Origin of the sequence: Mycobacterium sp. E2699, assembly GCF_001666745.1 — a bacterium.
GTDB lineage: Bacteria > Actinomycetota > Actinomycetes > Mycobacteriales > Mycobacteriaceae > Mycobacterium.
In genome coordinates this window covers 57,164-114,834 of record NZ_LZJH01000077.1, presented here as the reverse complement: position 1 = coordinate 114,834, position 57,671 = coordinate 57,164, and the positions used below count along the sequence as shown (strand labels likewise).

Here is a 57,671-nt window from a genome sequence, read left to right as displayed (position 1 = left end):
ATCTGCGGACCGGTGAACACGTCGAACAACTGCAGGTCCTCGAGCAGTTCGCCGGCCCCCTCGCGGACGGCGTCCGCGACCGTCTGAGCGGGGACGTGCGCGGCCACCACCAGGCTGACGTCCTGGAAGACGGCCGGAAACGGCGACACCCTGGGCGCCGGCAGCGCGTCGACGATCGGGATCGCATCGAGATTGAGCTCCATCGCGCACGTGCCCTTGGGTAGGCCCGACCGCTCGATCACGGCCGGATGCAGCTGCCCGGCGTGACCGACGCAGGTCTGTCCCACCAGCACCTCGGCGCACCGGCCCGGATGCCAGGGCAGCCGTTGGGCCGCACGGAGACGAACGTCAATCCCGCTGGCGCGCGCCACGATTCGCACCGCCTCGAAAGCGTCGGCGGCTTCGGCCCGGCGGCCGGGGCCCCAGGGCCCGCGTGGTTCGCGCAGGCCGGTCAGCACCGCGGCCACGTGCTGCGGTTGCCGCGGCAGGGACGCGTCCAACATCGCGATCTCGGTGTCGGTCGGCCGGCGGTGGACCGGGATGAGCTCGACGGCGCGGGTCTCCTCAGTGGGCTGAACCACCTGCGCCAGCGCGAACAGTGCCGCGTCGACAAGCCCTCGGGACACATTGCGGCCCAAGGCTTCCAGCAACGCGGGCAGCAAGGTTGTGGCCAGCGCCGGGCGGTCGGCTTCCAGCGGGTTGAGCACGTGCGTGGCCGCGCGCCGCGGGTCGTCGGCGGGCAGGCCCCAGAGGTCGAAGACGCCGGCGGGCAGGAAGGGCGTCGGCAGGATCTCGACATAACCCGACTGCGCCAGCGACTTGCCGATGGCGCGCCGCCGCTTCTGCGCCGCCGTGAGTCCGCGGCCGGCGGGCGCCGCCGGCAGGACCGACGGGATGGCCTCCAGCCCTTCGAGCCGCATCACCTCCTCGACCAGGTCCGCGGGCTGCAGCAGATCGGGCCGCCAGCTCGGCGGTATCACGGTCAACGCGTCGCCGTCGTCCACCACGGCGGCGCCGATCTGCGCCAGCCGCCGCGCGGTCGTGCCCGGGGGGTAGGACACCCCGGCGAACCGGTCGGGCAGGTCGGCTGCGATGCGGATCGGCGGTAGCGACCAGTCGTCGCGCGGCGGATCGCCGCGCCAGTCGGTCAGCGTCGGCGACACCGCTCCCCCGGCGATCTCGGCGAGCAACGCGGCGCAGCGGTCCAGCGCGGCCACCGAAATGGCCGGGTCCACCGCACGCTCGTAGCGGCGGGCGGCCTCGCTGGGCAGGTGCAACCTGCGCTGGGTGCGCGACACCCCGGCCGGATCCCACACCGCGGCCTCCAACAGGACGTCGGTGGAATCGGCGCGCACCTCGGTGCTGGCCGCGCCCATCACGCCGCCGATCGCCGCGGTGGCCATGTCGTCGACGATGAGCACGTCGGCCGGATCCAGCCGGCGCTCGACGTCGTCCAGCGTCACGACGGTTTCGCCGGGCCGGGCGAACCGCACCCGCAAACCCCCGGTGATGCGGTTGCGGTCGTGGGCGTGCATCGGGTGGCCGAGCTCGAGCATCACGTAGTTGGTGACGTCCACCGCCGGCGACGTCGCGCGGATGCCGGCCAGCAGCAGCCGGCGCTGCAGCCACCACGGTGACACGGCGGCGGGGTCGATTCCGGTGACCGGGCGCAGCGCGAACCGGCGCACGCCCGTCTCGGCGTCCACGGTCAGCGGCCAGGCCTCGCCCTCGACGGGCAGCGGCTTGACGTCCGCGGGATCGACGAAGTTCAAGTCATAGGCGCACGCGATCTCGCGAGCCAGCCCCCGCACCGACATGCAGTAGCCGCGGTCCGGGGTGATGGCCAGATGGAACACCACGTCGTCGAGGCCCAGGACGCCGGCGGCCTCGGTGCCCGGCGCTGCGGTCGCAGGCGGCAGCACCAGGATCCCGGAATGCTCTGCGCCCAAACCGAGTTCGGCCGCCGAGCAGATCATCCCATCGGAGGTGCGGCCGTAGGTCTTGCGGGCGGTGATGGCGAATCCGCCGGGCAGCGTGGTGCCCGGCAGCGCAACCACGACCAGCTCGCCGACGACGAAGTTGGTTGCCCCGCAGACGATTTCGCGGGGCTTATCCTCGCCGACGTCGACCAGGCAGGCCCGGATCGGCTTCTTGAATTCGGTGAGTTCCTCGATCGCGGTGACGCGCCCGACGGTCAGCGGCCCGTCGACCGGGCCCAGGGTGACCACTTCTTCGACCTCATGGCCGATGCGCACCAGCGTCTGCTCGACATCGGCGGGACCGGCGTCCCAGCCCGGGGCGCCGGCCGTGACGACCTCGCGGAGCCAACTGTAGGGAAGGCGCATCAGGCACTCACCCCGAACGGCAACGAGAACCGGACGTCGCCCTCGACCATGTCGCGCATGTCCGGGATCCCGTTGCGGAACTGCAGCGTGCGCTCCAGGCCCATGCCGAACGCGAAGCCCGAGTACACCTCGGGGTCGATTCCCGCGGCCCGCAACACGTTGGGGTGCACCATGCCGCAGCCGCCCCACTCCACCCAGTCGGCGCCGCCCTTCTTGTTGGCAAACCACACGTCGACCTCGGCGGAGGGTTCGGTGAACGGGAAGAAGTGGGGCCGGATCCGGGTGCGAGCGGTGGGCCCGAACTCGGCGCGCGCGAACGCGTCGAGGGTTCCCCGCAGGTGCGCCATCGACAGGCCCCGGTCTACGGCCAGGCCCTCGACCTGGTGGAAGACGGGGGTGTGGGTGGCATCGAGTTCGTCGGTGCGGAACGTGCGGCCGATCGAGATGATGTAGACCGGCAGCTCCCGCTCCAGCAGGGTGCGCACCTGCACCGGCGATGTGTGGGTGCGCAGCAGCTGGCGGGAATCCTCCGGTGCGATGTAGAAGGTGTCCTGCTCGCTACGGGCGGGGTGGTCGGCGGGGAAGTTGAGGGCATCGAAGTTGAACTGCTCGGTTTCGACCTCGGGGCCGTCCGCCAGCTCCCATCCCATCGCGACGAAGGTGTCGGCGATGTGCTCGGCCAAGATCGTGATCGGGTGTCGGGCACCGGGCGGCTGCCGGGTCGACGGCAACGTGACGTCGATGCCCTCGGCGACCAGGACGGCGGCGTCGCGCTCGGCGCGCAGCACCGCCAGCCGTCCGTCGTAGGCGCGCTGGGCCTCGGCGCGTGCGGTGTTGACGCGCTTGCCGGCATCGGCGCGCTCGTCCTTGGGGACGCCGCCCAGCGCCTGCCGCGCCAACGCCAGCGGCGAACGGTCACCGAGGTGCTCGGTCTTGACCCGCGCCAGCGCGTCCAGATCGCCGGCGTCGTCGATGGCCCGCCGGGCGGCGGCGACCGCCTTGGCCAACGCTTCCGGCGACAGGTCGACGGGTTGATCGCCCACGCGGCGGCACTCTCCTTGCTGACGAGGCTGTTCCGAACGGCTGGATTCGCCCAGCGCAAGTGCCGATCATAAGCGATTCGACGCACGACGCTCGGGGCGTGCTTCGGGAGTTGAGCGACGAGTCGCTAGCCGGCGACGACCGGTTGCGGACCGGTCAGCCCGTCGTCCATCACCGGCACGACGGGCAGCGCGGCGCGTCCGGTGACGAACTGGAAGATCTTGTGGGCCGCCAGCGCGCCGAACACACCGAACACCGGCGCGGCGGCCATGGTGCCCCAGTGGTGCGCCAGCATCAGAAATCCGAACCCGGACGACGCCGCCAGCATCAGGCACCGCACCGGCGTCCACCGGATGGGCTGCCGGAACCGCGCGGACACCAGCACACCCAGCACAACGGCCACGGTGTGACCCGCATCGGTGAAATCGCCGCCGATGATCGCGGAGGACAGGCCCGCCGCCACCCACCAGCCGACCCACGCGGCGCGCCAGCGTTGCGGGATCACCGCCGTCATCGCGCCGAGCACCGCGAGCGCGCCATAGCTCATCCCGACATCGCTGGCCCGGGTGATCGACGCCGGCATCCAGCCGAACTCCACCGCCGCGGCCAGCGCGGCGGCGACCACCAGCGTCGCGCCGATGTGACCGACGAGGAACGCCACCACCAGCCGGATGGTGCGCAGATGCAGCTCCGCCAACGCGAGCAGGCAGGTCAGAAACGGCAGCCAGAAATACAGCGGTCCGGCGTCGACGACCAGCGCGCTGCCCAGCAAGGTGCCGATGTGACCGTGGGCCAGGTTGTGCAGGTTGGTGCTGGCGCGCTGAACAAGCACGTCATGCGCGTGCGGGCCGAGCGCCAGGATGGCGCAGCTGATGGCGAACAGCAGCGCCACATACCCCACCGTGAACTGGACCCGGGCGAGCCGGGAAAGGATGCCCCCAATCATTGGGATCCATTATGCGGGCTAATTTGTTTCGGCAGTGTGATCAAAGGCTGTTAACTCCTTAAGAGTCTTCAGGCGGTATATCCCCAGGTCGGCGGGGACGCCAGCGGTCTTGCCCGCGAACACGGGCCTGCGCGCACGCTTGGCGACGATGCCCAACGCGTCCAGCTCGGTCTGCGGTATCAGGTCCAACGTCGAGCTCGACACCATGATTCCACCCTTGGTGGCGCGTTCCATGACCCGCGCGGCGATGTTGACGTCGACGCCGAGCCAGTCCGCGGCCATCCGCTGGGGACGGCCGGTGTGGATCCCGACCCGCATCCGCGGGGTGTAGCCGGCGACCTCGACCGATTTCAGCGCCTCCTTGGCGGTCAGCACCGCCCGCAGCGCCACGGTCGGATCCCGGAACACGGCCATCAGCCCGTCGCCCATGCGTTTCACGATGTGGCCACCGGCGTCCAGGAGCGGCGGCTCGACGGCCCGCGCCACCTGCCTCAGCAGCACCAGGGCCGCGTCGTCGCCCGCGTGCAACGACCACGTCGAGAAGCCCACCAGGTCGGTGAACACCAGCGTCACCTCGGGGTTTGCCGGCCGCCGGGAAACCGCCTCGGTCAGCGCCTGCCACACCTGCAGCACGCCGAGGCTGACTTCGCGCGAAACCGCGTCCCGGTCCCCCAGCAGCCGGTCGGCGGCTCGCGCCGCGGCGCGCGGACCGCCCTCGCCCGCGGTCGACAGCGGGTCACCGAACTCCGGATCGCCGGGCAACAGCCGTCGCGCGCGCCGCACGAACGAGACCACCCCGGGGCTTTGGTTGGTGCTGCGGAGCCACCGCGCGGGTGACCGCCTGCCCTCGTCGGGCGACGCCACCGCAGTGAGTGCCTGTTCGGACTCGCCGGACTCCGTGTCCCGATGCCCAACGTCCACGTGGCCAGGGTATGCGGTACACGCGGGCCGGGCAGCCCCGGTGACGGCGGATGCCGCAGGTTACGGGTTGGGGTTCCAGGTCACGTTGGGGAAGACCGGGCCCAAAAAGCCGGTCCCCGGCAACGATATTTCCAAACCGTTGAAGTTGTACGCCAGGCTGGTGAATCCGAAGGGGAAGAAGCTTCCGGTCGCATCGACGGTGGTCCAACCGAACGGCCAGGACTCAAAGATGTGCCCGAAGTAGGTGCCGTCGCCGGCAATGCCCGAGATCGCGTTGCCCGACGCGAGCACTGGCGAACCAAACGGCGTGTTGAGGTTTACGCCGACAGTTCCGGTTACGGCAAACCCACCGTCGGCAAAGGCGACCTGGCCGAAACCCCCCGTCACGTCAAAGGGGCCGACCGGAAAGTTGAAATTGGACCCCTGGAAACTGGGCGTGATCGTGTCGGCGGCATTGGCGGCGGCCCCCTGGCCGGTGCCCAACACGGGGTGGCCGAGCAGTGCCTGCGCCGGCGTATTCACCGCGTTGATCAGTGTTTGCCGTGCATTCGCCAACTCGGTGTTGACGTACTGCGCGGCCCCGCCATTCAACAAATTCACGAACTCATCGTGAAACGTCGCCGCCTTGGCGCTGAGTGCTTGAAATTGCTGGCCGTGCGAACCCAGCAGCGCCGAAATCGCCGACGAGACCTCGTCAGCGGCCGGCGCCGCGATCGCGGTGGTCTGGCTGGCCGCGGCCGCATTCGCGTCGCGCAGCGCCGTCCCCAAGTTCTGCAAATTGCCACTCGCCGCGGACACGATTTCAGGCATTACGGTCACTGACGACATTGGCGTGCCTCCCTGGTCGAATTTCCACAAAACCGACTGCCGAATGAGCGGCGAGAAGCAAAGCCTAACAGTCGCCCAGCGGTCTGAAAATGCGCAATCTCACTGCGCCCGCGCGGCTTGTCGAAACGGCGTCGGGTGTGCCCGCGGCGAGCGCGGTCACGCAAAAGTTGCGACTCGACAACGTCCCCCGGCGCGCCCGCCGAAATTCTAGACAACGCGCGTTGTCAGAGCTTATCGTGAGCGCAGTGACGCGCAGTGAGGCGCAGGAGGCCGAGATGACTGCGATAGCAACGACATCCGCCGATCCGCTGGGACCGGACTCGCTCACATGGAAGTACTTCGGCGACCTCCGCACCGGAATGATGGGCGTCTGGATCGGCGCGATCCAGAACATGTATCCCGAACTGGGCGCCGGCGTGGAGGAGCATTCGATCCTGCTGCGCGAGCCCCTGCAGCGCGTGGCCCGGTCGGTGTACCCGATCATGGGCGTGGTCTACGACGGCGACCGCGCGGCCCAGACCGGCCAGCAGATCAAGGGCTACCACCGCACCATCAAGGGCGTCGACGCCGCGGGCCGCCGCTATCACGCCCTGAACCCGGAGACCTTCTACTGGGCGCACGCCACGTTCTTCATGCTCATCATCAAGGTGGCCGATTACTTCTGCGGGGGCCTCACCGAGGCCGAGAAGCGGCAGCTCTTCGACGAGCACGTCCAGTGGTACCGGATGTACGGCATGAGCATGCGGCCGGTCCCCCGGTCGTGGGAGGAATTCCAGGAGTACTGGGATCGGGTCTGCCGCGACGAGCTGGAGATCAACCAGGCGACGCTGGACATCTTCAGGATCCGGATTCCCAAACCCAGGTTCGTGCTGATGCCGACGCCGGTCTGGGACCAGTTGTTCAGGCCGCTGGTGGCGGGCCAGCGCTGGATCGCGGCGGGGTTGTTCGAGCCCGCGGTGCGGGAGAAGGCGGGACTGCACTGGACGGCGGGCGACGAGGTGTTGCTGCGCCTGTTCGGCAAGGCCGTCGAGCTGGCCTTCCTGGCGGTTCCCGACGAGATCCGGCTGCACCCGCGGGCGCTGGCCGCCTATCGTCGCGCCGAGGGCCGGCTGCCCAGCGACGCCCCGCTGGTGGAGGCGCCGGCGTTCACGGGACCGCCGCGCGACCGCCGCGGGCTGCCGATGCACTACTTCCCCCCGCGCTCCCACCCGATCAGCCGCTCCGCGCTCCGATCCCCGCTCGACCCGGCGAAAGCGCTCATGGAGCGCGCCGGCTCGCTGGTGCACGGCACGCTCTCGCTGGCGGGTCTGCGCCCGGCCCGGGGCCGCGTCAGGGCCGCCTGAGCAGACCCAGAGCCTGCGCGCTCTGATACAGGCAGATCGCCGCGGCGGCGGCCACGTTCAGGCTCTCGGCGCCCCCGGACATCGGGATGCACACGCGCTCATCCGCTGTCGCCGCGATGTCCGCCGCCAACCCGTGCGCCTCGGCGCCGAACAACCAGGCCGTCGGCGCGGTCAGGCAAACCTCGTCGAGGCGGGTCGCCCCGTCGATCGTGCCGGCCAGCACCCGCAGCCCGGCGGCGCGCAAGGCGGCGACGGCGGCGGGGACGTCGGGCGCGGCCGCGACCGGAACGGAGAAGATGCTGCCCGCCGACGCGCGCAGGCACTTGCCGTTGAACGGGTCGACGCTGTGCCCACCGAGGATCACCGCGCCCGCGCCCATGGCGTCCGCGATCCGGATCAGCGTGCCCGCGTTGCCCGGCTCACCGATCTCGACGGGCACCACGACCAACCGCGGCGGGCCCGCGAGCACGTCCTCGAGCCGGGTCACCGGCATGTCGCACACCGCGACCAACCCGGACGGGGTCACGGTGTCCGACAACGCCTTCGCGGCCCGCTCGGTGACCAGATGGACCGGGCACTCCTGGGCGGCCAGCAGGGCGGCGTGCCGCTGCGCCGCGGCTTCGGTGACGAACACATCGCGCACCAACCCGCGCGCCGCCGCCGCCCCGACCAGGTTGGGACCCTCGGCGAGGAATCGTCCCGCCCGCCGGCGGCCGACGTGCCGATGCAGTTTGACCGCCGCGGCCACCCGGGCCGAGCGTTCGGTGAGCGCCGACGGCATCGCCGTGCGTTAAGCGGCTTCTCCCGAATCCGACGGGGCGTTGACGTCGTCGGGCAGGGCCGCCCGGGCGACCTCGACCAGCGCGGTGAACGCCGCCGGATCGGTGATCGCGATGTCGGCGAGGTTCTTGCGGTCCACCTCGACGCCGGCGGCCTTGAGGCCCTGGATCAGCCGGTTATAGGTGATGTCGTTGGCGCGGGCGGCCGCGTTGATGCGCGAGATCCACAACTTGCGGAACTCGCCCTTGCGCGCACGGCGGTCGCGGTAGGCGTAGTTCAGCGAATGCAGCTGCTGCTCTTTGGCTTTGCGGTAGAGCCGGGATCGCTGGCCGCGATAGCCTTTCGAGGCCTTCAGGACGCTGCGCCTCTTCTTGTGGGCGTTGACCGCCCGCTTCACGCGTGCCATTGGATGTTCCTACTCTCGTTCAGGCAGTGAATGTTTCAGGGTCTGGAGCGGCCACTCAGCCGTTGAGCAGCTTGTTGACGCGCTTGGTGTCGTTGGCTGCCACCACGGTGCGGCCGTCGAGCCGCCGGGTGCGCTTGGTGGGCTTGTGCTCGAGCAGGTGGCGCCGATTCGCCTTCTGGCGCACGATCTTTCCGCTTCCGGTGCGCCTGAACCGCTTGGAGGCCCCGCTGTGTGTCTTGGCCTTGGGCATGTTTCCTCTACTACTTTCTCGGACGGGTCTCTCGTCCTGGCTCGTACTGCTTGTCCTGCTCGTGCTGTCAGGTCAGTTGGGCGACGGATTCGTCTCCGCCGCTGCGTCGGAGTCCGCCGCCGCACTGCCCGCCGGTCCCTCGGGATGCCGCGCCCTGGCGCGCGTCTTCGCGCCGCGGTGCGGTGCCAGCACCATCGTCATGTTGCGGCCGTCCTGCTTGGCGGACGTCTCGACGAATCCGTAATCGGCGACGTCGGCGCCCAGCCGCTGCAGCAATCGGTAGCCCAGCTCGGGCCGCGACTGCTCACGTCCACGGAACATGATGGTGACCTTGACCTTCGATCCCGCCTCCAGAAAGCGGATCACGTGGCCCTTCTTGGTCTCGTAATCGTGATCGTCGATTTTGGGTCGCAGCTTTTGTTCTTTGACGACGGTCTGCTGCTGGTTCCGGCGGGATTCGCGCGCCTTTTGCGCCGCCTCGTACTTGAACTTGCCGTAATCCATGATTTTGCAGACCGGCGGCCTGGCGTTCGGGGCAACTTCGACGAGATCGAGATCGGCGTCCGCGGCGACGCGCAGTGCGTCTTCGATGCGCACTATGCCTACCTGCTCCCCTCCCGGGCCGATCAATCGGACTTCAGGTACGCGGATGCGCTCGTTGACGCGGGTCTCAGTGCTGATGGGGCCTCCCTTGTTGGGCTTCTGGTTCTCCGGTGGCGGCCACCGCCCACGCCCGTCGGAGATTCAGCGGTGGAAACACCACACCACCAGCAAAAAAGCCCCGCACACGCAGGGCCCAATGCCGACCGATCACGGCTTGAACGCATCAAGCCGACCGCGCTATCCGCGGAACGGGCATCGACGATGCCCGTGACCGGACCGTGTCGCCGGGGACGGGCGCAAGACCTGTCTCGTGGCTAGCGGTGGGAGTGGGACTCCACTTACTGTTCCCCGGCGTTCACCGGGATGGTCGCAGCCCATAGTTTAGCAGCCATCTGGCGTCTTCCAGCACGTCCGCGGACGGCGCGCACGCGCGCGGGGTGCGAAGCTCCGGCAAACCGGGTAACTCCCCCCGGTGGCTCTTGGCGCTTCGTCAGGATTTTCATGGTTTGAAGGCATATCCTCGCGGTCTGTGACTGTAGCTACGTCCCGCTTCGGCCCGCGTTCGGGCAGCCAGCCGAACTCCCGGTATCGGTGGGTACCGGCGGCCGCGGGCTGGACGGTCGGCATCATCGCCACCCTGTCGCTGGTCGCGAGCGTGTCGCCGCTGGTCCGGTGGTTGATCAAGGTCCCGCGCGAATTCATCAACGACTATCTGTTCAACTTCCCCGACACCAGCATCGCGTGGTCGTTCGTGCTGGCGTTGCTGGCCGCGGCCCTGACCGCGCGCAAACGCATCGCCTGGGTGCTGCTGCTCGGCAACATGATCCTCGCCGCCGCGCTGAACGCCGCCGACATCGCCGCCGGGGACAACACCCCGGCCGAGTCCTTCGGCGAGAACCTCGGTTTCGCCGTGCACATCGTGGCGATCGTGCTGCTGCTCCTGTCCTATCGCCAGTTCTGGGCCAAGGTCCGCAGGGCCGCACTGTTCAAGGCGGCCGCGGTCCTGGTCACCGGGTGGGTGATCGGCATCCTGGTCTCCTGGGGTCTGGTCGAGATGTTCCCGGGCACCCTGGCGCCGGACTCCCGCTTCTGGTACGTGGTCAACCGGGTCGTCGGGTTCTCCATCGTCGACCCCGACGCCTTCACCGGACGCCCGCACGTCCTGCTCAACGCCGTCTTCGGGCTGTTGGGCGCGCTCGCACTGATCGCGGCGACGATCGTGCTGTTCCAGTCGCAGCGCGCCGACAACGCGCTCACCGGCGAGGACGAATCGGCGATCCGCGGGCTGCTCGAGCTGTACGGCAAGAACGACTCCCTGGGCTACTTCGCCACCCGCCGCGACAAGTCGGTGGTGTTCGCGCACAGCGGCCGGGCCGCCGTCACCTACCGCGTCGAGGTCGGCGTCTGCCTGGCCAGCGGCGACCCGGTGGGCGATCCGAGGGCGTGGCCGCAGGCCATCGACGCGTGGCTGGGGCTGTGCCAAACCTACGGCTGGGCGCCCGGGGTGATGGGCGCGAGTTCCCAGGGCGCCCAGGCCTATCGCGAGGCCGGCCTCAACGCCCTGGAGTTGGGCGACGAGGCCATCCTTCGGGCGGCCGACTTCAAGCTGTCCGGCCCCGACATGCGCGGGGTGCGCCAGGCGGTGACGCGGGCCCGCAGGGCCGGGCTGACGGTGCGCATCCGTCGGCACCGCGACATCTCCGCCGACGAGATGGCCGACACCATTGCGCGCGCCGACGCCTGGCGCGACACCCAGACCGAACGCGGCTTTTCGATGGCGCTCGGCCGGCTCGGCGATCCCGCCGACGGCGACTGCCTGCTGGTCGAGGCGCTGGACCGCGACGGCCAGGTGGTCGCGATGCTGTCGCTGGTTCCCTGGGGAAGCACCGGCGTCTCGCTCGACCTGATGCGCCGTTCCCCGCAATCTCCCAACGGCACGATCGAGCTGATGGTCAGCGAGCTCGCCCTGAACGCGGAAACCCTTGGCATCATCAGGATTTCGCTGAACTTCGCCATGTTCCGGTCCGCGTTCGAACAGGGCGCCCAACTCGGTGCCGGACCGGTCGCCCGGTTGTGGCGCGGATTCCTGCTGTTCTTCTCGCGGTGGTGGCAGCTGGAGACGCTGTACCGCTCCAACATGAAGTACCAACCCGATTGGGTTCCGCGCTACGCCTGCTACGAGGACGCCCGGCTGATCCCGCGGGTCGGCGTCGCCTCGGCCCTCGCCGAGGGATTCCTCGTGTTCCCATTCAGCCGGCGCAGGACGCACACCGGGCATCACCCCGCCGTGCCGGCCAGGCTGGCCGAGTCCGGGCTGTTGCATCACGACGGGTCGGCGCCCGACGTCAGCGGGCTGCAGCGCGGGGCCACCGCCGCGGAGGAAGAGGAGTCGAGGTCCCGCCTTCCCGAGCAGGTGCGGGTGCGTCTGGCCAAGCTGAAAATCTTGCAGCGCAACGGCGTTGACGCCTACCCGGTGGGATCCCCGCCCAGCCACACGATCGCCGGCGCGCTGGATGCCGACGACCAGGAGACCGTGTCGGTGGCCGGGCGCATCTTGCGGATACGCGACTACGGCGGCGTGCTGTTCGCCCAGGTGCGGGACTGGTCGGGCGAAATGCAGGTGTTGCTGGACAATTCGCACCTGGAGCACGGCCGCACCGCCGACTTCACCGCAGCGATCGATCTCGGTGACCTGGTCGAGATGACGGGGCACATGGGCTACAGCAAGAACGGCACCCGCTCGCTGATCGTGCGTGACTGGCGGATGATCGGTAAGTGCTTGCGGCCGTTGCCCAATAAGTGGAAGGGGCTGACCGACCCCGAGGCACGGGTACGCACGCGATATGTCGACCTGGCCGTCAACCCGGAGTCGCGCGACCTGATCACGGCCCGCAGCAGCGTGTTGCGCTCGATCCGGGAAACGTTGTTCGCCAAGGGATTCATCGAGGTCGAGACGCCGATCCTGCAGCAGATCCACGGTGGGGCCACGGCGCGGCCGTTCGTCACCCACATCAACACCTATGACATGGACCTGTTCCTGCGCATCGCGCCGGAGCTGTACCTGAAGCGGCTGTGCGTCGGCGGCGTGGAGCGCGTGTTCGAGTTGGGCCGCGCGTTCCGCAACGAGGGCGTCGACTTCAGCCATAATCCCGAGTTCACCCTGCTGGAGGCCTACCAGGCACACGCCGACTACAAGACGTGGATCGACGGAGCGCGCGAGCTCATCCAGAACGCGGCGCAGGCCGCCAACGGCGAGCAGACCGTGCTGCGGCCCGGCGCCGACGGGCGCCTCGAGCATGTCGACATCTCCGGCGTCTGGCCGGTGAAGACGGTGTACGACGCGGTATCGGAAGCGCTCGGCGAGCATGTTCATCCCGAAACCTCGCTGGCCGCCCTGCGAAAACTCTCCGACGCCGTGCACATTCCCTATCGGGCTCATTGGGATGCCGGCGCCGTCGTGTTGGAGCTCTACGAACACCTGGTGGAGGACAAGACCGAGCAACCGACCTTCTACATCGACTTCCCCACCTCGGTATCGCCGTTGACCCGGCCGCACCGCAGCCAGCCCGGCGTCGCCGAGCGGTGGGATCTCGTCGCGTGGGGCGTCGAACTCGGGACGGCCTACAGCGAGCTGACCGATCCGGTGGAGCAGCGGCGCCGCCTGCAGGAGCAGTCGCTGTTGGCCGCCGGCGGCGACCCCGAGGCGATGGAACTCGACGAAGACTTCCTGCAGGCCATGGAATACGCCATGCCGCCCACCGGCGGGATGGGCATGGGCGTCGATCGGCTCGTCATGCTCATAACCGGCCGCAGCATCCGCGAGACGCTGCCGTTCCCGCTGGCCAAGCCGCACTGAACGATCCCCGAACCCCGGTCGGCCGCGTCGCGGACATCGACCGATAATGTTCCGGGGACGTTAACAATCCATCACAATGAGTCACGTGACCGCCACCGCGCCCTCAGCGCCCCTCGGGACGGCACAGATGCTGGCGAGTGGTCACACCTCCCTGATGCACGGCTGGCTGCCCACGACGATCCAGGTTGGTGCCGCGGTGGTGCTGGCGCTGGCCGTCGGCTGGCGGTCACGGCGCTGGCGGACCGTCTGGCTGCCGCTGGCCGGCGCGGTCGGCGGTGCCGCCGCCTATGTGACGCACTGGTACATCGTCGACCGCGGCCTGGCGGACGAACCGGCGCCGCCGGCGCTGTGGTTGTGGATCGCGCTGGCCGGGCTGGCCTCGGCCGTGCTGATTCTGGGCTGGCGCGGGGCCGGGCCGTGGCGGCGCGGCGCGACCCTGCTCGCGGTGCCGCTGTGTCTGCTCTGCGCGGCGCTGACGCTCAACCTGTGGGTCGGCTACTTCCCGACCGTGCAGGCGGCGTGGAACCAACTCACTTCCGGCCCCTTGCCCGACCAGGCCGACCGGGCCACCATCACCGCGATGGCCGCCAAGCGGGCCCGCCCACCGCACGGCAGCCTGGTCCCCGTGGTGATCCCTTCGGCCGCATCGCATTTCAAGCACCGCGGCGAATTGGTGTACCTACCGCCCGAATGGTTCACCAGGGGGTACCACCCGCTTGCGGGGGACAGCCCGCCGCCTGCGTTGCCGACCGTGATGATGATCGGCGGGCAGTTCAACACGCCCGCGGACTGGACGCGGGCGGGCAACGCCGTCAAGACCATCGACGACTTCGCGGCCACACACGCCGGCAAGGCGCCGGTGCTGGTGTTCGTCGACTCCGGAGGGGCCTTCAACAACGACACCGAATGCGTCAACGGCGTTCGCGGCAACGCGGCCGACCATCTCACCAAGGACGTTGTCCCGTATATGGTCTCGACTTTCGGTGTCAGCCCCGACCGGTCCAACTGGGGAGTCGCGGGCTGGTCGATGGGCGGGACGTGCGCTGTGGACCTGACCGTCATGCATCCCGACATGTTCAGCGCGTTCGTCGACATCGCCGGTGACTTCTACCCCAACGCGGGGACCAAGGCGCAGACCGTCGCCCGGCTGTTCGGCGGAAACGCCGAGGCGTGGGCGGCGTTCGACCCGACCACGGTGATCAACCGGCACGGCCGGTACCGCGACGTGGCCGGCTGGTTCGCGATCTCGTCGGACGGGCCGCCGGCAGCGCGCCGCGACGTGTCGGTAACCGACGCGGGCGCAATGCGTCTCGTCAGCCGTGACGCCGCGGCCAACCCGGGCAACCAGACGGCGGCCGCCTACTCGCTGTGCGCGCTCGGCCACGCCAACGGCATCGACTGCGCCGTGCTCCCCCAGCCGGGCAAGCACGACTGGCCGTTCGCGGACCGGGCTTTCGCGGCCGCGCTGCCGTGGCTGGCCGGCCGGCTCGGCACCCCCGGGGTGAAGCGGATCCCGTTGCCGGCCGTTTCCGCCCCGCCCGCGGTGCCCGGCCAGGCGGTGGTCCCGGCCGAGCGTTCCAACACCGCAAGCAGGTAGCGGGCCGTCGCTACGCGTCGCCCGCTCCCCCGCCCCACACCGAAAAACGCTGGGCAATACCGGCTTCTGGTAAGTCGATATGCCGGTATCGCACCACGATGTGGGTATATTGTCGGGCCGTGGAACTCGGCCGGCTGTTTCCGTTCGATCCGCCTCCTCCGATCGAGCCGACGTCCAAGGAACGGATCCGCGACGCCGCGCTGAGCTGCTTTGCCGATCGCGGCATCGCCGCCACGTCGCTACGCAGGATCGCCGAGACCGCGGAGGTGTCGATCGGGCTGGTCCAGCACCACTTTCGCACCAAGGCCACGCTGACCGCGGCCGTCGATCAGTACGTGCTGCAGGTGGTCGGTGAGGCCCTCGCCCCCACGGCGCTGCCCGACCCGCCGTCCGACGGGCTCAGCGAGGCCGGGCGCCGGCTGACCGCCCTGATGGTCGAACGCCCGGACGTGATGACCTATCTCGGGCGCGCGCTCGCGGAGGGCGGCGCGTTCGGGTCGATCATCTTCAGCGGTCTGGTGGGCATCAGCGCGGCCCAGCGCGAACATTTCGTCGCGCAGGGCAATACGCAACCAGACCTCGACCCGGATTGGGCGGCGATCAACGTTGTCATCCTGCGCGTCGGCGCCGTCATTCTGCATCCCTACATCGAGCTCTACTTGGGCAAATCGTTCTTCAGCGAGGCGCAGCTGCGACGCTGGGACGCCTCGGTCACCGGCCTTCTCCGGCACGGCCTGTTCCTCGACGAAGAGCAGCCCCCGAACGGCGACACCACCGGATGACGCCGCGCTCGGCGACCGCGTTATCGCCAACGTCACATTTTCCGTCCGGGCGCAACATCTGAGCAGCCGGACCACCGATCAGGTGCTATACACGAAACACCATGGACGAGCACGAGAAAACCGCGTACACCGCGCAGATTCTCGACCCCGATGAGCCCGACGACAGTTCGTTGTTGCAACGGCTCCGAGCCGACCCCACGGTGGAATTCCTCGACCACCGGGACACCCAGCTGGCCAACCTGCGCAGCCTACGGCCGGCCCCGGATGCCGCGCTCCTCGCGGAAGGCGGCCGCTGGGCGTACTACCCGTGGCGGCGCGCGGCGGTGGCGATGCTCGGCCCGCGCGGATACCGCGCCGTTCGCCTGGACCGCAACCGCAACAACATCACGCCGCCCGAACAGGACCGGCTCGGCCGGCTGCGCATCGGCGTCGCCGGGCTCAGCGTCGGCCATGTCATCGCGCACACGCTGGCCGCCCAGGGATTGTGTGGCGGCCTTCGCCTGGCCGACTTCGACCACCTCGAACTGTCGAACCTGAATCGGGTGCCCGCCAGCGTGTTCGACATCGGCGTCAACAAGGCCTGTGTGGCCGCGCGCAGGATCGCCGAACTCGACCCGTACCTGCCGGTCGAGGTCGTCGACGCGGGACTGACTTTCGAGACCGTCGACGCGTTCCTGGACGGCCTCGACATCGTGATCGAGGAATGCGATGCGCTCGACATGAAGGCCGTGCTGCGGGTCGGCGCCCGCGCCCGCCGCATCCCCGTGCTGATGGCCACCAGTGATCGCGGGCTCGTCGATGTGGAACGTTTCGACCACGAGCCGCAGCGACCGATTCTGCACGGCCTGCTCGGCGACCTCGACATCGCCTTGCTTCCCGGCATGAGCAGCCGCGAAAAGGTGCCGCACGTCCTGCGTCACCTTGAGGCCGAACGGCTTTCGCCGCGGACGGCCGCGTCGCTGATCGAGATCGACCGCACGGTGTCGACCTGGCCCCAACTGGCCTCCGACGTCGTGCTGGGCGCGTCGGCGTTGGCGGAGGGCGTGCGCAGGATCGGGCTCGGCGAGGAGCTGCGCTCGGGCCGCACGCGCATCGACATCGCGGCGGCGCTCGACCAACTCGACGAACCCGACATGGCCCGCGGCCGTCCCGCACCGGCGGATCAGCCGGAGACGGCACAGCTGCCCGGGATACCCGGGCTCGTCGCCGCCGCCGCGATCCGCGCCCCCTCCGGGGGAAACGTGCAGCCCTGGACCGTTCGAGCCGGACCGGCCGAGGTCACCATCGACATTGCCGCGCAACACACTTCGACCATGGACGTCGCATTTCGTGCCAGCGCCGTCGCGGTCGGCGCCGCGCTCCTCAACGCCAGGATCGCCGCGGCGGCGCAGCACACCCTGGGACCGGCCACGCTCACCGAGCACGTCGATGGATCGCCATTGCGCGCCACCCTGAAACTGACCGACGGCACCGACCCCACCCTTGCCGACCTCTATCAGCCGATGCTCGAGCGCTGCACCAACCGCCGCCACGGCAGCCCCGAGCCGATCGACACCACGACCATCGAGGCGCTCACCGCCGCGGCCCAACGCGAAGGAGCCCGGCTGCGCCTGATCACCGAGCGGGGCGACATGGGCCATGCGGCAACGATTCTCGCCGCATCCGACCGGATCCGTTACCTGACTCCGCACCTGCACCAAGAGATGGTCTCTGAACTGCGCTGGCCGGGCGACGCCGACCCCGACACCGGTATCGAGGTGCGCGGCCTCGAACTCGATCCCGGGGATCTGGCACTCCTCGAGATCCTGCGCCGCACGGACGTCATGGCGCACCTCGCCCGATGGGACGCGGGCAGTGCGCTGGGTGAGGACGCACGCGACCGGGTACTGGCCAGTTCGGCGCTGGCCGTCGTCAGTGTGCCCGGACAGGAGCTGCGCGACTACGCCGCGGGAGGCGCGGCAGTCGAGCTGGTCTGGATCATCGCCCAGCAACGCGGGCTATCCATCCAGCCGGTCTCGCCGGTGTTCCTCTACGCGCGCAACCGGGCAGACTTCGACGAGCTGTCCCCCCGGTTCGCCGATCAGCTAACACAGTTGCAGCACGACTTCCGCGACCTGGCCGACATACCGCCCGACGAATCGATCGTGCTGGTATTACGGTTAACGGTCGCGCCACCAGCGTCGGTGCCGAGCCGCCGCAGCTTTGATCGGGTTCGGATGCTGAGTTGAGCGAATCATTGCTAGACGCGCTATGCAATGCGGACACCACGCACCAGTTACCGCTACGGTAAGGGGCAATGTCGGGCACTCTGGACCACCTGGTCACCGCCGCGGCCGCCGAATTGATGGCGGCCTCCGCGGCTGATTCCGCCACGATCAGCCAGCGGGTGCTCGGCTACCTGGTGAGCGAGTTGGGCGTGGACTTCAGCTTCCTGCGTCACAACGATCACACGATCCACGCCACGGTGCTGGTGGCCGAGTGGCCGCCGCGCAACGCCGACCCCGACCCGATCGGTGTGGTGTATTTCGCCGACGCCGACTCCGTCTTCGCACAAGCCGAAAATCTCAAAGTGCCCGAAGTCGTGCGTCCCGAGCCGGCCACCGCCGACTACCAACGCAACATCGACGAGGGCACCGGGTGGGGCGCTGTCTCCCTTGCCGCCGTGCCGCTGCTGTCCGGTGACGTGACGACCGGCACCCTGGCCTTCGGCAAGGTCGGCGACCGCGAATGGCTGCCGGAGGAGCTCAACGCGCTGCAGGCGATCGCCGCGCTCTTCGCTCAACTGCAGGCCCGCATCGTCGCCGAGGAGCAACTGCACTACCTCGCCGAGCACGACGACCTCACCGGGCTGCTGAACCGCCGGGCCCTCATCGCCTACCTCGACAAGCGGCTGGCCGAGGGCCAGCCGGGCGCCGTGTCGGTGGTGTTCCTCGCTCTGGACCGGTTCAAGGTGATCAACGAACGCCTCGGTCAGGATGCGGGCGACCGATTCATCGTGGCCTTCGCCGCGCTGCTGCGCGAAGCGGTCGACGTTCCCTCCGTGATCGCCCGCTTCGGCGGTGACGAGTTCGTCGTCGTCCCGGCCGCCTCGATGGACGTCGAAGCCGCCGAGGCGTTCGCTCAATCGATACACGCGCGGGTGCACCGTCAGGTCGTGATCGACGGCGAGATGCTGAGCCGCACCGTCAGCATCGGCGTCGCATCCGGTCTGCCCGGATCGGAAAGCACGTCGGATCTGCTGCGCCGGGTCGATCAGGCCACCCGCTCGGCGAAAAGCTCGGGCGGCAACAGGGTTTCGATCTTCAGTCCCGAGATGTCGCGAACGGACATGATCCGCAACGACATCGAGCTGTACCTGGAAGGGATAATCGACAGCGACAGCGACGCCTTGGTGCTGCATTACCTCCCGGAGTTCGACATGCGCACCGGCGAGATTCTCGGCGCCGAGGCGCTGATTCGTTGGCAACACCCGACACTTGGGCTGTTGATGCCGGACTCGTTCATCCAGGTGGTGGAATCGATCAACCTGGGTGCGAAGCTCGGCCGCCTGGTAATCCATTCGGCGTGCGCCCAATTCGGGCTCTGGCAATCACGCGGCGTCGGGCGCGGCGCCGTGCTGCGCATCAATGTCTCGCCCGTGCAGCTCGTGACGGAGGGCATCGTCGATACGGTCGCGACAACCCTGGAAGAGTTCGATCTCGATCCCAGCACCATATGCCTCGAGATCACCGAAAGCGTGGTGGTCCAGGACATCGACGCCACCCGGAAGACGCTGTTCGGGCTGAAGGACATCGGGGTACAGATCGCCATCGACGACTTCGGCACCGGCTACAGTGTGCTGACGTATCTGAAGTCTCTCCCCGTCGACGCACTCAAGATCGACAAGGGGTTTGTCCGCAATCTCGACACCAACGCCGGGGACCTGGCAATCGTGCGGTCGACGCTTGCGCTCGCCGACGCCTTCGGGCTCGAAGTCGTCGCCGAAGGCGTCGAAACCGTAGCCGCGGCCAAGACGTTGCTCGACCTGGGTTGCTATCGGGCGCAAGGGTTTCTGCTGTCCCGCCCGCTGGACAGCGCGGCGATGGAGTCGCTGCTCGGCAAGGGCGTCATACCGATGGACTTCTCCAACGCGACCGTTGCGCCGCAGACCGAACAGCCGGGGAGAAAGGGCGTTGGCTAGACCCGCAGCCGGTCGACGTCTAAGAGCGGCGTTGAAACAGGTAGTAGTACGTCGGGGTCTTCTCGTCGAGCTCCCGCTCGTCCCCGGTGGACAACAGCGTCCAGCCGGCAGCGAAGCGCCGCTCCATCTCGGGGCGGTCGATGCCCGGCACGCCGAACCTTCCGCCGGGAGGGAACGCGACGATGTACAGCCGCGCGTCGGGTGCCGCCACGGCGCTGACCTCGCGGACGTACGCCTCGCGGTCGGCGCCGCTCATGTTGTGGATGCAGCCGTTGTCGACGATCAGCTGGAAACCGCTACCGATCCCCTCGTGACTCAACCGCGTGACGTCGGCACGGGCGAAGTTGACCGATGCCCCGGCCGCGCGGGCCTTGGCGCGCGCCTTATCGAGCGGCTTCGCGACATAGTCCACCCCGGTGACCTTCCACCCGTGCTGGGCGAGGTAGACGGCGCAGTCGCCGGTACCGCACCCGACGTCGAGGGCCGAGCCGGTGGGCAGCGCCGGTGTGTTCGGGGTTCCCTCGACCAGATCCCGCAGGCCCTGCCCGATCGCATGGCCCTCCCAGGGTGTGAAGCCGATCCGGTAGAAGAGGCGAAATCGCGTGTGTCGAGAGGCCATAGCCGCAATCATGGCATTCCCGGCGACGCGCCACTCCCCGGCCCCGAAGTCCGAGACCGCATGCGCGAACGGGCTCGTCGAGAAGGGGTCGCCGGCCGATGTCACGCCTGAAGGCGTGGTGGAACGAGCCCGACCAGTACGACTGGACCACGACGTTCCTGCGCCGGCGCGGGATGCTGGGCCGGGCCCGAATGACCATGGCTCTCATCGCCGGATCGTCGGCCTTGGCGCCGCTGACCGTGTTGCCGAGCCAACACCACCCCAGCACGGCCGAGGTGGTCACCGGCGGACTGGCCGCCGCGTTCACCGTCGGCGTGACCTTGTTGTGGTTGACGCGCTGGCCGACGCGCCGGCAGTCGCAGGCCGGTGTCGCGATCGGCGCGCTGTGCGTCGCCGGGTGGAGCCTCGCGCAGCCCATGGCGGCACTTGCCGCGCTGGCTTGCACCGCCATGGCCATCACCGGGGGCTACATCGCGCTGTTCCACGGTCCCAGGCTGCTGGTCTACAACGGCGCCGTCGCGGTCGCGGTGACCACCGTGGCGGTGCTGAGGCTTGCCCGAGAGGCCAACCTGGCCAGCGCGGCCTCCGCGTTCTGGCTCAACACTTTCCTCAATTTGTGGCTGCCCCTTGGCGTTTGGGGCATCTCACGCGCGATGGGAACGTACGCTCAGCGCTCCCAACAGGATGCCCTCACCGGCCTGCTCAACCGGCGGGCGTTCACCGAGGCGGTCGGTCACCGGGTGACGGATCCGCCACCCGGGCATGACCACCTCGCGGTGGTCATGGTGGACCTCGACAACTTCAAACGCATCAACGACACCCACGGTCATTCGGCCGGCGACCGCGCCCTGCTCGCGGTCGCCGACCTGCTGCGGGAGCGCACCCCCGCCGATGCGATCCTCTGCCGCGCCGGCGGCGAAGAGTTCCTGGTCGCGCTGACCTCGGAGACCCCGGACGTGGGCCCCCTGGCCACAGGGTTCTGCACCGCTTTGGCCGAGCTTTCGCCCGGGATCACGGCCAGCATCGGCACCGCCAGCGCCGAACTGCACCTGCTCACCGGGCGCGACGTCGCCTGGTTCGTCGACGAGCTGATCGCCATTGCCGACACAGCGATGTACGCGGCCAAACGGCGCGGCGGAAACCAGGCCCAGCACGGCGTGCGGGCCTAGCGCCGGGCACCGACGCACGGCGTCAGTGACGCAGCCGGATCTTGGCCGGGATCGGGGCCGCCGCCACCATGGTGAACGGCACGGCCAGCGGGAAATCGTCTTCCAGAGAATCGATTTCGACTCGGCGGATGATGGTCGCCAACGCAAGCGTGGCTTCCAGCATCGCGAAGTGATCGCCGATGCACGAGCGCGGCCCCCCGCCGAACGGAACGTATTGCCAACGGTCCCGGCCTTGATCGCGCCCCGGCGCGAACCGGTCCGGGTCGAACCGGAGCGGATCGTCCCACAGGCTCGGGTCGGTCTGCACGGCCATTCGTCCGAACGCCAGCATCGTGCCCGCCTTCACCCGGTAGCCCGCGACCTCGACATCGCGGGTCGCCATCCGGGTTCCGGTCGGCCCGGGCGGGCACAACCGCAGCGCCTCCTGCAGAACCTGGACGGTGAAACCCAAGCGCGAAACGTCGTCAGGTGTGAGCTGGCGGCCGCCGAGCTCGGCGACCTCGGTGGCGACGCGCTCCTGCAGGTCGGGATGGCGCCCCAGCGCCCACAGCGCGTAGGTCAGAGTCGTCGCCGTCGTGTCGTGGCCGGCGAACAAAAAGATGATCATCTCGTCGCGGATTTCGGTGTCCGACAGCGACTGCCCCGTTTCCGGGTCGGTGGCGGCGATGAGCGCATGGACCAGAGGCGCCTCCCTGTTGGGGTCGGCGCGACACGCGTGCAGAATCTCGTCGGCAAGCTCGCGAATGGTGCGGGCCGCCGCCCGGGCCCGCCGCCGCGCCGGCGTGGGCATCCACTGCGGTGCGCGCAGCGGCCGCAGGGCGCGCCGCACGGCGTAGCTCGTCGCCACTCGCAGCGGCTCCGCGATCGCGTCGGATCGCTCATCGAGGTCCAGTCCCAACACCGAGCGACCCAGCGCCCGCAGCGTCAGCGTGCGGCACTGCGCGTCGAGGTCGATCACATCACCCTCGCGCCACGTGGCACACACCGTCTCCGCAGCCTCGGCCATGTGTCCGCCGAACTGGCGGACACGCTGCCGGGTGAATACCGGCTGCAGGGTGCGCCGACGCGGCAACCATTCGGCGTGCGGCAGGACGAACAGGTTCCCGCCGAGCAGCCTGCGAAGCTCGGTGGTCACCGTGCTGGTCTTGTCGACGGAACCGTCTCTGGGGCTGACGATGTCGCGAATGCCTTGCGGTGACGTCGCCAACACGATCGGCGGAATCAGCCAGCGCGGTCCCAAAGTGACCCGGGTGACGGGTCCACCGGCGTCGCGAAGCTTGTTCGTACCGGTATGAAACTCCCGGATCGCCTTCAGGCGTTCGCGATACGGAAGCGGGTTTTTCGGGGCAAAGGGCAACGCGGAAACGTCCCGCACGGACCGCTCGGTGATGGCCACCCCTCCGACCCTAGACCGTCGGCGCGCACCGAAGGGTACTGTGACGTTCCCGACACAGCGGCGCGCAGGGCGTCGACGAGGCGTGACGGCCGACCTCGCCCAGCCGTCGAATTCCGCCGAGCGCCAAGAAGATACGTGAGTCGCCCGGGGGCCCGTTCCCCCTCATCGCGCCACCCGACGTCGTGCGAAAGGTGAATGCCCGCACCGACCCGATTTCTCCTAAGCCGAGATGCGGCAGAGAATCTCGGAGTTTTCGGCGCACATCAGCTTGAATTGTTCCGGTTCGGCGTGCGTGGCGATGGTGCGGCGGTCCCACCACATCACCTTGGTGCGATAGTCCTCGGTGGGATAGGCGGCCGCCGGTATCCGCGAGGCCACGACACCGCCTGAGGATTGCCACTGCTCCAGCACGTGAGCCGCAGCCGTGGCCATGACGAACTGGACACCCAGCAGCGTCATCATCGGCATCGCGGTGCGCGCCAGCACCCGGGACAGGGCCCGGCTGCCGTACTCGCGCGAGTCGGTCCAGGCGCTTTTGACCTCCACGACGCCGAAGGGGATGCGGTTGGTGATCATGTGGCTCAACACGGCACGGCCCGGGCTGTCTTTCCACTCCTCGAGCGCGTGGGACTCGTCGGCCGACCGCAGCGGACCAACGACGCGCGTGCCACCGACCACCCGGCCCCCCGGATCGATCGCGGCGAAGAACAGCGTCGTGTCGGCGCCGTCCCGAACCGCATCGAGGTCGAGCACCCATTCCAGCCCGTGCCGGCGGTAACTGCGCAGCGCACCATCCAGATACTGATCCCAGAGCTCGGGTTCCGCCTCCGGCGTTGACGCCGCTACCCAACAGCCCGTCGCCTGATCGCGCCAGCCCGCTCCGGCTCCCAGCGATACGCCGTCGAACCCGCTGGTCAGTTGAGCCGCTTCCATAGGTATCCCTTCACTTCTGCACCCTGCCGACCGGTCTTTTTGTGAGATGTGTCTCGAATTATTTCCTAAAATGCGCCAGCGACAAATAACCTGCGGTATTTATTATCGTCAGTGTCGTTTGTCGGGTATCCGCATCGTTAGCGTTACCGATCAGTAATCGGCAACGAATCATAAGTTTGCGCGCGCGGAGTCGGCACCGCCCGGTTTTTGGCCGGATCGCACCTGCGACGCCAGCCCCGGACTCTGTCGGCCATGGCGTGAAGCGTCGGCGTGGGTGACTCCGCGGGCGGCGCTGACCTTTCGTTGAAGCGCCCGGACCCCTTCTCATCCAGATGATTCAACCCGACGAAGGTGCTGTGTTCTACCTGTGAATTCCCCATGTAGCGGCGGCTCGGGCGCCGCGGGTTTGCTGCCGCGGCCCGAGAGTATCGCACGCTTTCGGGGCCGGCTTTCGCGGGTTCCAGGCTTGTTGGGATGCTCGCCCCGCTGGCCGCGGAGGCTCCGAATTCGAGAGCAGAGGCGATTTTATGGGACCGGGGTTGGGTAACTGGTAACTTTTTGGCAAACGCCGGTTGCCGAACTCTTCGCGAAACCCGGCCCTCAGCGCACACTCGAGGTCGTGACGCAAGGCACGGCCGCCGCCCGACTCAGGCGCGCGATCTTCGCCCGGCACTGCAACCCATGGAGCGCCTGGACGCGCTGGGCGACCACGCCTCTGGTCTTGGTACCCATCTGGACAAGGCGCTGCAGCCATGCGGTGTGGATCGCGCTGTGGTTGACCGTCAACCCCTTCGTCTTCGGCCGGCCCGCGCACCAACGCGCCTGGTCAACCCGCGCGATGCTGGGCGAGGAATTGTGGATCGGCCGTCGCCCGCGGGACGCGGCGATGCTCGTCAGCGCGGTGGCGTCGGCGTGCGCACTGGGCGCCGCCCTGGCCGCCCGGCGCCATCGACCGGGGCCGGCGGCCGTCGCGACCGCGGCGCAGATGGTCCTGACCCTGGTGTATTGGGAGCAGATGGTGCGCTATTTCGCTCGCCGGGCGCAGTAGCGTGTCGTCATGCCCGACGAACCCATGACTCCCGCCCCCGGGTACGACGCCGCCGGCGTGCCGACCTTCGAATCCGTCCGGGAGAAGATCGAATCCCGGTTCGCCACGGCGCAGGGTGCCACCGAACTCGACGCGGACACCGCGGAGGGCCGCTCGGTCGAGGAGCAGTTCGAAGAGCGCGAGCGCGCGGCGGCCGAGCGGTTGCGGCAGATCCGGGAGTCGATGCGCTCCGACGAGCGTTGAGGTGCGCACATTCACCATCGACGAGCGCCGTAACCGCCTGGCGCGCAGGCACTTCCTTTCCGCGGGCGACCCCACGCCCATCACCGGGATGATCGCCGGGCTAGTCGGGCTGCATGCCACCGACCCCGCCACCCCGTACCTGTCGCTCTGGGCGCGCTTCCCGGGATTCCGGACCGCCGACCTCGAGCTGCAGCTGTACGAGAAACGCGCCGCGCTGCGGCATCTAGCGATGCGACGGACGCTGTGGCTGGTCAGCAGCGACGACCTGCGCTTGATTCAGTCCGCGTGCAGCGACCGGGTCGCCGACAACGAAAGCCGGAGGCTGGCCGCCGACGTGCGTAAGGCGGGCGTGGCCGCCGACGGCGAGCGCTGGCTCGACCGCGCCTGCGCCGCGGTGTTGCGCCATCTCGGTGACAGCGGGCCGGCCAGCAGCACCGAGCTGCGGGCGGCGCTGCCCGAGCTGGCCGGGACCTACGACCCGGCGCCCGGAAGGCGTTGGGGCGGCCAGGTTCCGCTCGCCCCGCGGGTGCTCACGGTGCTCTCCGCGCGGGGCGACATCGTGCGCGGGCCGAACGACGGGAGCTGGACCACGTCGCGGCCGCGCTGGAGCACCACCGGCGATTGGCTGGGCGACGTCGGCGAGCCGCTGCCGGACCGGCACGCCCGGGCCGGCCTGACCCGCCGCTGGCTGGCGACGTTCGGGCCCGCGACCGTCGCCGACATCAAGTGGTGGCTCGGCACCACGCTCACCGCGGCCCGCAACGCCCTGGCCGACATCGGTGCGGTGCAAGTCGACCTGCACGGCAGCCCCGGCTGGGCGCTGCCCGACGACCTCGATCCCGAACCCGAAGCGCCCCCATGGTGCGCCTTGCTGCCGGGGCTGGACGCCACCACCATGGGCTGGTTTCAGCGCGATTGGTACCTCGGGGAGCACCGCGCGCGGATTTTCGACCGCAACGGCAACGCCGGCCCGACGGCGTGGTGGAACGGACGCGTGGTGGGCGGCTGGTATCAAGACGACGGCGCGCGGGTCCGGCTGCAGCTGCTCGAGGATCCCGGCCGCGACGGGCGGCGCGCCCTGCAGTGCCGGGCCGACGAGCTCACCGCGTGGCTGGACGGGGTGCGCATCAGTCCCCGCTTTCCGTCGCCGCTGTCGAAGGCCCGTGCGACGCCGGGATGATCGCGCACCCGAACGTCGCTCAGGCGGTGACCTTGCGGCGCCGGGTCGACCGCCGCGGCGCGGGGGCACGCCCGACGACCTCGGCGAGGAACTTGCCCGTGTAGCTTTCGGGCACCGCGGCGACGTCCTCCGGGGTGCCTTCGGCGACAACGGTTCCGCCCTCGGCGCCGCCCTCGGGGCCCATGTCGACGATCCAGTCCGACGTCTTGATCACGTCCAGGTTGTGTTCGATGACGATGACCGTATTGCCTTTGTCGACAAGGCCGTTGATGACCTTGAGCAGCTTGCGGATGTCGTCGAAGTGCAGCCCGGTGGTGGGTTCGTCGAGGATGTAGATCGTCCGCCCGGTCGAGCGCTTCTGCAGTTCGGCGGCCAGCTTGACGCGCTGCGCCTCGCCGCCGGACAGCGTCGGCGCGGGCTGCCCGAGCCGGACGTAGCCCAGCCCGACGTCGACGAGTGTGCGCAGGTAGCGGTGGATGCCGCTGATCGGCTCGAAGAACTCCGCCGCCTCCTCGATCGACATGTCCAGCACCTCGGAGATGGTCTTGCCCTTGTAGTGCACCTCCAGCGTCTCCCGGTTGTACCGGGCGCCGTGGCAGACCTCGCACGGGACGTAGACGTCGGGCAGGAAGTTCATCTCGATCTTGATGGTGCCGTCGCCCGTGCACGCCTCGCATCGACCGCCCTTGACGTTGAACGAGAACCGGCCCGGCTGATACCCGCGGACCTTGGCCTCGGTGGTCGCCGCGAACAGCGTGCGGATCTTGTCGAACACTCCGGTATAGGTGGCCGGGTTGGACCGCGGCGTACGGCCGATCGGCGACTGGTCGACCCGCACCAGCTTGTCCAGGTGGTCCAGGCCCGTGACCCGGGTGTGCCGGCCCGGCACCTGCCGGGCGCCGTTGAGCCGGTTGGCCAGCACCGCGGCCAGGATGTCGTTGACCAGCGTCGACTTTCCCGAGCCCGACACGCCCGTCACCGCGGTCAGCACCCCGAGCGGGAACGACACGTCGATGCCGCGCAGGTTGTGCTCCCGGGCGCCGACGACGGTGAGTTGGCGCTTGTGGTTGACGGGCCGCCGGATCGCCGGCAGCTCGATGCTCTCCTTGCCCGACAGGTAGGCGCCGGTGATCGAGTCCTCGTTGGCCAGCAGCTCGGCATACGTTCCGCTGTGCACGATCTGGCCGCCGTGCTCGCCGGCCCGCGGCCCGATGTCGACGATCCAGTCGGCGTGCTCGATGGTGTCCTCGTCGTGCTCGACGACGATCAGGGTGTTCCCCAAATCCCTTAGCCGCGTCAGGGTTTCGATGAGCCGACGGTTGTCGCGCTGGTGCAGCCCGATGGAGGGCTCGTCGAGCACGTAGAGCACACCCACCAGGCCGGAGCCGATCTGGGTGGCCAGTCGGATGCGTTGCGCCTCACCGCCGGACAGCGTGGCCGCCGCCCGCGACAGCGACAGGTAGTCCAACCCGACGTCGAGCAGGAACCCCAGCCGCGACTGGATCTCCTTGAGCACCTGTCCGGCGATCGCCTGCTCCCGCGTCCCCAGGGTGAGCGCGTTCAGGAAGTCCGAGCAGTCCGAAATGGACAGCTCACACACCTCGGCGATGGACTTCTTGCCGCGGCCCCCCGCCGCCAGCGACACCGCCAGGATCTCCGGCTTGAGCCGGGTGCCCTCGCACACCGGGCAGGGCACGTCGCGCATGAAGCCCTCGTAGCGCTCCTTCATCTGCTCGGATTCGGTCTGCGCCATCTTGCGCTGCAGGAACGCCAGCACGCCCTCGAAATCGGCGTAGTACGACCGGGTGCGGCCGTAGCGGTTGCGATACCGCACGTGCACCTGGTGGTCGGAGCCCTCGAGGATCGCCTTGCGGGCCTTGGCCGGCAGCTTGCGCCACGGCGTGTCGACGTCGAAGCCGAGCTCGTCGCCCAGCCCGGCCATCATGCGGGTGAAGTACTCCGCGGTGTGGCCCGTCGACCACGGCGCCACCGCGCCTTCGGCCAGCGTGCGCTCCGGGTCGGGCACCACCAGGTCGGGGTCGACCTCCTTGCGGATACCCAGGCCGGTGCACTCCGGGCACGCGCCATAGGGCGAGTTGAACGAGAAGGACCGCGGCTCGAGGTCGTCGACCGCCAGCGCGTGCCCGTTGGGGCAGGCCAGCTTCTCGGAGAACCGCTGCTCGCGGTTGTGGGCGTCGTGGTCGTGATCGACGAACTCCAGCACCACAATGCCGTCGGCCAGGTTCAGCGCGGTCTCCACCGAGTCGGTGAGCCGCTGCTTGGCGCCGGCCTTGACCGTCAGGCGATCGACCACCACCTCGATGTCGTGCTTTTCCTGCTTCTTCAGCCTGGGCGGATCGGTCAGCGAGTGCACCACGCCGTCGACCCGCACCCGGCTGTAGCCCTGGGCGTTGAGCTTCTCGAACAGGTCGGCGAACTCGCCCTTGCGGGTGCGCACCACCGGGGCCAGCACCTGAAAGCGGGTGCCCTCCGGCATCGCCAGCACCTGGTCGACGATTTGCTGGGGCGTCTGGCGGGCGATCCGCTCGCCGCAGACCGGGCAGTGCGGCGTGCCTGCGCGCGCGTAGAGCAACCGCAGGTAGTCGTACACCTCGGTGATCGTCCCGACGGTCGACCGCGGGTTGCGGTTGGTCGACTTCTGGTCGATCGAGACCGCCGGGGACAGCCCCTCGATGAAGTCGACGTCGGGCTTGTCCATCTGCCCCAGGAACTGGCGGGCGTAGGCCGACAGCGACTCGACGTAGCGGCGCTGGCCCTCGGCGAAGATGGTGTCGAACGCCAGCGACGACTTGCCCGACCCGGATAGCCCCGTGAACACGATCAACGCATCGCGCGGCAGGTCGAGATCGACGCCCCGCAGGTTGTGCTCACGGGCGCCCTTGACGATGAGGCGGTCAGCCAACGGTGCCTCTTTCAGTGAATGCTTCGGGTATGACAGCCGTTGATGCGCACGGCGCATTCCATGCTATGTGTCCGTACCGACAAGCAACCCGTGACCAGTAACGTGGCCGCTATGACTGCCTCGGTTGTGCCCGACGATAACTACACCGGACACGTCGACCCCGGTACCGCGGCCCGCCGGACCCTACCCGGCGCCACGATTCTAAAGGCGTCGGTGGGCCCGATGGACAATAACGCCTATCTCGTGACATGTTCCGCGACCGGCGAAACCCTGCTGATCGACGCCGCGAACGACGCCGACGTCCTCCTCGGCCTGATCCGGGAGTACGCGCCGAAGCTGTCGCTGATCGTGACCAGCCATCAGCACTTCGACCACTGGCAGGCGCTGGAGGCCGTCGCCGCGGCCACCGGCGCCCCGACCGCCGCCAACGAGATCGACGCCGGCCCGCTGCCGGTCAACCCGGACCGTTTGCTGGCCGGTGGGGACACCGTGCGGATCGGTGAGCTGACATTCGACGTCATCCACCTGCGCGGGCACACGCCCGGGTCGATCGCCCTGGCCCTCGACGGACCCGCGACCGGCGGCGTCACGCAGCTGTTCACCGGCGACTGCCTGTTCCCGGGCGGGGTCGGCAAGACGTGGCAGGCCGGTGATTTCGCCCAGCTGCTCGACGACGTCACCACGCGGGTGTTCGAGGTGTACGACGACGCCACCGTCATCTATCCCGGCCACGGCGACGACACGGTGCTGGGCGCGGAGCGCCCGCACCTGGCCGAATGGCGCGAACGCGGCTGGTAGACCGCGGCCTTTCGGCGGCGAGTGTGCGCTCACGGCTTTGCGTGTGCACTGGCGGCGCGATTTCGGCAACTTGTGCGCACTGGGCGCACACCCAACGCCCACAATGCACACTCAAACGCCGGTGCGACCAGCACGCAGCATGGCGCGAACGCGGCTGGTGGGTCAGTTCGTGGTGTGCACGATCAGCACGTCGACTTTGGCGCGGCGTGAGACGTTGGCCGGCACGGATCCCAGCAGCCGGCCCGCGATCGTGCTCAGGCCGACATTGCCGACGACCAGCAGGTCGGCCTTCTCGTCCTCGGCCAGCTTGACCAGCGCGTCGACCGGGGCGCCGACCACCGAGCGCTCCTCCACGTTCTTGGCGCCCGCTTTGTGCGCCCGTTCCTTGGCGTCCTGCAGGATCGCGTAAATCGGGGCCGTGCCGGACACCTTGTAGCTCTCGGACCCCAGCGCGTCGGCGGCCCGGGTGTCCTCGTGCTGCGGCAGGTACGCCGAGGCGATGATCAGCTTGGCGTCGTCCCCGGCAATCTGCGCAGCCCTGTCCACCGCGCGAAACGATGAATCCGAGCCGTCCGTCCCGACCACCACGGTCCGATAGGCGCTCATTTACCCTCCCAGTTTCGGTTGGTCAGCCAACCCAAGACAGTATCGTGTTTGCCGGATAAACAGGGATTGGAATTGCCGCTCAGCGTGGCGTGGCGCACACGGCAATTGCGGGGCCACGCTGCACGAACGAACGATTTGCCGCACTTTTGAAACCACCGATCTGCCCGGCCGCGGCGGAAAGCGTTGCATTTCCGACTATTTCGACGAATTGCCGTGCCGGCGGGTGAATGCGCCGTTGTGGCACCGGTCGCAGCGACCGGGAACTCGTGGTGAGCCCGTTCGTCCGGTGCGACCTACAGTGACAAGCATCATGTCCATGTCCACCGCCGAACAGCACGCCTCCGAGGCCTCCGGCGTCGCCGAGCGGCGGGAGCCCGCGCGGTCGCGCGGCAGGGTGCTCGATCCGTGGCTGATCGCGGCGTTCGCCACAGTGGTCAGCGCCGCCTGGGCCGGTAGGCCGTCGTTGTGGTTCGACGAGGGAGCCACCATTTCGGCTTCGGCCAGCCGGACGTTGCCGGAGCTGTGGAAGCTGCTGGGGCATATCGACGCCGTTCACGGACTGTATTACCTGCTGATGCACGGCTGGTTCGCGATGTTTCCGCCGACCGAATTCTGGTCGCGGGCGCCGAGCGCCCTGGCGGTCGGGGCCGCCGCCGCCGGTGTCACGGTGTTCACCAAGCAGTTCGTCCCCGGACGGGCCACCGCGGTGTGCGCGGGGGCGGTGTTCGCCATCCTGCCGCGGACCACCTGGGCGGGCATGGAAGCGCGCTCGTATGCGTTCGCCGCCGCCGCGGCCATCTGGCTGACGGTCTTGCTGGTCGCCGCCGTCCGGCGGAGCACGCCGCGCTGGTGGGTGTGCTACGCGCTGACGCTGATGCTGTCGGTCCTGCTGAACCTCAACCTCGTGCTGCTGGTGCCGGTGTACGCCGTGCTGGTGCCGCTGCTGGCGCCGAAGGGCTCCCGCAGGTCTCCCGTCATCCGATGGGCCGCCAGCACGGCGGTCGCGGTCGGGGCCATGACGCCGTTCATCCTGTTCGCCCACGGCCAGGTATTCCAGGTCAACTGGATCTACCCGGTCAGCTGGCACTACGCCTTCGACATCATCCAGAGGCAATACTTCGACCACAGCGTTCCGTTCGCCATCCTCACGGGTGTCCTCGTCGTCGCCGCGGTGGTGGCCCGGCTCAGGGGCGCGCGCGGCCCGGGCGGCGACACCCGCAGCCTGCTGATCATCGGCGTGGCCTGGATCGTCCTGCCCACGGCCCTGGTGGTCGCCTACTCGGCCCTCGGCGAACCGATCTACTACCCGCGCTACCTGATCTTCACCGCTCCCGCCGCTGCGGTCGTCATGGCCGTCTGCATCGTGACCATCGCCCGCACGCCGTGGCCGATCGCGGCCGCAGTGCTGTTGTTCGCCGCGGCGGCGCTGCCCAACTACCTGTTCATCCAGCGCTGGCCTTACGCCAAGGAGGGCTGGGACTACAGCCAGGTCGCCGACCTGATCAGCTCCCACGCCGCGCCCGGCGACTGCCTGATGGTGGACAACACCGTGCCCTGGCGGCCCGGACCGATCCGCGCGCTGCTGGCCACGCGGCCCGCCGCCTTCAAATCGCTGATCGACGTCGAGCGCGGCGCTTACGGACCCAAGGTCGGCTGGCTGTGGGACGGCCACGTCGCGGTGTGGCTGACCACGGCCAAGATCAACAAGTGCACCACCATCTGGACGATCACCAACAAAGACACCTCGTTGCCCGATCACCAGGCCGGACAATCGGGACAAGCACTGCCGCCGGGAACCGCCTTCGGGCGCGCCCCCGCGTACCGGTTTCCGGGCTACCTGGGCTTCCACATCGTGGAGCGTTGGCAGTTCCACTACTCGCAGGTCGTCAAGTTGACGCGATGACCGGCGCGTAGAAGCGCCATCCGTGGGTAGTTGACGGGCATGCAGGTTTTGCTGGCCGGTCCGCTGCTCGGGGGTGACGTGCAGGGCGCGCGTCACGTCGTCGAGCTGCTGGCCGCCTTCGGGCTGACGGCGCTGATCGGCCTGGAACGAACCATCCAGGGCAAGAGCGCGGGCCTGCGGACCCAGACGATCGTCGGCACGTCGTCGGCGTTGATCATGCTGGTCAGCAAATTCGGCTTCTTCGATATCGTGCACGAAGGCACCGTCACGCTCGACCCGTCCCGCGTCGCGGCCCAAATCGTCTCGGGCGTGGGCTTTTTGGGCGCCGGCATCATCATCACCCGGCGCGGCGCGGTGCACGGGCTCACCACCGCGGCCGCGGTGTGGGAATCGGCCGCGATCGGGATGGCGGTCGGCGCCGGTCTGCTGCTGCTGGCCGTCGCGGTCGTGGCCCTGCACTTCGTCAGCGCGCTCGCGTTCAGCGCCGTCGAGCGTCAGCTCACCGCCCGGCTGCGCGGGACCCGCCGGCTGACCATCATCTACGAAAACGGCCGGGGAGTGCTGCGGGAGTTGCTGCGGATCTGCGGGCAGCGCGACTGGCAGCTCACCGAGCTCGACGCCGACGCCCACGACATCGACGACGGCGAGGTCAGGGTGACGATGACCCTCTCTGGCGCCAGGATGGGCAGCGCCTCCGACGTCTTCGCCGAGGTCGACGGGGTGGTCGCCATCCTCCGCGGCGGCGAAGAACCCGACTGAGCTCAGCGGTTGGCCCGGGTGGCGCGATAGGAAGCCACCACACCGGCCGCGGTCAACGCGGTGAACACGGCGAACAACCAGTGGGCCGCGGCCGCGTCGCCGCCCCGGGCCGTATTGACCACCACGCCGGCCACCCCGGCGCCGAACGCCCCGGAGACCAGCTGCACCGTGTTGATCGCCGCGGCCGCCGCGACGCCCTCGGTCGGGTCGTCGACGGAATCCATTGCGCGCACCGACAAATGGGGCCAGGCCATCCCGATCCCGATCCCCGCCACGAGCAACGCCAGCGTCCAGGCCGCGACGGTCCCGGCCGACGCGTTGCCGCGCTGGGTGAGCGCGCCCAGCGCCAGGCCCGACGCCACCACCACCGGCGCGAGCGCGATCACCCGCCGAATCGCCCGCGGGTTCTCCAGCGACGCGCTGACGATCTCGGAGACCGTCCAGCCGACCGCCAGCGCCGCACCCAGGAAACCGGCCGCCACCGGCGTCAGGTGTGCCAACCGCTGACCGAACAGCGGCACGTAGGTGTCCACCATCGCCCCCACCATCAGCAGGCCCATCGTCAGGTAGATCCACTTCAACGGCCCGGGCCCGAAGACGCTGGGCGGCAACACCGCCGCACGCGCCCGCCGGTCCACGATCGCGAACAGTCCGGCCAGCAGGACGCTCGCGGCGAGCAGCCCCGCGGTCGCGGCGAGGTTGTGCGGGATCTGGGCGACGCTGACGGCCAGCGCCGCCGCGCCGATCAGCAGCAACGACCACACCGGCACCCGCAGCGCCGGCGTCTCGGCGCCCGTGCCGCCGCGGCCCGCCGGCAACGCGACCGGGACCAGCAGGGCCATCAGCGCCGTCAGGACCGCCATCGCGACGAACGCCCACCGCCACAGCCCGAACTGCGCGAACAGCCCACCCGTCGCGGGCCCGACCACCGTCGCGACCCCCCACATCGCCGACACCAGGGCGGAGGCCCGGGTCCACAGCGAGCGGGGCAGCGCCGCGTTGATCACCGCGTAGCCGAGGCCGGCGAGCAGCCCACCGGCCACGCCCTGCAGCGCGCGCGCCGCGATCAGGACCTCCATGGACGGCGCCGCTCCGCACGCCAGGCTGGAGGCGCCGAACACGGCCAGGCCGATCAGGTACGACGGGCGGGCCCCGACGCGCACCAGCATCGGGTTGACCATCGTCGCGGCCACCACCGACCCGACCAGGTACAGCGTCGTGACCCACGCGTATAGGCGGCTGCCGCCGATCTCGGCGACGGTGTTCGGGAGCAGGCTGATCGTGAGGAACTCGTTGGTGGCGTACAGCGCGACGCCACCCGCCAGCACGACCGACGTCCCCAGGTGCCGGGCGCCCAGCAGCTCGCGCCAGCTGCCGGTGACATTGGCGGTGCGCGTCACTTCAGGCCGGCGGCGTCCATCCCGCGCAGTTCCTTTTTGAGGTCGGCGATCTCGTCGCGGAACCGCGCCGCCAGCTCGAACTGCAGGTCACGGGCGGCGGCCATCATCTGCGCGGTCAGGTCCTTGATCAGGTCGGCCAGTTCGGCGCGGGGCATGTTCGACGTGTCGCGGCCCTCGAACACGCCGGCGCTCACCGCGCGGCCGGGTTCACCCTGGGCGCGGCGGCCGCGGGACATGCTGCGCCCGGAGCCGATTTCGACGGTCTCGGAATCGTCGGCCTCGCGGTAGACCTGGTCGAGGATGTCGGCGATCTTCTTGCGCAGCGGCTGCGGGTCGATGCCGTTGGCCTCGTTGTAGGCGATCTGCTTGGCCCGGCGCCGTTCGGTCTCGTCGATGGCCTCCTTCATCGAGTCGGTCATCGAGTCGGCGTACATGTGCACCTCGCCGGACACGTTGCGGGCGGCGCGGCCGATGGTCTGGATCAGGCTCCGCGTCGACCGCAGGAAGCCCTCCTTGTCGGCGTCGAGGATCGCCACCAGCGACACCTCCGGCAGGTCCAGGCCCTCGCGCAGCAGGTTGATGCCGACGAGCACGTCGTACTCGCCCAGCCGCAGCTGGCGCAGCAGCTCCACCCGGCGCAGGGTGTCGACCTCGGAGTGCAGGTAACGCACCCTGATGCCCATCTCCAGCAGGTAGTCGGTGAGGTCCTCGGCCATCTTCTTGGTCAGCGTCGTCACCAGGACGCGCTCGTCGGCGTCGGCGCGCTTGCGGATCTCCCCGATCAGGTCGTCGATCTGGCCCTTGGTCGGCTTGACCACGACCTTCGGGTCCACCAGGCCGGTCGGGCGGATCACCTGCTCGACGAACTCGCCGCCGGACTGGCTGAGCTCATAGGGGCCGGGGGTCGCCGACAGGTACACCGTCTGCCCGATCCGGTCGGCGAACTCCTCCCAGGTGAGCGGCCGGTTGTCGCACGCCGACGGCAGCCGGAACCCGTACTCGACCAGGTTGCGCTTGCGCGACATGTCGCCCTCGTACATGCCGCCGATCTGGGGCACCGTGACGTGCGACTCGTCGATGACGAGCAGGAAGTCCTCCGGAAAGTAGTCGAGCAGGGTGGCCGGTGGGGAGCCGGGCCCGCGGCCGTCGATGTGCCGGGAGTAGTTCTCGATGCCCGAGCAGAACCCGACCTGGCGCATCATCTCGATGTCGTAGTTCGTGCGCATCCGCAGCCGCTGGGCCTCCAAAAGCTTGCCCTGGCTTTCGAATTCGGCGAGCCGCTCGGCGAGCTCCTCCTCGATGGTGGAGATCGCGTGCGCCATCCGCTCGGGGCCGGCCACGTAGTGGGTGGCGGGGAAGATCCGCAGCGAGTCGACCTGGCGGATCACCTCGCCGGTCAGCGGGTGCAGGTAGTACAGCGCCTCGATCTCGTCGCCGAAGAACTCGATGCGCACCGCGAGCTCCTCGTAGGACGGGATGATCTCCACGGTGTCGCCGCGCACCCGGAACGAGCCACGGGTGAAGGACAGGTCGTTGCGGGTGTACTGCACGTCGACCAGCAGCCGCAGCAACCCGTCCCGGGGCACCTCGCTGCCCACCCGCAGCTCGACGGAGCGGTCCAGGTAGGACTGCGGGGTGCCCAGACCGTAGATGCACGACACCGAGGCCACCACCACCACATCGCGCCGCGACAGCAGCGACGACGTCGCGGAGTGCCGCAGCCGCTCCACGTCGTCGTTGATCGAGCTGTCCTTCTCGATGTAGGTGTCGGTCTGCGCGATGTACGCCTCCGGCTGGTAGTAGTCGTAGTACGACACGAAGTACTCGACGGCGTTGTGCGGCAACATCTCTCGCAGCTCGTTGGCCAGCTGGGCGGCCAGCGTCTTGTTGGGCGCCATCACCAGCGTGGGGCGCTGCAGCCGCTCGATGAGCCACGCGGTGGTGGCCGACTTTCCGGTGCCGGTGGCGCCGAGCAGCACCACGTCCCGCTCCCCCGCCCGGATCCGGCGCTCCAGCTCGTCGATGGCCGCGGGCTGGTCGCCGGCTGGTGCGTGCGGGCTGACGACCTCGAAGCGGCCGCCGGCGCGCACCAACCCCGCCACCTCCTCGGCGGCGGGGCGGTATTCCGAATGCGCGACTACCGGATGTTCAGTGGCGAAGGCCATGCCCCCAGGGTAGAGGCGGGCACCGACAAGCGTCCGGCCGTCGACCCCCCGAGCGTGCGCAGAATGACACCTCGCACGGCGTGTCACCGTGCAGACACGCACCCTCGCGAGCAGAGAAGCTACCCCGCCGGCCTGGTCCAGGTACGGGTGACCGGATCGCACTGGAGCAGGTGGCCGTCGTTGGAGGTGGTCATGGCGAACACCGAGGTGTTCGGCCGGTCGCAGGAGCTCCCGGAGGCGTGTACGCCCATCGTGATGGGCGCCTTGGACCAGGTGTTGCCCTCGCAGACGACCTGCTCGTTGTTGGTGGGGTCATAGGCGAGCTTGTCGACGTCGCTGCACACCCCGCCGAGCACGGGCGGCGCCGGGCGGGACGGGGCCGAGGTGTTGACGACCTGAGTGGGGTCGGCCAGGGGCACGCTCGGCGGGGCGTCGCCGACCCGGGTGGCGACGACGGGTACCCGCACCACCGCGCCCTGCGCGCCGCACTCGTTGGACAGAGCGGTTTGCGTCACCGTGCCGCGCAGCGTGCCGTCGGCTTGCGGCGCCAACGACCCGGCGACGCTTTCCTGCTGGGTGGCCTGCCCCTGCCCGTTCGGCGGGGTGCAGCCCGCCCGCTCCTGCAGAAGCCCGCCCTGCCAATAGCCGCCGATGAAGCGCAGCGAGTACGTGTGACCGCCGTCGGTGGTGCTGGCCACCTGGTGGTTGGCGTCGTCGAGTTGTGTCCCGGTGGCCGCGCACCCGTTCGTCGTGCACACCGAGCGGAACGCCCACCAGCTCGTGGTCGGGCCGTCGTGGCGGATCGGAATGCCGTTGGTGGTCTGCTTGCTGCGGTCGTAGGTCAACTGGTAGGTGCCGTTGAGCGCCGGCCCGCCGGGCCTCGCGGGCGCGGCGCTGGGCGCCGGGACCGACGGTCTGGACGCGAGCGCCGGGACGTTGGGCGCGGGGCTGTCCGGCTGGAACGAGTACAGGGCCGACCAGGTCGCCGCGATCGCGATCAGCACCGCGCAGAGCAGCGCGGTAGCCCACCGGGCACGCGACGAGAACCGCCGGGTCAGCGCAGCGACGAGACCGCGGGGACCGCGCCGGCGGGGCGGCGTCAGCACGGCGGGGCGGGGCTGGGCGTCGTCGCCGTCCCCGGTGGCGTTCGCGTCGAAGACCCGCTCGCTGAGGGCGGTGGCGAACCCGCGGCACCGCTCGAACCGGTCCTGGGGTTGTTTGGCCAGGGCCTTGAAGAAGACGTCGTCGAGGTGCGCCAGCTCGGGGCGGTAATCGCTGAGCCGAGGCGGATCCTCGTGCAGATGCTGGCTGATCACCGCGATCGGGTTGGAGTGCTGGAAGGGCGGCGCGCCGGTGAGCAGATGAAAAGCCGTGGCGGCCAAGGCATATTGGTCGGCCCGGCCGTCGATGTTGGAACCCGTCAGCTGTTCGGGCGCGGCGTAGGCCACGGTTCCCACCGCCACGTTCGTCTCGGTGATACCGCTGATGTTGGCCAGGTGGCGCGCCACGCCGAAATCCGCCAACAGGATTCGCCGTTCCCCGTACTCGGGGTGGGTGAGCAGGATGTTGGCGGGTTTGACGTCGCGGTGCAGCAGGCCGCGATCGTGCGCGTAGTCGAGCGCACCGGCGACGGCCTGCACGATGGCGCACACCTCGTCGATCGGCATCCCGTCCGGGTGGCGCTCCTTGACCAGCCGGGCGGCGTCCGTGCCCTCGACGTAGTCCATGGAAATCCAGAGCTGGCCGTCGAATTCGCCGCGATCGTGGACGCCGACGATGTGCGGGTGCCACAGCGTCGCCGCGAGGTCGGCCTCCCGGTTGAACCTCTCCCGGAATTCCCGGTCCGCGGTGACCGCCTCGGCGAGCACCTTGATCACGTCGCGACGCGGCAACCGCGGATGCAGCGCCAGGTAGACCTCGGCCATCCCGCCGGCGCCGAGCTGCCGCAGGACCGTGTAGCCGGCGAACGGTGCGCCGCTGCTCAGGGCAAGGCGTGATCCACTGACCTCGGCCGGGGACTCCGCGGCGGGCGCGGCGTTCGGGGCCGAGCCGACGGGAGGAATGCGGCGAAACAGGTGCGCGACGGTCGCCGAGGGGATCGACTCAAAGCCCGCGCGCAGCGCCTCGCGCGCCAATCGCGGGTTGCTCAGCAGCCGTCGCCCGGCATCGATCCGCCGGGTGGTGCCCCTGTTTTCGTCCGTCAATCGTTGCCCCCTGGTGTGTCGGCACTGCCTCGAGCTGCGCCGGACGCAACTCCGTTAACTCCCCTCACGCTGGAATCATGCCGGATATCCGTGGGCGATAGGTCTCAGCAAGCTATGAAACAGCTTTGAGTGGCCGAACCGAAATAAAGCCAAATCACAGGCGGGTCCCATAGAGACCATTCGAGCCGCGCACCGATACTTGATTATGTGACCCGACCCGCCCCGCCTGTCCTGACAATCCGGCACGACGGGTCCCAACGCTCGTTCGCGGCGGGCCACGAGGTCGTCGTCGGCCGCGACGCGCACGCCGACATGCGGATTGCGGATCCGCGGATCTCCCGCGCGCACCTGATCGTGCGGTTCGACCAGGGCCGGTGGCTCGCGATCGACAACGGCTCGCTGAACGGCACCTACGTCAACGGCTACCGGATGCCGGTCATCGACATCCACGACGGCCAGAGCATCAACGTCGGCAATCCGCAGGGCCCGCGGCTGACCTTCGCGATAGGGCCCCAGCAGGGCCACGCCAACCAGCCACCCCGGCCGCGGCCGGCACGTGATTCCGGCCCGCCCACGCTGGCGTGGTCGGTGCTGCCGGAGAAGACCAACCCCACCGCACCCGTGCGCGGCCAGACCGGCAGCCAGCCCCGCAGCCAACCCGTGCACCCGGGGCCGCCGCGGCCGATGCCGCCCCCGGCGCCGCCCAGGCAACCGGCCGGGCCGCCCCGGCGGCCGCCGCCGCCCCCGCCGAGGCAGCCGGTATCACAGCCCCGGCAGGCGTCACCGCCGCTGCGGGTCCCGCCGCCCGACCCGCTGACGGTCGTCCACGCCCCCACGGCCCCGCCCGAAGCGCCGGCGCCCGCGGACTCGACGGTGATCAACACGAAGACGGCCGACGTGTCGAACCTGGCCACCCGCTTCGTGAAGTTGCTGTCGCCCCGCCTGTCGGCCGCCGCGGGCACGGCCGGCGCCAAGACGATCGGCCGCGCCGCCGAGAGCGACATCGTCGTCTCCGACGTGCTGGCGTCGCGTCACCACGCGACGCTGGTGCACACCCCGCTGGGCACCGAGATCCGGGACAACAGCATCAACGGGACGTTCGTCAACGGCACCCGGGTCGGGTCGGCGATCCTGAGCGACGACGACGTCGTCACCATCGGCAACGTCGACCTGGTGTTTCGCGACGGCACCCTGGTCGAGCGCAGCGCGGCCGCGGCCCGCACCGGTGGGCTGGAGGTGCACAACGTCCGCTACGTCGTCGACAACGGCAAACAACTGCTCGACGACATCTCGCTGACCGCGCGCCCGGGGACGCTCACCGCCGTGATCGGCGGCTCGGGCGCCGGCAAGAGCACGCTGGCCAGGCTGATCGCCGGTTACACCACGCCGACGTCGGGCTCGGTCACCTTCGAGGGCCACAACATCCACGCCGACTACGCGTCGTTGCGCAGCCGGATCGGCATGGTCCCGCAGGACGACGTCGTGCACCGCCAGCTGACCGTCAACCAGGCACTCGGCTACGCCGCCGAACTGCGGCTGCCGCCCGACACCAGCAAGGCCGACCGTGCCAAGGTCGTCGCCCAGGTCCTCGACGAACTCGACCTCACCAAGCACGCCGACACCCGCGTCGACAAGCTCTCCGGCGGCCAGCGCAAACGCGCCTCGGTGGCGCTCGAGCTGCTCACCGGGCCGTCGCTGCTGATCCTCGACGAACCCACGTCGGGCCTCGACCCCGCGCTGGACCACCAGGTCATGACGATGCTGCGCCAGCTCGCCGACGCCGGCCGCGTGGTCATCGTGGTGACGCACATGCTGTCCTACCTCGATGTCTGCGACCAGCTGCTGCTCGTCGCGCCGGGCGGCAAGACCGCCTACTTCGGCCCGCCGGACCAGATCGGTGAGGCGATGGGCACCACCAACTGGGCCAAGATCTTCACCAAGGTGGGCGCCGACCCGGAAGAGGCCAACCGGCGGTTCCTGGAGCGGGCCGAGGGGCAGAAGCGGCCGCAGAAGCTGATGCCGGACAAGACCGACGAACCGGGGGCGCTGGGCGAACCGGTGCACACCAGCGTGCGGCGCCAGATTTCCACCGTCGCGCGCCGGCAGGTGCGCCTGGTCGTCGCCGACCGGGCCTACTTCATCTTCCTGGCGCTGTTGCCGTTCATCCTGGGGTCGCTGTCGCTGACCGTGCCGGGCGGCAACGGCTTCCACGCGCCGGGCCCGAACGCCGGAACACCCGACGAAGCCGCGCAGATCCTGGCCCTGCTGCTGCCCGCCGCGGCGTTCATGGGCACCGCGCTGACGATCCGCGACCTGGTCGGCGAGCGCGCCATCTTCCAGCGCGAGCAGGCCGTCGGCCTGTCGACCACCGCCTACCTGCTCGCCAAGACCGCGGTGTTCTGCGGGTTCGCCATACTGCAATCGGCGATCATCACCGCGATCGTGGTGGTAGGCAAGAGCACCCCTACCCGTGGCGGCGTCCTGTTCGGGCATTCGACACTCGGGGCCACCGCCGAGCTGTTCGTCACCGTCGCCGCGACCTGTGTCGCCTCGGCGATCCTCGGGTTGGCCATCTCGTCGCTGGTCCGGTCCAGCGAGCAGATCATGCCGCTGTTCGTGGTGACCGTGATGGCCCAACTGGTGCTGTGCGGCGGCATGGTCCCGGTGACGGGCCGGCTCGGGCTCGACCAGCTGTCCTTCGCGATGCCCGCGCGGTGGGGTTACGCTGCGGCGGCGTCGACGGTCGACCTGCGCAACCTGGTGCCCGGCTCGCTGGTGTCCCAGGACCGGTTCTGGGAGCACACGTCGAAGATATGGCTGTTCGACATCGGCATGCTGGCCGCGCTGTCGGTGTTCTACGCCGGCTTCGTGCGATGGAAGATCCGGTTACGCCGATAGGGTGGGACCATCCATCCGCCGAAGCACGAGACATTCGACCTGGTCGACCGCACCAACACCGATCCGAAGGGCATCGTGCGGGCCGTCGACGAATACATCGTGCGGCCGTGGGGCCTCTACCTGGCCCGTCCCACCCCGGGCCGCGCCCAGTTCCATTACCTCGAGTCCTGGCTGCTGCCCTCGCTGGGCTTGCGCGCCACCGTCTTTCATTTCAATCCGGGCCATGACCGCGACCACGACTACTACCTCGATGTGGGCGAATACACACCAGGGCCCCGCGCGTGGCGTTCGGAGGACCACTACCTCGACATCGAGCTCCGCACCGGAACCGGGGCGGCACTGGCCGACGTCGATGAGCTGCTCGACGCCGTCCGGCACGGCCTGCTGACGCCCGACGTCGCCGAACGCGCGGTACGGCGCGCCGTGGCGGCCGTCGACGGCCTGGCCCGCAACGGCTACGACCTGTCCCGGTGGCTGGCCACCGAGGGCATCGAGCTCAGCTGGCATGGGAGATAGCCGTTTCCGGTCCGTTTCCGGGCCGTTTCCGCATATTACCGACGGGTATCCCTTCGGAATGCGCTTGAGCCTGACCGACTACCGGCGGAGACGCCGGTCCGGCGGCCGGCCGTGTTTCCTCATCGAGCACGACACGGCCGGCGGCGACCACTACGACCTTCGCCTCGAGATCGACGGCGTGCTGGTGTCCTGGGCGATACCCAAGGACGGCCGGATGGCCCGCCGCACACCGGATCACCCGCTCGACGACGCCGCGAGTGCCGCCGTCGTCGCCGACAGCGGCACCTATGCCAATGTGACCCAATACGAGATGGCCGAATGCCTTGAGTGCGGACACCTTTCGTTCCAGCTGCGCGGCGAGAAGCTGCGCTGCTGCTACTCGCTCACCCGAGTCCGCGAAGGCGAGGAGGAGACCTGGCTGCTGATCAGGCGCAGGGACGGCGACGCCGACGCGCAATGTGATCCGGCCTACCTGGACGCCGCGGCGGACGGCTCGTCATGACCGGCCTCGCCGCGCTGCCGGCGCCGGTGCGCGCGGCCCTGCACGACGAGCCGGTGCCGGACTGGCGGGCCCCCACGCTGGCCACCCTGACCGAGAAGCGGTTCTCCGATCCCGCCTGGATCTTCGAGCGCAAATTCGACGGAATGCGCTGCCTGGCGTTCCGCGACGGCGACAACGTGCGACTGCTCTCGCGAAACCGCCAGCCGCTCAACGGCACCTACCCCGAGCTCGTCGACGCGCTCGGCGGCCAGCACACGAACCGGTTCGTGGTCGACGGCGAGGTGGTGGCGTTCGAGGGCCGCCGCACCAGCTTCGCCAGGCTGCAGGCCCGCCTCGGCATCACCGACCCCGAGGTGGCGCGGGCCTCGCCGGTGCGGGTGTTCTATTACCTGTTCGACCTGCTGCACGTCGACGGCGAGTCCACCGTCGACGTGCCGCTGCTGTGGCGTAAACGGCTGCTGCGCAAGGCTATCGACTTTGCCGATCCGCTGCGGTTCACGGCCCACCGCGTCGGCGACGGCATCGCGGCCTACCGGGCCGCCTGCGAACGCGGCGACGAAGGGGTGATCGCCAAACTCGCCGACTCCAGGTACGACGGCCGCCGCTCGCCGAATTGGTTGAAGTTCAAGTGCGTTCGCGATCAGGAGTTCGTGGTGGGCGGCTACACCGCCCCCAAGGGCAGCCGCATCGAATTGGGCGCGCTGCTGCTGGGCTACCACGACGGACGCGACCTGGTGTACGCCGGCAAGGTGGGAACCGGGTTCGACGAGGCCACCCTGCGCCGCCTGCACCAGCGGTTGACACCCATCGAGCAAGACGCCGCACCCTTCACCCGCGGGCTGGTGCGCGAGAACGGCGCCCGCTGGGTGCGACCGGAGCTGGTGGTCCAGATCGGGTTCACGGAGTGGACGCGCGACGGCAAACTGCGCCATCCGCGCTACCTCGGCCTGCGCACCGACAAGGAGCCGGCCGACGTCGTCCGCGAGACGCCGCGATGACCCGCATCGCCGTCGAAGTCACCCACCCCGACCGGGTGGTCTTTCCCGATCCGGGAATCACCAAGGGTGAGCTGGTCGACTACTACGGCGAGGTGGCCGGCGCCATGCTGCCGCACCTCAAGGGCCGGGCGCTCACCGTGCAACGGTTCCCGCGCGGCATCGGCGAACCAGGCTGGGTGCAACAGGATTTCGCCGACTCGCTGCCCGACTGGATGGGCCGCGTCGAAGTCGCCAAGGAAGGCGGCGGCACGGTGGTGCACCCGGTGGCCGAACGCCCGGAGGCGCTGCGCTGGCTGGCCAACCAGAACTGCGTCACGCTGCACGTGTGGCAGTCGCGGCGGGACCGGTTGCATCGGCCCGACCGGCTGGTCTTCGACCTCGACCCCGCCGACAGCGACTTCGCGGTGGTGCGGGCAACCGCCCGTGCGGTCGCCGGGGTCCTCGACGACCTGGGGCTGCCGTGTTACCTGCAGACCACCGGTTCGCGCGGGCTGCACGTGGTGGTGCCGCTGCGCCCCGACGCCGATTTCGACACCGCCCGGCAGTTCGCCCGCGACGTGGCCGAGGTGGTGGCGGCCGACGACGCCGCACACCGCACCGTGGAAGCGCGCAAGGACAAGCGGGGCGACCGGGTGTACCTCGACATCATGCGGAACGCCTACGCGCAGACCGCGGTTGCCCCGTACTCGGTCCGGGCCCGCCGGAGCGCGCCGGTGGCGACCCCGCTGCAATGGGACGAATTGGACGTCCGCGGCTTGCGCGCGGACCGGTTCACGATCCGTGACATTCCCAAACGGCTTGCCGGGCAACCCGATCCGTGGGCCGGCATGCACCGGCACGCCCGCTCGCTGGCCGCCCCCGCGCGGCGCCTGGCGAAGCTCCGCGGATGAGCCGCACGGCTTGGCCTCGCACGACGCCGGGCGTAATCTCGGCAACATGAGCCCCAGCAAGCACTGGTGGATGCCGATCGCCGCCCTGACCGTGATCGCGGCCGGCTCCCAGCTAAGCCCGGCGACCGCGCGGGCGGACCTGCACAACATCACCTACCGCGCCAGGGTCGACGCGGTGACCACCGGCAGCCAGGCCACCTTCGTGATCAACGGCGGCCAGACCAACACCACCAACCTGCCGTCGATGCCCGGCAACGTGTTCGAGGCCAACACGGTGTTGCCCGATCCGCAGCAGGCCGGCATGCGGATCGTGCTGCATTTCCCCTACTCGGCCAACGTGCACTGCGAGATCGACGTCGACGACAACGTATTCACCCAGGTCGACCAGGTGGTGCGGCCGGCACCTGGAAACCCGGGGCCCACCAACGGTGTGCTGGGTTGCGGCGCACCGTTGCCCGGGTAGCTCGGAGTGAGCGCGGCGGGCTGGCGGCCACGAGACATAAATGCTTGCGACGCGCTTCGGCGTGTCGTGTGCGACGTTTACGTGTCGCTATCACTCCCACCGCAGGTTACGGCCGCCATCCGGTCGAGTCGGCCCATTCCCACGCCCGCCGGTAGGCGCCGGGGTACCACGGTTCCTTGGCCGCGACGTACGGCGAGGTGTCGCCGCCCGCCCCCTCTTCGGCAGCGCGCTTGACGGCCAGGTAGTCGGCGCGCGCGTCGGGGTTCGCCCTCAGCCAGTCGACGAACAGCAAGGCGAACTGCTGGTTGGGCCAGCCGGCCACCCGGACATGCACGTTGGTCGGACGGCCCGGATCCGCGGAGGCATGAATCCGCTTGTGCCACAGGCTTACATCGTCGCTGTGGTCGTAGCGGTCGTCGGTGCTGCGGGCGTCGTCCTTGGCGACATCGAAGGTGAGGCACTCGATGCGCGGGTAGCCGGCGGCCAGCAGCGGCTCGGCGAGTTCGTCGGCAACCGCCAGTGATTCGACGGTGATCTGCACGTCGATGACGTCTTTGGCGAAGAAGTCCGGAACGGCGGTCGAGCCGATGTGATCCACCCGAAGCGCCCGGTGGCCGCAGGCCGTTTGCAACCGGTTGACGATGCGCCGCGCCTGGTCGGGCCAGCTCGGGTCGGGAGGCACCAGTCGCGCGGGCGCGCGGGCGATCTGACGTTCGGTGAGGTTGTGGGCGAACGGCACGATCCGGTTGTCCCACACCTCGTGGGCGCGCTTCACCAGGTCCTCGGGGCTGCCGGAGTTGTCCAGCCAGATGTCGGCGACCGCACGGCGCTGCTCGTCGGAGGCCTGCGCGGCGATCCGGGCGCGGGCGTCCTCTTCCGGCATGCCGCGCTGATCGACGAGGCGCCGCACGCGCACCTCGACGTCGGCATGCACCACCACCACGAGCGGGAACAGCGGCGCCATCCCGGACTCCACCAGCAGCGGAATGTCCTCCACCACAACGGAATCGTCCGGGACCGACGCGATGATCTCGGCGCGCCGCTTACCCACCAGTGGGTGGACGATCCCGTTCAGCCGCTGGCGCGCCTCGTCGTCGCGAAAAGCCTTGGCGGCCAACGCCGGACGATCCAACGACCCGTCGGGCAGCAGGATGTCGTCGCCGAACGCCTCGACGAGCGCCTCGAGGCCCTCGGTCCCCGGCCGGACCACCTCGCGCGCGATGACGTCGCCGTCGACGATGACCGCACCGCGTTTGGCGAAGGTGGCCGACAGCGCCGACTTGCCGGCGCCGATGCCACCGGTCAACCCGATGCGAAGCATCTAGCTGAACGAGTTACGCGTTGCCGGCGAGCTTTTCCCGCAGGGCCGCCAACTGGGCGTCGCTGGCCAGCGAGCCACCGGCCGCCTTCTCCTGCGGCGCACCGTTGCCGGGCGACTGCTCCCCACCGCCGTGCCCGGCGGCCTCGGCCGCCGCGAACTTCTCCATCTGCGCGGTGTGCATCTTGTGCCGGCGCTCGGCCTCGGCGTAGCGGGCCTCCCATTCGGAGCGCTGCTTGTCGAAACCTTCCATCCACTCGTTGGTTTCGGCGTCGAAGCCCTCGGGGAAGATGTAGTTGCCCTGCTCGTCGTAGCTGTCGGCCATGCCGTACTTGGCCGGGTCGAATTCCTCGGTGTAGTCCTCGTTGGCCTGCTTGAGCGACAACGAGATCCGGCGGCGCTCCAGGTCGATGTCGATGACCTTGACCATCGCGTCGTCGCCGACGGCGACGACCTGGTCGGGCACCTCTACGTGGCGCTCGGCCAGCTCGGAAATGTGCACCAGGCCCTCGATGCCCTCCTCGACGCGCACGAACGCGCCGAAGGGAACCAGCTTGGTGACCTTGCCCGGCACGATCTGGCCGATGGCGTGGGTGCGGGCGAAGTGGCGCCACGGGTCTTCCTGGGTTGCCTTGAGCGACAACGAAACCCGCTCGCGGTCCATGTCGACATCGAGCACCTCGACCGTGACCTCGTCGCCCACCTGGACCACCTCGGACGGGTGGTCGATGTGCTTCCAGGACAACTCGGAGACGTGCACCAGACCGTCGACGCCGCCGAGGTCGACGAACGCGCCGAAGTTGACGATCGAGGAGACCACACCCTTGCGGATGCTGCCCTTCTGCAGCTGGTTGAGGAACTCGCTGCGCACCTCGGACTGCGTCTGCTCCAGCCAGGCCCGCCGGGACAGCACCACGTTGTTGCGGTTCTTGTCCAGCTCGATGATCTTGGCTTCGATCTCCTTGCCGATGTACGGCTGCAAATCGCGGACCCGGCGCATCTCGACCAGCGAGGCGGGCAGGAAGCCGCGCAAACCGATGTCGAGGATCAGGCCACCCTTGACCACCTCGATGACCGTGCCCTTGACGGCCTCGTCCTTCTCCTTGAGCGCCTCGATGGTGCCCCAGGCGCGCTCGTACTGCGCGCGCTTCTTGGACAGGATCAGGCGGCCCTCTTTGTCCTCCTTGGTGAGAACCAGGGCCTCGACCTCATCGCCGACGGAAACGACCTCGTTGGGGTCGACGTCGTGCTTGATGGAGAGCTCGCGGGCGGGGATGACCCCTTCGGTCTTGTAGCCGATGTCGAGGAGCACCTCGTCCCGGTCCACTTTGACGATCGTGCCCTCGACGATGTCGCCATCGTTGAAGTACTTGATCGTTTTGTCTATTGCGGCGAGAAAGTCCTCGCTCGAGCCGATGTCGTTGACGGCTACTTGCGGCGAGGTGACGGTGGGACTCGGCATGTTGTTGGGTTGCTCCGGACAGGTGAGGTCGTAGGGACAAAATCGGGATTTACCTAGTCGAGGCTACTCGACAGGGCACACGCTGGACAAACCAGGCCGACGCGAGCACTGCGGCGCGACCTCGTAAATTGTCGACCTCAGGGTAACGCCACGGCAAACTTTCGGCCGATATTTCCCCCAACGCGACGCACAATTGGACGGGCTCCAATGTGCCGTTAATGGGCGGCGGCGTCCCAAGAGCGCCCGTAACCCACCGAAACCTCCAGCGGGACGTCCAGCGGGTAGGCGGCGCCCATCTTGGCGCGGGCCAACGCCTCGACCCGCTCCCGCTCGCCCGGCGCGATCTCGAACAACAGCTCGTCGTGTACCTGCAGCAGCATCCGCGACGCCAGCCCCGCCTCCTTGATCGCCTTGCCGACCTCGATCATCGCCACCTTGATGATGTCGGCTGCGCTGCCCTGGATCGGCGCGTTGAGCGCCGCCCGCTCGGCGGCCTCCCGCACCTGACGGTTGCTGCTGTCCAGCTCCGGCAGATAGCGGCGGCGGCCCAGCACCGTCGAGGTGTAGCCGTCCTTGCGGGCCTGCTCCACGACGTCCATCAGGTAGTCGCGCACCCCGCCGAAGCGGGCGAAGTAGGCGTCCATCTGCTCCTTCGCCTCTTCGGTGGAGATCTTCAGCTGTTGCGACAGCCCGTAGGCGCTCAACCCGTACGCCAGCCCGTAAGACATCGCCTTGACCCGGCGGCGCAGCTCGGGGGTGACCTCCTCGATGGGCACGCCGAACGCCCGCGATGCGACGAACGAATGCAGGTCCTCCCCGGTGTTGAACGCCTCGATGAGGCCCTCGTCGCGGGACAGGTGGGCCATGATCCGCATCTCGATCTGGCTGTAGTCCGCCGTCATCAGCTCTTCATAGGAAAAGTCGGGGCCCTTGCCGACCACGAACGCGTCCCGGATCTGGCGGCCGGCGTCGGTGCGGATCGGGATGTTCTGCAGGTTGGGTTCGGTCGACGACAGCCTGCCGGTGGCCGCGATCGTCTGGTTGAAGGTGGTGTGGATGCGGCCGTCGGCGGCCACCGAGTTCAGCAACCCGTCGACGGTCACCTTCAGCCGGGTGACGTCGCGGTGGGTCAGCAGGTGCTGCAGGAACGGGTGCCCGGTCTTGTCGAACAGCGACTGCAGGGCGTCCGCGTCGGTGGTGTAGCCGGTCTTGGTGCGCTTGGTCTTCGGCATGCCGAGCTCGTCGAACAGCACCACCTGCAGCTGCTTGGGCGAGCCGAGGTTGATCTGCTTGCCGATCACGGCGTAGGCCGCCTCGGCGGCGTCGCGGATCTCGTCGGCGAACTGGCTTTGCAGCTCGCCCAGCAGCTGGAGATCGACGGCGATGCCCGCGCTTTCCATGCCGGCCAGCACCTGCTGGACGGGCAGCTCCATCTCGCCCAGCAGGGCGGTGGAGTCGATGCGGTCCAGCTCGGCGTCCAGCGCGTCGGCCAGGTCCACCACGGCTCGGGCCCGCAGAATCAGCGTCTGGACGGCCTGCTCGTCGGTGCCCTCGATGTCGTCGAGCAGTGAAAGCTGTTGCTGCTCAGGGGATTCCGCGCGCAGCTCGCGGCGAAGGTAGCGCAGCGAGAGGTCGTCGAGGGTGAAGCTGCGCTGCCCCGGCCGCACCAGGTACGCCGCCAGCGCGGTGTCGGAGGTGACGCCGTTCAGCGTCCAGCCGCGGCCGGCGAGATCGTGGATGGCCAGCTTGGCCTCGTGCAGCGCCTTGGGTTTCTCCGGGTCGGCCAGCCAGGCCGCCAGCGCGGCGTCGTCCTCGGGGGTCAGCGTCGCGGTGTCGACGTAGGCGCCAATGGCGACACCGCCGTCGGCGGCGGCGATGCCCAGCCCGGTCGCGTCCCCGCCGTGCGGCAGGTGCGTGCCCGCCACGGCCAGCCCGGCCCGCCGCCCGTCGCCGGCGTGCTCGGCCAGCCACTGCGCGACCGTGCCGGGCTCCAGCGCGCCGCCGCGCACGTCGAAACCCTCGTCGACCTCGGGCTCGACGGCCACCAGGGTCTCGAACAACCGGTCGCGCAACACCCGGAACTCCAGGTCGTCGAAGAGCCGGTGGATCTGGTCACGGTCCCAGGGCTGCAGCCGCAGCGTGTCCGGCGTCTGGGCCAGCGGCACATCCTTGACGAGGTCGGTGAGCTCGCGGTTGCGAATGACGCTGGCCAGGTTGGCCCGCAGCGCGTCGCCGACCTTGCCGCGCACCGAGTCGACGTTGTCGACCAGACCCTGCAGCGAGCCGTATTCGGCGATCCACTTGGACGCCGTCTTCTCCCCCACCCCGGGGATGCCGGGCAGGTTGTCGCTGGGATCGCCGCGCAGCGCGGCGAAGTCCGGGTACTGCCGGGGGGTCAGCCCGTATTTTTCGACCACCGCCTCGGGGGTGAACCGGGTCAGCTCGCTGACGCCCTTGCGCGGGTACAAGACGGTCACATCGTCGCTGACCAGTTGCAGCGAGTCGCGGTCGCCGCTCACCACCAGCACGCGGTAGCCCTCGTTTTCGGCCTGGGTGGCCAGCGTCGCGATCAGGTCGTCGGCCTCGAAGCCCTGCTCGGAGAGCACCGTGATGCCCAGCGCGTTCAGCACTTCCTTGGTGATGTCGATCTGGCCGTGGAACTCGTCGGGGGTCGACGACCGATTGGCCTTGTATTCCGGGTAGCGCTCGGAGCGGAAGGTCTGCCGGGACACGTCGAACGCCGCGGCGATGTGCGTGGGGGCCTCGTCGCGCAGCAGGTTGATCAGCATGGCGGTGAAGCCGTAGACCGCGTTGGTGGTCAGCCCGCCACGGGTCTTGAAGTTCTCGGCGGGCAGTGCGTAGAACGCCCGGAACGCCAGCGAATTGCCGTCCAGCAGCATCAGTGTCGGTTTGGTTTGTTCCTCGGTTTTCTGAGGGGTGGCGGCGGGCACGGCATTCACTCTAGGCACCCGGTACGACGGACCGGCCCCCGATGGCCCGCCGGGAAACTGCAACACGTTTCAGTTTCGGGTGGGGGCTGGGTAGTCTGGCGAAGTGCCAGAGGTCACCAGCCAACAACCCGCGATCGACGGATGGTTCGCCACCGACTCGACCGGCAGCCCGCACCTGGTCGGCAGCAAGTGCCCCGAGTGCGGCACGTATGTCTTCCCGCCGCGCGAGAACAACTGCCCCAACCCGGCCTGCGCCAACGACACGCTGACATCCGTCGCGCTGTCAACGCGCGGAACGCTGTGGAGCTACACCGAAAACCGTTACGCGCCACCGCCGCCGTACCCCTCCCCGGACCCCTTCGAGCCGTTCGCCGTCGCCGCGGTGCAGCTGGCCGAGGAGGGCCTGATCGTGCTCGGCAAGGTGGTCGAGGGCACGCTGGCCGCCGACCTCAAGGTCGGCATGGAGATGGAGCTGACCACCATGCCGCTGTTCGTTGACGACGACGGCGTCGAGCGCATCGTGCACGCGTGGAAGGTGGCGTCATGACTCCGGAACCGCTGTACATCCTCGGCGCCGGCATGCACCCCTGGGGCAAGTGGGGCCGGGACTTCACCGAGTACGGCGTCGTCGCCGCGCGCGCCGCGCTGGCCGAGGCCGGACTGGACTGGAGCCAGATCCAGCTGGTCGCCGGCGCGGACACCATCCGCAACGGCTACCCCGGTTTCGTCGCCGGCGCGACGTTCGCGCAGAAGCTGGGCTGGAACGGCATTCCGGTCAGCTCGAGCTACGCCGCGTGCGCCAGCGGCTCACAGGCCCTGCAGAGCGCCCGCGCCCAGATCCTGGCCGGGTTCTGCGACGTCGCGCTGGTGATCGGCGCCGACACCACGCCGAAGGGCTTCTTCGCGCCCGTCGGCGGCGAGCGCCGCAACGACCCCGACTGGCAGCGCTTCCATCTCATCGGTGCCACCAACACGGTGTACTTCGCGCTGCTGGCGCGGCGGCGGATGGACCTCTACGGCGCCACGCTCGAGGACTTCGCGCAGGTGAAGGTGAAGAACTCCAGGCACGGGCTGAACAACCCGAACGCCCGCTACCGCAAGGAGAACTCGATCGAGGACGTGCTGGCCAGCCCCGTGGTCTCCGACCCGCTGCGGCTGCTGGACATCTGCGCGACCTCCGATGGCGCGGCGGCGCTGATCGTGGCGAGTGCTGACTTCGCGCGTAAGCATCTCGGCTCGCTCGACGGCGTGCCGTCGGTGCGCGCGGTCAGCACGGTGACCCCGCGCTACCCCCAGCACCTACCCGAATTGCCCGACATCGCAACGGATTCCACCGCGGCGGTGCCCGCACCCGAGCGGGTGTTCAAGGATCAGATCCTCGACGCCGCCTACGCCGAGGCGGGCATCGGGCCGGAGGACCTCAGCCTGGCCGAGGTCTACGACCTGTCCACCGCGCTGGAGCTCGACTGGTACGAGCACCTGGGGCTGTGCGCCAAGGGCGAGGCCGAGGGGCTGCTGCGCAGCGGTGCCACTGCGATCGGCGGCCGGGTCCCGGTCAACCCGTCGGGCGGACTGGCCTGCTTCGGCGAGGCCATCCCGGCCCAGGCCATCGCGCAGGTCTGCGAGCTGACCTGGCAGCTGCGCGGTCAGGCCACCGGTCGGCAGGTTGAGAACGCCACGGTGGGCGTCACCGCCAACCAGGGCCTGTTCGGGCACGGCTCGTCGGTGATCGTGGCCCGCTAGAGCCGCGCCTTACGCCGAGACTGCAACCAGAGCGTCGAATCGCCCAAATTCGCGATCTGAGCGCAGGCTCGACGCGCGGGCGCTACTCGGAAGCGGCGTCCTTCGGGGCATCCCCGAGGGTCTCCAGCACAACCTCGGCCACACGCTTCATGGTGGTGCGCCGATCCATGGCCGCCCGCTGAATCCACTTGAACGCCTCGGGCTCCGTCATGCCCTGCTTGGTCTGCAGCAGGCCTTTGGCGCGCTCGACGACCTTACGGGTCTCCAGCCGGTCGGACAGCGTCGCGACCTCGCGTTCCAGCTCGCTGATCTCGGCGAACCGGCTGACAGCCAGCTCGATGGCCGGGATCAGGTCGCTGATGGTGAACGGCTTCACCAGGTAGGCCATGGCGCCGGCGTCGCGGGCGCGTTCGACCAGGTCGCGCTGGCTGAACGCGGTCAGCACCACGATCGGCGCGATGCGCTTGCTGGCGATCTCCGAGGCGGCATCGATCCCGTCACGCCGCGGCATCTTCACGTCCATGATCACCAGGTCGGGCTTGTGGCGCTCGGCCAGCTCGACGGCCTCCTGGCCGTCACCGGCCTCGCCGACGATCTCGTACCCCTCCTCTCGGAGCATCTCGGCGAGGTCCAGCCGGATGAGCGCTTCGTCTTCCGCGATCAGTACCCGGCGCCGCGCTGCGGCGCCGGTGTCGGTCGTGGGGCCTGTCATGACGGACATTGTGTCGTGCACCCCCGCGACCAGCGAACTCGGGGGCGGTCAGAGTCGACGGGAGCACCGATCCTCTATGGTGGGAGGCTGCCCGCCCTCGTATCCCAACTGGCAGAGGAAACGGACTCAAAACCCGTCCAGTGTGGGTTCGAATCCCACCGAGGGCACCACTAACCCCGGTCAGGGTGAATATCGCCCCCGCGTGCCCAGGGGTCTCGGCTTCCAGCAACGCGCCGGCGCCCGGGCGCAGCGCGCCGGCAGCCTCCCGATGACTTGAGATTTCTATGAAATCATCGAGTTTGTTTGATCGGGCTTTACCGGCCCGTTAGCATGAAATCCGCTGGTTACCATATCCGTCGGTCCAGTGGTGGTTAGCGGAAAAGCAGCGATGTCCTATGTAATCGCAGCACCCGAGATGATGGCGGCGGCCGCAACAAGTCTGGCGGCTGTTCGCTCGACACTGAGCGTGGCCCACTCGGCAGCGGCAACCCCGACCGCCGCAGTGTTGCCCGCGGCCGCCGATGAGGTGTCGGTGGGCATCGCCCACCTGTTCTCGGGATACGCCCAGGAATATCAGGCACAGGCAGCGCGAGCGGCGGCGTTCCATGAGCATTTGCTACAGCACTTGACTGCCAGTGCGCACTGGTACGCGGCCGCTGAGGCCGCCAACACCGCGTCGTTGCTGCACTCTGATGCGACGGCGGCGCCCTCCGCCGGTGGTATCGCCGCCGCGCCGGGCGCATTGATCGATATGTTAACCAGCGCTAACGCCGCGTTGGGCCAATTGCTCAATCAGATACCGAACTTTTGGAGCGGCCTCGCGGATGTAGCATTGCTCGCAGTTATCGTATCTTTGTTACCAGCGTTAGCACTATTCACGCTGGTGGGCGTGATCCTTTCAGCACTATGGCATGTTCCGTTCGAATTGTTTGGTGTGTTGATCTGGCCCTGACCGCAGCGAGACTTTCCAGATCTTCGATCACATTCGGAAGCCTTGCCAGGCCAGCGCGTCGGCCGTTCAACCGCACGGCGCCGGGTTCTAAGCATCAGTCGCGCAACGCCTTTGGCCGACTTCACCTCTGCTTGCCGGTCAACGTCGTCGCGCCGGCCCGCTCGATCATGACGGCGTGAGGAGCGGTAATGCCAGAACCCGCCAAGCGGGCCACGATCTCGTGCCGACCGTATACGCGCTATTTGTTTTCATCCGCGGTTTCGGCACGAATGGTGACGGGGGAACGGTCACGGGTTTCTCCGGTTGGCGTAACCAGCACCGCTTTTCATTTGATCCGCCACCGCAGCCGCAAGAATTATCGCCACTCCCAGCGAAAGCAGTTTCATCCTGCGGGACTGGCGCGTTACGGCTAGTCCCCCATCGGCGACGCCGCGACGGAGGACGTCTTTATTGCAGGGAACCGGGCAACCGTAAGCCGATGGAAGCGGAGCCATTCAGGCGGCGACTTTTCCTGGCGGCAAAGTCATACCGCTCCGATGTGGGTTCGAAACCCACCGAGGGCATCCCCGGTAGATGCTCTACACCATCGGCCACGGCGCCAAAACCGCCGAGGAGATCACTGCGGCGCTGCGCCAGCACAACATCACGCTGCTGGTCGACGTGCGCAGTTTCCCCGGCTCGCGGCGCAACCCAGACGTGTCGAAGGACGCGATGCCGGAATGGCTCGGCGCCGCGGGGATCGCCTACCGCCACGAACCCGATCTCGGTGGGCGGCGCAAGCCGCCGAGCGACCCGGTGCCCCGCGACCAGTGGTGGGAAAACGCATCCTTCGCCAACTACGCGGCCCATACCCGAACGCCCGGCTTCCGGGCGGCGTACCGGCGGCTGCTGGGCGAGGCGGAGGGCGGCGACGTCGCCGTGATGTGTGGGGAACCGATGTGGTGGCGTTGCCACCGGCGGATGATCGCCGACCTGGCCACCCGCGACGGCCACCCGGTGCGGCACATCATGCCCAACGGCTCGCTGGCACCGCACCACCCGTCGGACTGGCTCACGGGTGATGTCGACTAGGCGCGATCGCAAGCGCGGCGCAGCCGGGCGCCGCGGATCGCAACCATTCGACTAGGCGCGATCGCAAGCGCGGCGCAGCCGGGCGCCGCGGATCGCAACCATTCGACTAGGCATGATCGCAAGCGCGGCGCAGCCGGGCGCCGCGGATCGCAACCATTCGACTAGGCACCCGACAAATAGCGAGGTCACCCGTTACTCTTGGTCGTGGTGGCCAAGAAATGCGGGGCCCCACCCCGGAAACATGGCTCGTCGGATCGCCCGGACTGCGTGGCCGCGGTGCGGGAGCAGACGCGTGACCGCAATCTGCACTACGCCGCCAGCGCGGCGCGCCGGGGACGGGTGCTGTCCATCGCCGCCGGGCTGGCGGTGCTGATCCTCGCCACCTTCGTGTGCATGCAGGTCGCCACGGGGTCGTGGTCCTGGCGCATCAACTCGATCAACATCGGCGCCGCCGTCGTCTTCGCGACCATCCCGTGGCTGCGGCGATTCGGGGAATTGGTTGCGCCGGTTACGTTTATCTGCGCGGCCTACGTGTCGATCGTCGCCAGCTGCATGGCGGTGGGCACCGGTGCGGGCGGCCAGTACTTCTTCCTGGTCGGCGCGTGCCTGGTGGTACTGCTGGTGGGGATCGAACACATCCTGCTGGCGGCAGCTCTCGCGGCGGTCGCCGCCGGTCTGACCATCGCGGTGGAATTCCTCGTTCCGCGCGAAACCGGCGTTCAGCCGGCGTGGGCCACGTCGATGGGCTTCGTCGTCACCACCGTGTCGGCGGTGGTGATGGTGGTGGTGACGATGTGGTACGCCCTGCGGGACACCGCGCGCGCCGAGGCCGTGATCGAAGCTCAATACGAGCGCTCGGAGACGCTGCTCGAAAACATGTTGCCCGCCAGCATCGCCGAGCGGCTCAAGGAGCCTGGCCGCGGCATCATCGCCGACAAATATGACGACGCCTCAGTCCTGTTCGCCGACATGGTGGGGTTCACCGAGCGTGCCAGCAGCACCCCGCCCGCCGACCTGGTGCGCTTCCTCGACCGCTTGTACGGCGCTTTCGACGCGCTCGTCGACAAGCACGGCCTCGAGAAAATCAAGGTGAGCGGCGACTCGTATATGGTGGTCAGCGGCGTCCCGCACCCCCGGCCCGACCATGCCCAGGCGCTGGCGGATTTCGCACTCGACATGGCCAATGTCGCTGCGGGACTGAAGGATCCGCACGGCGAGGCGGTCCCGCTCCGAGTGGGGATGGCGTGCGGGCCCGTCGCCGCGGGCGTGGTGGGTTCGCGACGGTTCTTCTACGACGTGTGGGGCGACGCCGTCAATGTCGCCTCCCGGATGGAAGCCACCGACTCGGCGGGACGGATTCAAGTGCCCGAGGCGATGTACCTGCGCCTCAAAGACGAGTTCGTACTGCAGGAGCGCGGCCGCATCGAAGTCAAGGGGAAGGGGCTCATGCGCACGTGGTATCTGATCGGCCGCAAGGCAACCGAGGAATCTCCAGACCTGCGCTCGGAGGCACCGCGCACGGCGCACGTCTGAGCCGAAAGTCCCTATCCGCGGCACCGCCGGTCATGTCAGACTGCTGCCATGCAAACCACTCCGGGCACCGCCCCGGCTCCAAGCTTGTTGCCGCACTTATGGAAATCGACGCTGGTCTCGGGAACTCTGTCGCTGATCGTGGGCGCCGTGATCCTTGCGTGGCCCGGAATTTCCATCCTGGTCGCCGCCGTCGCGTTCGGCGTTTATCTGCTCATCGCCGGTGTCACGCAGGTGGTCTTCGCGTTCAGCCTGCACGTGTCGGCGGGCGGCCGGATCCTGCTGTTCATCAGCGGGGCGGCGTCACTCATCCTGGCGGTCTTGGCGTTTCGCCATTTCGGCGAGGGCTACGCAGTCTTGTTGCTGGCCATCTGGATTGGCATCGGCTTCATCTTCCGCGGCGTCGCCACGACGGTTTCGGCCATCAGCGACCCGGCGCTG

Annotated in this window: 46 protein-coding genes and 1 tRNA gene (2 of these 47 running past the window's edge); 26 read left to right on the top strand and 21 right to left on the bottom strand. The window is 69.0% G+C overall.

All coding sequences use genetic code 11. The annotated features are described in order from the left end of the window. The 5 genes from pheT to A5696_RS12415 form a co-directional block, all read right to left on the bottom strand. A protein-coding gene (gene pheT, locus A5696_RS12435; protein ID WP_067878593.1) for a phenylalanine--tRNA ligase subunit beta crosses the window boundary here: on the bottom strand, window positions 1-2,345 show its 5' portion. The gene continues 142 nt to the left of window position 1, outside the view; 2,345 of the gene's 2,487 nt are visible here — the first part of the coding sequence; the start codon lies at window positions 2,343-2,345; its stop codon lies off the left edge, out of view. After that, window positions 2,345-3,388, bottom strand: a complete 1,044-nt coding sequence (pheS, locus tag A5696_RS12430) for a phenylalanine--tRNA ligase subunit alpha (protein WP_067878590.1) — start codon at window positions 3,386-3,388, stop codon at window positions 2,345-2,347. Before pheS ends, pheT begins: the two co-directional genes overlap by 1 nt. 125 nt (window positions 3,389-3,513) lie before the next feature. Then, on the bottom strand, window positions 3,514-4,332 hold the full coding sequence (locus A5696_RS12425) for a rhomboid-like protein (protein WP_067878587.1): 819 nt from the start codon (window positions 4,330-4,332) through the stop codon (window positions 3,514-3,516). Between the two features lie 18 nt (window positions 4,333-4,350). Further along, window positions 4,351-5,196, bottom strand: a complete 846-nt coding sequence (locus A5696_RS12420; protein WP_304442252.1) for an adenylate/guanylate cyclase domain-containing protein — start codon at window positions 5,194-5,196, stop codon at window positions 4,351-4,353. Window positions 5,197-5,313: 117 nt separating this feature from the next. After that, window positions 5,314-6,081: a PE family protein gene (locus tag A5696_RS12415; RefSeq protein ID WP_082969002.1), complete on the bottom strand. Its 768-nt coding sequence runs from the start codon at window positions 6,079-6,081 to the stop codon at window positions 5,314-5,316. Between the two features lie 275 nt (window positions 6,082-6,356). Between A5696_RS12415 and A5696_RS12410 the strand changes: the two genes are divergently transcribed. Continuing rightward, entirely contained in the window at window positions 6,357-7,424 is a 1,068-nt protein-coding gene (locus A5696_RS12410) for an oxygenase MpaB family protein (protein WP_067879169.1), read from the top strand. On the opposite strand, the gene A5696_RS12405 is transcribed toward A5696_RS12410, so the two are convergent. The 4 genes from A5696_RS12405 to infC all read right to left on the bottom strand — a co-directional run bounded on the left by A5696_RS12405 (window position 7,411) and on the right by infC (window position 9,541). Continuing rightward, window positions 7,411-8,205, bottom strand: a complete 795-nt coding sequence (locus A5696_RS12405) for an RNA methyltransferase (protein ID WP_067878578.1) — start codon at window positions 8,203-8,205, stop codon at window positions 7,411-7,413. The two genes, A5696_RS12410 and A5696_RS12405, sit on opposite strands and share 14 nt — an antisense overlap. 9 nt (window positions 8,206-8,214) lie before the next feature. Next, a complete protein-coding gene (gene rplT / locus A5696_RS12400) occupies window positions 8,215-8,610 on the bottom strand; it encodes a 50S ribosomal protein L20 (protein ID WP_067878574.1) in 396 nt (131 codons plus the stop codon). Between the two features lie 55 nt (window positions 8,611-8,665). After that, window positions 8,666-8,860, bottom strand: coding sequence for a 50S ribosomal protein L35 (rpmI, locus tag A5696_RS12395; protein WP_066911302.1), 195 nt, complete (start codon window positions 8,858-8,860; stop codon window positions 8,666-8,668). A 72-nt stretch (window positions 8,861-8,932) separates the two neighbouring features. Beyond that, entirely contained in the window at window positions 8,933-9,541 is a 609-nt protein-coding gene (infC, locus tag A5696_RS12390) for a translation initiation factor IF-3 (protein WP_082956203.1), read from the bottom strand. Window positions 9,542-9,992: 451 nt separating this feature from the next. On the opposite strand from infC, the gene lysX reads away from it, so the two are divergent. The 5 genes from lysX (at window position 9,993) to A5696_RS12365 (ending at window position 19,878) form a co-directional block, all read left to right on the top strand. Beyond that, window positions 9,993-13,319 (top strand): bifunctional lysylphosphatidylglycerol synthetase/lysine--tRNA ligase LysX, encoded by a 3,327-nt coding sequence (gene lysX / locus A5696_RS12385; RefSeq protein ID WP_197516960.1) that lies wholly within the window; start codon window positions 9,993-9,995, stop codon window positions 13,317-13,319. 76 nt (window positions 13,320-13,395) lie between these two features. Further along, window positions 13,396-14,916, top strand: a complete 1,521-nt coding sequence (locus A5696_RS12380) for an alpha/beta hydrolase family protein (RefSeq protein ID WP_197516959.1) — start codon at window positions 13,396-13,398, stop codon at window positions 14,914-14,916. Window positions 14,917-15,014: 98 nt separating this feature from the next. Then, a complete protein-coding gene (locus A5696_RS12375) occupies window positions 15,015-15,698 on the top strand; it encodes a TetR/AcrR family transcriptional regulator (RefSeq protein WP_067878566.1) in 684 nt (227 codons plus the stop codon). A 101-nt stretch (window positions 15,699-15,799) separates the two neighbouring features. Beyond that, complete coding sequence (locus tag A5696_RS12370) at window positions 15,800-17,926, top strand: Rv1355c family protein (protein WP_067878562.1); 2,127 nt, start codon at window positions 15,800-15,802, stop codon at window positions 17,924-17,926. Between the two features lie 68 nt (window positions 17,927-17,994). Further along, a complete protein-coding gene (locus tag A5696_RS12365) occupies window positions 17,995-19,878 on the top strand; it encodes a bifunctional diguanylate cyclase/phosphodiesterase (protein ID WP_067878559.1) in 1,884 nt (627 codons plus the stop codon). Window positions 19,879-19,897: 19 nt separating this feature from the next. On the opposite strand, the gene A5696_RS12360 is transcribed toward A5696_RS12365, so the two are convergent. Next, window positions 19,898-20,497, bottom strand: a complete 600-nt coding sequence (locus A5696_RS12360) for a class I SAM-dependent methyltransferase (RefSeq protein WP_067879160.1) — start codon at window positions 20,495-20,497, stop codon at window positions 19,898-19,900. 98 nt (window positions 20,498-20,595) lie between these two features. Between A5696_RS12360 and A5696_RS12355 the strand changes: the two genes are divergently transcribed. Continuing rightward, window positions 20,596-21,666, top strand: a complete 1,071-nt coding sequence (locus tag A5696_RS12355; protein WP_067878556.1) for a diguanylate cyclase — start codon at window positions 20,596-20,598, stop codon at window positions 21,664-21,666. 22 nt (window positions 21,667-21,688) lie between these two features. Here A5696_RS12355 and A5696_RS12350 read toward each other — a convergent pair whose 3' ends face one another. Together A5696_RS12350 and A5696_RS12345 are read right to left on the bottom strand one after the other, a co-directional pair. Beyond that, window positions 21,689-23,056 (bottom strand): cytochrome P450, encoded by a 1,368-nt coding sequence (locus A5696_RS12350; protein WP_369803334.1) that lies wholly within the window; start codon window positions 23,054-23,056, stop codon window positions 21,689-21,691. A 225-nt stretch (window positions 23,057-23,281) separates the two neighbouring features. Then, entirely contained in the window at window positions 23,282-23,995 is a 714-nt protein-coding gene (locus tag A5696_RS12345) for a hypothetical protein (protein WP_067878548.1), read from the bottom strand. A 619-nt stretch (window positions 23,996-24,614) separates the two neighbouring features. Between A5696_RS12345 and A5696_RS12340 the strand changes: the two genes are divergently transcribed. From A5696_RS12340 to A5696_RS12330, 3 genes are read left to right on the top strand one after another with little or no spacing between them, the layout of a single operon-like run. After that, window positions 24,615-25,043, top strand: a complete 429-nt coding sequence (locus A5696_RS12340; RefSeq protein WP_231964303.1) for a DUF6653 family protein — start codon at window positions 24,615-24,617, stop codon at window positions 25,041-25,043. 9 nt (window positions 25,044-25,052) lie between these two features. After that, window positions 25,053-25,286, top strand: a complete 234-nt coding sequence (locus A5696_RS12335) for a hypothetical protein (protein WP_067878544.1) — start codon at window positions 25,053-25,055, stop codon at window positions 25,284-25,286. 1 nt (window position 25,287) lies between these two features. Continuing rightward, window positions 25,288-26,466: a winged helix DNA-binding domain-containing protein gene (locus A5696_RS12330; RefSeq protein WP_067878539.1), complete on the top strand. Its 1,179-nt coding sequence runs from the start codon at window positions 25,288-25,290 to the stop codon at window positions 26,464-26,466. 19 nt (window positions 26,467-26,485) lie between these two features. Here A5696_RS12330 and uvrA read toward each other — a convergent pair whose 3' ends face one another. Then, the gene (gene uvrA / locus A5696_RS12325; RefSeq protein WP_067879153.1) at window positions 26,486-29,389 is read right to left on the bottom strand and encodes an excinuclease ABC subunit UvrA; all 2,904 of its coding nucleotides are present in this window, start codon (window positions 29,387-29,389) and stop codon (window positions 26,486-26,488) included. A gap of 111 nt (window positions 29,390-29,500) precedes the next feature. On the opposite strand from uvrA, the gene A5696_RS12320 reads away from it, so the two are divergent. Beyond that, entirely contained in the window at window positions 29,501-30,187 is a 687-nt protein-coding gene (locus A5696_RS12320) for an MBL fold metallo-hydrolase (RefSeq protein ID WP_067878536.1), read from the top strand. A 162-nt stretch (window positions 30,188-30,349) separates the two neighbouring features. Here the strand turns inward: A5696_RS12320 and A5696_RS12315 are convergent, their stop codons facing one another. Continuing rightward, window positions 30,350-30,793 (bottom strand): universal stress protein, encoded by a 444-nt coding sequence (locus A5696_RS12315; RefSeq protein ID WP_067878533.1) that lies wholly within the window; start codon window positions 30,791-30,793, stop codon window positions 30,350-30,352. Between the two features lie 310 nt (window positions 30,794-31,103). On the opposite strand from A5696_RS12315, the gene A5696_RS12310 reads away from it, so the two are divergent. Together A5696_RS12310 and A5696_RS12305 are read left to right on the top strand one after the other, a co-directional pair. Then, window positions 31,104-32,696: a hypothetical protein gene (locus A5696_RS12310; RefSeq protein WP_067878529.1), complete on the top strand. Its 1,593-nt coding sequence runs from the start codon at window positions 31,104-31,106 to the stop codon at window positions 32,694-32,696. Window positions 32,697-32,735: 39 nt separating this feature from the next. After that, window positions 32,736-33,455, top strand: a complete 720-nt coding sequence (locus A5696_RS12305; protein ID WP_067878526.1) for an MgtC/SapB family protein — start codon at window positions 32,736-32,738, stop codon at window positions 33,453-33,455. Window positions 33,456-33,457: 2 nt separating this feature from the next. Here A5696_RS12305 and A5696_RS12300 read toward each other — a convergent pair whose 3' ends face one another. The 3 genes from A5696_RS12300 to A5696_RS12290 form a co-directional block, all read right to left on the bottom strand. After that, window positions 33,458-34,855, bottom strand: a complete 1,398-nt coding sequence (locus A5696_RS12300; protein ID WP_067878523.1) for an MFS transporter — start codon at window positions 34,853-34,855, stop codon at window positions 33,458-33,460. Further along, window positions 34,852-37,020, bottom strand: a complete 2,169-nt coding sequence (uvrB, locus tag A5696_RS12295; RefSeq protein WP_067878518.1) for an excinuclease ABC subunit UvrB — start codon at window positions 37,018-37,020, stop codon at window positions 34,852-34,854. Before uvrB ends, A5696_RS12300 begins: the two co-directional genes overlap by 4 nt. A 119-nt stretch (window positions 37,021-37,139) precedes the next feature. Then, window positions 37,140-39,224 carry a serine/threonine-protein kinase gene (locus tag A5696_RS12290; protein ID WP_067878515.1) on the bottom strand — a complete coding sequence of 695 codons (2,085 nt, stop codon included), beginning with the start codon at window positions 39,222-39,224 and terminating at the stop codon, window positions 37,140-37,142. Window positions 39,225-39,431: 207 nt separating this feature from the next. Here A5696_RS12290 and A5696_RS12285 point away from each other — a divergent pair, with 207 nt between their 5' ends. From A5696_RS12285 to A5696_RS12260, 6 genes are all read left to right on the top strand, one after another. Continuing rightward, window positions 39,432-42,122, top strand: coding sequence for an ATP-binding cassette domain-containing protein (locus tag A5696_RS12285; RefSeq protein ID WP_082969001.1), 2,691 nt, complete (start codon window positions 39,432-39,434; stop codon window positions 42,120-42,122). A gap of 75 nt (window positions 42,123-42,197) precedes the next feature. Next, complete coding sequence (locus A5696_RS12280; protein WP_067878512.1) at window positions 42,198-42,638, top strand: DUF402 domain-containing protein; 441 nt, start codon at window positions 42,198-42,200, stop codon at window positions 42,636-42,638. 58 nt (window positions 42,639-42,696) lie between these two features. Next, on the top strand, window positions 42,697-43,140 hold the full coding sequence (locus A5696_RS12275) for a DNA polymerase ligase N-terminal domain-containing protein (RefSeq protein ID WP_156738360.1): 444 nt from the start codon (window positions 42,697-42,699) through the stop codon (window positions 43,138-43,140). Beyond that, window positions 43,137-44,138 carry a non-homologous end-joining DNA ligase gene (gene ligD / locus A5696_RS12270; RefSeq protein ID WP_067878509.1) on the top strand — a complete coding sequence of 334 codons (1,002 nt, stop codon included), beginning with the start codon at window positions 43,137-43,139 and terminating at the stop codon, window positions 44,136-44,138. The genes A5696_RS12275 and ligD (A5696_RS12270) overlap by 4 nt, the downstream gene beginning before the upstream one ends. Continuing rightward, a complete protein-coding gene (gene ligD / locus A5696_RS12265) occupies window positions 44,135-45,028 on the top strand; it encodes a non-homologous end-joining DNA ligase (RefSeq protein WP_067878505.1) in 894 nt (297 codons plus the stop codon). The genes ligD (A5696_RS12270) and ligD (A5696_RS12265) overlap by 4 nt, the downstream gene beginning before the upstream one ends. 46 nt (window positions 45,029-45,074) lie before the next feature. Continuing rightward, window positions 45,075-45,491 (top strand): hypothetical protein, encoded by a 417-nt coding sequence (locus tag A5696_RS12260; protein ID WP_067878502.1) that lies wholly within the window; start codon window positions 45,075-45,077, stop codon window positions 45,489-45,491. A gap of 106 nt (window positions 45,492-45,597) precedes the next feature. Here A5696_RS12260 and coaE read toward each other — a convergent pair whose 3' ends face one another. The 3 genes from coaE to polA all read right to left on the bottom strand — a co-directional run bounded on the left by coaE (window position 45,598) and on the right by polA (window position 51,171). After that, window positions 45,598-46,812 carry a dephospho-CoA kinase gene (gene coaE / locus A5696_RS12255; RefSeq protein ID WP_067878499.1) on the bottom strand — a complete coding sequence of 405 codons (1,215 nt, stop codon included), beginning with the start codon at window positions 46,810-46,812 and terminating at the stop codon, window positions 45,598-45,600. Window positions 46,813-46,825: 13 nt separating this feature from the next. Then, window positions 46,826-48,271 carry a 30S ribosomal protein S1 gene (gene rpsA, locus A5696_RS12250; RefSeq protein WP_067878496.1) on the bottom strand — a complete coding sequence of 482 codons (1,446 nt, stop codon included), beginning with the start codon at window positions 48,269-48,271 and terminating at the stop codon, window positions 46,826-46,828. Window positions 48,272-48,486: 215 nt separating this feature from the next. Next, complete coding sequence (gene polA / locus A5696_RS12245; protein ID WP_067879145.1) at window positions 48,487-51,171, bottom strand: DNA polymerase I; 2,685 nt, start codon at window positions 51,169-51,171, stop codon at window positions 48,487-48,489. 154 nt (window positions 51,172-51,325) lie between these two features. Here polA and A5696_RS12240 point away from each other — a divergent pair, with 154 nt between their 5' ends. Both A5696_RS12240 and A5696_RS12235 read left to right on the top strand, forming a co-directional pair. Then, window positions 51,326-51,769, top strand: coding sequence for a Zn-ribbon domain-containing OB-fold protein (locus tag A5696_RS12240; protein WP_067878494.1), 444 nt, complete (start codon window positions 51,326-51,328; stop codon window positions 51,767-51,769). Then, window positions 51,766-52,965 carry a lipid-transfer protein gene (locus tag A5696_RS12235; protein ID WP_067878489.1) on the top strand — a complete coding sequence of 400 codons (1,200 nt, stop codon included), beginning with the start codon at window positions 51,766-51,768 and terminating at the stop codon, window positions 52,963-52,965. Before A5696_RS12240 ends, A5696_RS12235 begins: the two co-directional genes overlap by 4 nt. Window positions 52,966-53,047: 82 nt before the next feature. Here A5696_RS12235 and A5696_RS12230 read toward each other — a convergent pair whose 3' ends face one another. Beyond that, window positions 53,048-53,677: an ANTAR domain-containing response regulator gene (locus A5696_RS12230; RefSeq protein WP_067879142.1), complete on the bottom strand. Its 630-nt coding sequence runs from the start codon at window positions 53,675-53,677 to the stop codon at window positions 53,048-53,050. 93 nt (window positions 53,678-53,770) lie between these two features. Here A5696_RS12230 and A5696_RS12225 point away from each other — a divergent pair. The 5 genes from A5696_RS12225 to A5696_RS12205 form a co-directional block, all read left to right on the top strand. Beyond that, window positions 53,771-53,847: transfer RNA gene (locus A5696_RS12225), tRNA-Leu, on the top strand. A 218-nt stretch (window positions 53,848-54,065) separates the two neighbouring features. Beyond that, window positions 54,066-54,629 carry a PE family protein gene (locus A5696_RS12220; protein ID WP_082956200.1) on the top strand — a complete coding sequence of 188 codons (564 nt, stop codon included), beginning with the start codon at window positions 54,066-54,068 and terminating at the stop codon, window positions 54,627-54,629. Between the two features lie 573 nt (window positions 54,630-55,202). Then, complete coding sequence (locus tag A5696_RS12215) at window positions 55,203-55,700, top strand: DUF488 family protein (RefSeq protein WP_067878482.1); 498 nt, start codon at window positions 55,203-55,205, stop codon at window positions 55,698-55,700. 204 nt (window positions 55,701-55,904) lie between these two features. Next, a complete protein-coding gene (locus A5696_RS12210; RefSeq protein WP_067879139.1) occupies window positions 55,905-57,233 on the top strand; it encodes an adenylate/guanylate cyclase domain-containing protein in 1,329 nt (442 codons plus the stop codon). Window positions 57,234-57,281: 48 nt separating this feature from the next. Further along, on the top strand, window positions 57,282-57,671 hold the 5' portion of the coding sequence (locus A5696_RS12205) for an HdeD family acid-resistance protein (protein ID WP_156738359.1). 207 nt of this gene lie beyond the right edge of the window; only the first 390 of its 597 coding nucleotides appear in the window; it begins with the start codon at window positions 57,282-57,284; the stop codon falls past the right edge of the window.

Coding starts and splice junctions, on each gene's coding strand:
- A5696_RS12425 (WP_067878587.1), bottom strand. CDS start 4,332: ATGATTGGGGGCATCCTTTCCCGGCTCGCCCGGGTCCAGTTCACGGTG.
- A5696_RS12415 (WP_082969002.1), bottom strand. CDS start 6,081: ATGTCGTCAGTGACCGTAATGCCTGAAATCGTGTCCGCGGCGAGTGGC.
- A5696_RS12410 (WP_067879169.1), top strand. CDS start 6,357: ATGACTGCGATAGCAACGACATCCGCCGATCCGCTGGGACCGGACTCG.
- A5696_RS12405 (WP_067878578.1), bottom strand. CDS start 8,205: ATGCCGTCGGCGCTCACCGAACGCTCGGCCCGGGTGGCCGCGGCGGTC.
- rplT (WP_067878574.1), bottom strand. CDS start 8,610: ATGGCACGCGTGAAGCGGGCGGTCAACGCCCACAAGAAGAGGCGCAGC.
- rpmI (WP_066911302.1), bottom strand. CDS start 8,860: ATGCCCAAGGCCAAGACACACAGCGGGGCCTCCAAGCGGTTCAGGCGC.
- A5696_RS12380 (WP_197516959.1), top strand. CDS start 13,396: ATGAGTCACGTGACCGCCACCGCGCCCTCAGCGCCCCTCGGGACGGCA.
- A5696_RS12375 (WP_067878566.1), top strand. CDS start 15,015: ATGTGGGTATATTGTCGGGCCGTGGAACTCGGCCGGCTGTTTCCGTTC.
- A5696_RS12370 (WP_067878562.1), top strand. CDS start 15,800: ATGGACGAGCACGAGAAAACCGCGTACACCGCGCAGATTCTCGACCCC.
- A5696_RS12365 (WP_067878559.1), top strand. CDS start 17,995: ATGTCGGGCACTCTGGACCACCTGGTCACCGCCGCGGCCGCCGAATTG.
- A5696_RS12360 (WP_067879160.1), bottom strand. CDS start 20,497: ATGGCCTCTCGACACACGCGATTTCGCCTCTTCTACCGGATCGGCTTC.
- A5696_RS12355 (WP_067878556.1), top strand. CDS start 20,596: ATGTCACGCCTGAAGGCGTGGTGGAACGAGCCCGACCAGTACGACTGG.
- A5696_RS12345 (WP_067878548.1), bottom strand. CDS start 23,995: ATGGAAGCGGCTCAACTGACCAGCGGGTTCGACGGCGTATCGCTGGGA.
- A5696_RS12335 (WP_067878544.1), top strand. CDS start 25,053: ATGCCCGACGAACCCATGACTCCCGCCCCCGGGTACGACGCCGCCGGC.
- A5696_RS12320 (WP_067878536.1), top strand. CDS start 29,501: ATGACTGCCTCGGTTGTGCCCGACGATAACTACACCGGACACGTCGAC.
- A5696_RS12315 (WP_067878533.1), bottom strand. CDS start 30,793: ATGAGCGCCTATCGGACCGTGGTGGTCGGGACGGACGGCTCGGATTCA.
- A5696_RS12310 (WP_067878529.1), top strand. CDS start 31,104: ATGTCCATGTCCACCGCCGAACAGCACGCCTCCGAGGCCTCCGGCGTC.
- A5696_RS12305 (WP_067878526.1), top strand. CDS start 32,736: ATGCAGGTTTTGCTGGCCGGTCCGCTGCTCGGGGGTGACGTGCAGGGC.
- uvrB (WP_067878518.1), bottom strand. CDS start 37,020: ATGGCCTTCGCCACTGAACATCCGGTAGTCGCGCATTCGGAATACCGC.
- A5696_RS12275 (WP_156738360.1), top strand. CDS start 42,697: ATGCGCTTGAGCCTGACCGACTACCGGCGGAGACGCCGGTCCGGCGGC.
- ligD (WP_067878509.1), top strand. CDS start 43,137: ATGACCGGCCTCGCCGCGCTGCCGGCGCCGGTGCGCGCGGCCCTGCAC.
- ligD (WP_067878505.1), top strand. CDS start 44,135: ATGACCCGCATCGCCGTCGAAGTCACCCACCCCGACCGGGTGGTCTTT.
- A5696_RS12260 (WP_067878502.1), top strand. CDS start 45,075: ATGAGCCCCAGCAAGCACTGGTGGATGCCGATCGCCGCCCTGACCGTG.
- coaE (WP_067878499.1), bottom strand. CDS start 46,812: ATGCTTCGCATCGGGTTGACCGGTGGCATCGGCGCCGGCAAGTCGGCG.
- rpsA (WP_067878496.1), bottom strand. CDS start 48,271: ATGCCGAGTCCCACCGTCACCTCGCCGCAAGTAGCCGTCAACGACATC.
- polA (WP_067879145.1), bottom strand. CDS start 51,171: ATGCTGCTGGACGGCAATTCGCTGGCGTTCCGGGCGTTCTACGCACTG.
- A5696_RS12235 (WP_067878489.1), top strand. CDS start 51,766: ATGACTCCGGAACCGCTGTACATCCTCGGCGCCGGCATGCACCCCTGG.
- A5696_RS12230 (WP_067879142.1), bottom strand. CDS start 53,677: ATGACAGGCCCCACGACCGACACCGGCGCCGCAGCGCGGCGCCGGGTA.
- A5696_RS12220 (WP_082956200.1), top strand. CDS start 54,066: ATGTCCTATGTAATCGCAGCACCCGAGATGATGGCGGCGGCCGCAACA.
- A5696_RS12215 (WP_067878482.1), top strand. CDS start 55,203: ATGCTCTACACCATCGGCCACGGCGCCAAAACCGCCGAGGAGATCACT.